Source organism: Copranaerobaculum intestinale (genome assembly GCF_009831105.1).
Lineage (GTDB): Bacteria > Bacillota_I > Bacilli_A > Erysipelotrichales > Erysipelotrichaceae > Copranaerobaculum > Copranaerobaculum intestinale.
Genome location: NZ_WUUQ01000001.1, coordinates 519,045 through 576,715, shown reverse-complemented (window position 1 = coordinate 576,715; position 57,671 = coordinate 519,045). Strand labels below are relative to the sequence as shown.

Sequence of the window (57,671 nt, the reverse complement as noted above, 5' to 3'; positions counted from 1 at the left end):
ACGCTCATGCAAAGAAGTAAACGTACGATACTGCTTTACATCGCTCGGTATCACAAGCGTGATCGCAGCATCCTGATTACCATCCTGAATATTGCCATTATACTGAGCAATCGGCATGATGCCCTGAATACGCTTGTCTTTTTGAAGATCAATCAAAGCTTCATGCTTCTGATACAGTGATAAGCCGCTGTTCAGGGTTATTGACAAGTCATATTTGAATATACTTCCATACTGTTTACTTACCACCTGAGAGATGGAATCGCGAATGCCAAAGCCTGCTAACAGCAGTGCTGTGCAGCCGGATATACCGATGACCGTCATTAGGAATCGCTTCTTATATCGGAAAATATTGCGTGCGGTTACCTTTTCCGTAAAGGAAAAATGCTTCCATAAGAAGGTTACCCGCTCCAGCATAATCTTTTTACCGTTTTTAGGAGCCTTGGGCCGCATCAGCAGTGCCGGTGTCTCCACCAACTCCTTATATACAGCCATAAAGGCTGCAGCGGTTGTCACAACAACCGCAATCGCAGTCGTTAACATTGCCAGCGGCATTTGCACCGTAAGCTTCACCGGCGGCAAAGAATACATCAGTCCCCAAGCATTAAAGATTACCGTAGGGAACACAATCATACCGACGACACAACCGACAATACTGCCGATAATGCTTGCCGCAGCAGCATACGCCACATATTTAGAAGCGATGGCTCCGCGGCTGTAGCCAAGTGCCTTCAAGGTTCCAATCGCTTCACGCTGCTCATCCACCATGCGGGTCATCGTGGTCAGACAAACCAGTGCCGCTACCACAAAGAAGAAGACCGGAAATACCTTGGCAATCGCATCCATACGATCAGCCGCAGAACCATAGTCCATATAACTGTAATGAGAATGGCGATCCAGCACATACCATTTTGGAGCAGCTAATTCATCAATGGACGACTTTGCATTGTTTAGTTTTTCCCTGGCATTGTTCAATTCCTGCTGTCCTAAGGTTTTTTCATCAAGCAGTTTTCCTTTTGCGCTTTTATACTGTTTCCAGCCGCTTTTCACTTGAGCTTCAGCAACATCCAGCTCTGCGGAAGCCTCTGCTTTACCCTGCTCCAACTGATTGCGGGATGTCCGCAGCGCAGATGAGGCTGCATCAAGCTGTGCCTTGATTCCATCAAGCTTCGCTTTCGCATCATGATACGTTTTTCCTAAGCCCGCAATCTGATTCTGCAGATCACCAATGTCCTTCTCCATCACTTTGGAAGTATTTTGGTAGTCTTCCAATTGTTTCTCCAATTCTTTGATTTTTGCTTCATCCGGAGGATTTTCCGCTTTTGCATTTTCCAGGCTTACTTTTGTATTGTTGATCGCATCAATAATTTTATGATAAGCCTCCTGATTCTGTCCCAGCTTGCTTTGAAGCTGAATCAGTTTCGGTTGTATTTCATTTTGGAACCGATCATCCAGTGCCTGCTTGGATGCATTGTACTGCTCCATATTTGCTTTCAGCTGGGTTTCACCGCTTGTGATCTCCTTGAGATTTTGCTGATACGTCGTTTCCAGTGTGCTGCGCTGCCGAATGATTTCATCCTTGCTGGATTTCAGCTTGATCCGAGTATCTTCCAGCTTTGTTTCCGCATCTTGAATCCGCGTATCAAAGGTATTTTTGTTGGCGGTATACAACTGTTCCTGCTTATTGATTTCCGCTTCTGCCTTGCTTCGGATTTCTTCCTTGCGCATATCAATGCGATCTTTTGACAGTGCCTTGATTCTTTGTTTAACCGGCTTGATTATATCAAAATATGAATCATCATACGAATTTAAAGATCGCGCTCCCTTTACCGAAACATTCAATTCTGTGAAATATTCACTTTTAAAATCAGCGTCCGGTATCAACATAAAATTATTGATCGTACCGCTTCCGATGTTCGTCGTCCCTTTCTGATAAGAAAGATAATATGGTGATAATGTAATGCCCACAACTTTATACGTATCGGTCTTCAGCGTTTCTGAAATATCAACATTGGTTCCGCTTGTCAACTGAATGGTATCACCGATCTTTACATTGATTTCCGATCCGATTTTGCCCTGTTCGATCAAGCATTCTCCTGAATGCTTGGGAAGCCGACCGGCTAATAGATTGGCCTGATTCAGATAATCGGGATTATCTGCGCTTAAATCAGCAGGCAGACCATGAACAGCCAGCACCAGCTGACGTTTATCAACGATGGTCAAGGCATTCATATTATGAACTGCCATAACCCCTTCAACGCCATCCACAGCTTTTATTGCATCTACATCATCCTGTGTAAATCCTATTGTGGAAATTAACTGCATATCCTCCAGCTTATAATCATCAAAGTATTGATCGGCGGTATGCTTCATATCCGGTACCGCTGCTTTCACCCCAGCAAAAAAAGCGACGCCGATTGCCACAATGGCAAGAATGGATAAAAAGCGTCCTAATGATTTTTTTACTTCGCGAAGGGTATCTTTCAACAATGCCGACTTCATATTACCACTCGATACTCTCTACCGGAATCGGATGATCGTTGATATCCACTTTCTCAATCACACCGTTTCGGACATGAATGACTTTATCCCCCATAGGCGTAAGCGCCAGATTATGGGTAATGACGATAACCGTCATATGATGCTCGCGGCAAGTATCCTGAAGCAGCTTCAAAATCGCTTTGCCGGTTTTATAGTCCAAGGCCCCGGTCGGCTCATCACAAAGCAGTAGTTTCGGATTTTTCGCAAGCGCGCGCGCAATTGCTACACGCTGCTGTTCGCCCCCGGAAAGCTGCGCCGGAAAATTTCCGCGCCGATCCTGAAGACCAACCGCGGCAATCGTCTCATCTATATTTAAAGGATTTTTACAGATTTGCGTTGCCAGTTCAACATTTTCCACAACAGTTAAATTTTGGACCAGATTATAAAATTGGAAGACAAATCCAATATCATACCGGCGATAAGTTGTCAGTTCCTTCGCATTGTATTCACTGATGCGGCTGCCGTCCACATAGATATTGCCGGAGGTGCAGCTGTCCATACCGCCTAAAATATTAAGTATCGTACTCTTACCGGCTCCGCTCGCTCCAGCGATAACAACGAACTCTCCCTTATCAATTTTAAAATTGACGCCGGCCAGTGCTTCAATCTGGACTTCGCCCATTTGATAAATCTTTTTTACATTTTCAAATTCGATAAAGGCACTCATCATACCCCTCCTGTCCTAATAACCGCGAATTGTCTCCTTGTATAAAGTCAGAAATCGATCGCTGTCCACACCGACTCCAACGTGTACATTCGGCTTTGGTGCTTCCCTTCTGCGATCAAGCACGCACATGCCTTCGGCAAGCGCACCCTGCGTCGTTTCAATTTGCATGAAATAATCTTCGTATTGGATCAAGCTTGGATCAATCAAAGCTCCGATGGTCAGCGGATCATGCATGGGATACCCAAGCTCACCCCTCGCTTCCAGCACTTCAAAACGATGCTTCAGAACAGCGTTTAAAAAGTTTGATACCGGATGATCATTTTCACATATCTCGGCGAGATCCTCTGGTTTTAAGCGAGTCTGTAATGTGATATCCAAGGGAATAAAAGATACATCAATGCCGCTGTTCACTATGATTTGCGCTGCCAGCGGATCACTCATCACATTAAATTCTGCCACTGCTGACACATTTCCGGGCACATTGACAGCACCGCCCATCACCAGAATCCGTTTTACATGAGACGCGAACTGTTCCTCCTGTTGAATGGCCGCGGCAACATTGGTGAAAGGACCAATCGCCACAATCGTTACCTCATGTGGATACCGCATAACCATGTCAATCATAAAATTAACTGCTTCTTCGGTTTCCGGAAGCTTTGGCTGATCTAAGAATTCATAGCCGTCCAAGCCATTGATACCATGCGCGTCATCTCCGCAGCGAAGCTTTTTTTCAAGCGGAGCATCATGACCACGCAGCACCGGAACATCTGCTCTCCCACATAATTTCATTATATTCTTCGCATTGGGATACGTGCAGCTCAGCAAAGCATTACCCGCTACTGCACACACACCAAGCAGTTCCAAATCCGCATGACGGCAGGCTAAGGCTATTGCTAAAGCGTCATCTATTCCCGGATCGGTATCCAATATGAATTTTTGTTTCTTCATTGTTTTTCCTCACATGTACGTATATACGTATTATAACACCCCAGTAAAGCCGTTGACAGAAATTTCATCATAAAAAAACATTACCTTTCAGTAATGTTCACTTTCATTTTCTTTAATATAATCCTGTTCGTCAAAATCATCCGGATTCAAAAAATACGGATTGGGACGATCAAAATAATTACCGCTGTCCAATTCTCCGCCCTGTTCACTCAGATATCCTTCACCAAAGTCCTTATGCTTGATCGGATATGTGATACGGTGCATCAGTTGTCCCCATTGATTCAAATTTGTTTCCTTGCCGGAAACCAGCCATTCCAATACCGCTATAACACCCTGATCGCTGGTCTTTTCAATCAATGATTGATACTCTTTCATCAATTCACTGTCTACTTGCTGCTGATGCATGATCATCGCACAAAGGTCATCAGCAATCTCATGATCCTCCACGGGTTTTTCATGTGCCGGTTCTCCGCCGCTCCAGTTTTGGACAACTTCATAAACCGGATTATTCAAATCGATGCAGTCCACAAAGCTTGCGTCTAACCCTCTCAATAGCTGCATCAGTTCCCCTAATATTTCCATATTGGTCATTTCCCGCGCGACAATCATCGAGAAGGTATCCGATACATGCTGATCACGAATCAGAAAGGTACATTTCATCAGCTGGACAATCTGAGCGAGTCCTCGGTAGGTTCCGATACGAGAATGCAGGATCTCAAAAAATATGAAATCGGGTTTTTCAATTTCAATGCGAATAGGCAGTTTATTAGCATAAGAATACATATAATCCCTCCTGAATTATCCATATTATGTGTCCTATCTGCTCTCCCTATACGCACAAAAAAAGGAAGTCCTAGACTTCCTCATGCATGAGCTTGTCAATAAAACGAATGACCCGTACGGTGGAACGTCCGTCCTGATATTTGAAAAATTGATTACGAAATTCCGTAATCGCCTCAAGCGAAAAATCATTCTTTAAGATCGCATCGAGAAGCTCATCCTCATTATAACAAATCGGCCCGGGCATCGTAGATTCATAATCCAGATACATACCGACCTCTTCCTGATAGGTTTTCAGATCCGGAGTATAAAACAGCATCGGTTTATTCAAAACTGAAAATTCAAATACGATGGATGAATAATCGGTAATTAAATAATCCGCAACCGCAAACAATCGTTTAATACTAATATCGTTCGCATTAATTACCATATTGTCAAAAGATGTAATGCTTTCATGAATCAGCGGATGCATCTTGTAAATTATACAATAGTCATCTCCTAGTACCTTGCGGATATGATCGAGATCGATCTTCTCATACGTGTAATCTTTCAGCACATTACCGCGGAATGTCGGAGCGAATATAATGACTTTCTTACCCTTGATCTGGGGAAAGATTTCATGAATTTCACGGTGATACTTTTTCATCCGTTTTTTATTGAAAATACGATCAGTGCGGGGAATCCCGGTCGAAATTACCTGATCTTCGCGAACGCCGAACGCCGAGGCATAAAACGGTTTCCAAATATCGGAACAGGCCAGCACATAATCATAGTTGCGTATTTCATAGCTGCGCGCGACATCATTGCCGAACTTCTTTAATGCTCCCGAGGCATGCCATACCTGGATGACCTTGACCGCTTTTTTCTTAAAATAGGATACTGCATAGTTATTGGAATCCAGGATCACCAGATGCGATGTATTGATATGATATACCTGACGCAGCAAACAGAAAAAATATGAAAAACAGCCGCTCAGGGTACGCTTGAACTTAATCAGTACATATTCGATTTCATACTGCTCCTTAGCCTCCAGCTTCTTGGCAAGAATTTTAAAATCACCTTCCAGCTTATCGGAACTCAAGGATACAAAGGAAATCTTATTTTTGCGCACCGGAAAAAACTTGCTCAGCAAGTAAACTGGTCCCAATATTAAATTCAGTATAAGCTTGGCTAATGACATAGCTTCACCTCATTTACGTAAAAATACCGTATTAACGACTCGCTGGGAAGCCAGCCCGTCTTCCCAAACATGAAATTGCTTATGAAAAGCCGGCAGCTTTTCCATTTCAAAACGATGATTCACAATTGCTTTCAGCAGTGCATCTTCCGATTCAATGATCGGACCGGGCAGCACTTCCTCCAGATCAAAATAGAATCCCCGCAGATCATTCGCATACGTATCCTTGTCATACATATAAAACAGAACCGGACGATTCAGTATCGTATAGTCAAAAAAGACACTCGAATAGTCAGTTATCAAAAGATCGCTCATCACATACAGCTCATTGATGTCAGAAGCAGCTTCTGCCGGATACAGGAAGCCTTTTAAAACTTCCGCGTCAAAAGTATTCACGATCAGATAATGCGGTTTAAATAAAACGATATACTCCTGCCCCAATACTTCTTTCCAACGATTGAAATCAGCCTGCAGGGTAAAGGTATATCCTTTACTATTATAACAGTTATCACGCCATGTCGGAGCATATAATATCACTTTTTTATCTTCCGGCAAACCATAGCGGCGCTTCAGCTCCCGGATCTTGTCAAAACGGCACTGCGAAAGGAAATCATTTCTTGGATATCCGGTTTCAATCAGCCGCTTTGGATCAATGTGAAACGCTCCGGGAAAAACCTTGGAACAAAATGGGTTGGGGGAAATCATGTAATCATAGCGGCGAACATCACGGTCATAGGTTGACTTCATCTGCTCGGCATTCATTTTGGTGCGGTAAAAGGTTGTCTGCTCATTAACATTGATATCATGCGCCAGCTTCTTAAGCGGCGTCCCATGCCAGGTTTGCAGATACACCTGATTTTCTTTTTTAATGATATGATCCGGCAGCTTACAGTTGATTACCCAATATTTACAGCGGGCGAGATAATAGAAATACATCGGACCGTTGTAGCGTACACATTTACCGCGGGGAATCGGCTGTTTATTTCGCAGCGCCCATATAAAAGTATATGAAGCAAATTCGTCCTGCTTGCACATATAATCGTAAATCGCTTTGGGATTGTCAGTACAGCCGCGGCCATGAAAGGATAAGAACAGCACCGCATCCTGCTTCACCGGAATCAAACGGCAGGTATGCCGGTAAACAAACCGGATACAAGCACTGATCACTTTTTTTATGATCCTTAGCATTATGAATCCTCTTTCTGTTTCAGGATGATATCAACAACTCGTTTGGCCGCTTCCCCATCATCGATATGATTGAATTTGCGGTAGAAAGCTTCTTCCAAATCATGATAATCCTGCCGCCATGCGGATAAATTTTGAATTGCTGAAATAACCTCACGGGTTGTTTTTACAATCGGACCCGGCGCTTCTTTTTCAAAATCAAAATAGAAGCCGCGCAAGGAATCACGATAGGTATCAATATCATATGTGAAGAAGATAATCGGACGTTTCAGATTGGCATAGTCAAACATGGTGGAAGAATAATCGGTAATCATGATATCAGATACCAGATACAGTTCCTGGATGTCATAATTCGCACTAAAATCGTAGGCGAAACCCTCATATTCACGAAGATCAATATTATCCATGATCAAATAATGCATGCGCAGCGCAATGACATATTCATCTCCGAGCGCCTCTTTCATCATCTGTAAATCAAGCTGCATCTTCATTTGATAATAGCCCTTTTTCAGGAAATTATCATCACGCCAGGTAGGCGCATAAAGAATTACTTTTTTATTCTGCGGCAGTTTGAACGCTTCCTTCAGCTGCGCGATCTTACGTTCATCGGCCTGAAATAATATATCATTTGCCGGGTAGCCTTCAACTAACAGCTGCTTGCGAAATGCAAAACAGCGGCGAAAGATATCCGCAGAATATTGGTTCTGCGCCAGCAGATAGTCCCACCGGCGTGAATTCGCGACAAAATCCCGCTTGTAATCAACAATATTATCTACTGTAGCCATACTGACACTGTCCATATCCATACCTAAGCGTTTCAGCGGTGTCCCATGCCAAGTCTGTAAATAGGTGTTACCGGAACGTTTTACGATTTCATTATCCTGGCGGGTATTGAACACCCATATTCCCGCAGTAGCCATATGATAGTAGTAGGAAATGGAACGCCGCAGCAATTTTTTGGCACTGCCAGTCACCGGTTCATCGGTATCATTTAAGATCCAATACATTTTATAGGTTTTATCATAGCCGTTTTTCTGCATATATTCATAGATATATTTCGGATTTCCTGATACATTGCGGCCTAGAAAGCTCTCAAACAGAATTGTATGCTTGCGAATCGGAAAATGCAAAAAGAGCCGATACGCGAGGCGTCCCCAGCGGCGATACCGTTTGGAATTCAGAACATGCTGCATGAACGAGCCATAAATGCGGCTGCGATCAATTTCATGAATCGTATTACGATAATTATGATCCTTGTAGCGAATGACAAAAGGACATCCCTCCTGCACGATTTTTTCAATAAAGTGCTTTGGATCACCGCAATGATAAGTAACCATCAAGGTACGGCTGGTACGGCGCTTCACGGTACAATGATTAGATTCCTTCACATCATCGATATAAATATTCATATTGCGATAGATACCATCGATATCCTTTTGGGTACGCACATGGAAGCGAATCTTATTTCCCTTTACTTCCATATAATTGATCCGCATAATTGCCGCAGGATTACGATAGCGAAACGACAACGAATTCAACTGCTTTGTTGTACTGACTTCCAAGCCTACGGTATATTCACCGTCCAGATATTCTTTTTCCAACAAGATCGAGCCATTCATCGAAGTACTTTTTTTAAACGGATAGGACGCGACCGGTTCATCATTTACATACAAATCTAAATTCAGATTCCAGCGGCGGTAGTAGCGGCGATTAAATTCCAGCAGTTGTTCTTTATCGAAACGCAATGTGAATGCATAGTCCGTAATTTCCATCGGCCAATCGTAGGTTATCTGATCATCATCGCTGACAACATTACATTTCCAGCTGATATTGGGAAACCGCATGATATCCAGCTCGTGAGTGATTTGACCCTTCATGATCAGGGTATCCTGATCATATGCCAAAAATACCAGCTGCGGATCTAATAAGACTTCCACATTTTTCAAACTCAGCATCGCATCTTCGCCGATTTCTACCCGCATCATGCGCTCAAATATGCCATCTTTCTCAACCGTCACATCAAAGCTATGCTTTTCTACGGTATGAAGCCGATGCACCTGATCATCTTCGATCAGAGCCATTGCATACTGCGCCTGCGGCAATGACTGCAGCCGCTGCATTGACATGGTTAAATGCAAGCCGTGCGCGCCTTTCTTAAAGTCCGGCATTCTGACTGCTATCTGATCATTATACAGAACCATTTGGGCATCTTCGCTCTTATCACCCTGAAAATACATATGAAGCAGCTCATCCTTCCAGCTTACTTCCTGCAGCTCAATATCATAAGCATGCGGCAGAACGGAGATCCGAAGCATTGCTTTTGTTTCATCACTGATGATCTCCCACATGACAAAAAACTGATTTATACAAATCAGCTGACTTTCAACAGAAGCAACAGCTTCCTGATTCAGCGGCTTTTCTCCCTTAGGATAAATACCGATGAACTGATACGATCGCTCCAATTCCAATTTATGAAAATTTTCTTTAATAAGATCACGCATGGAACAGACACCATCATGTTCCTCCATACGCAGGATCTGCTTTTCTCCCTTCAGATAGACAGCCGCAAAATCACCCTTCAACGGAAACGTCTCCTGCCCCTGCAGCTCCTGTCTGGTTGCCCTGATGTCCTCCATATGCATACTCCTTTTATTTTACTTTTAGATCAGACTTGATCTTGGTAGTAGAAACGCCTTCCGTACGCGGCAAATAAATAACCTCACACAAATCTGCCAGATCATCGAATTTTCCCTTCCAGTCATCCCCCATAACAAAAGCATCAATATTGTATTTTTTAATATCCTTGCGCTTTTGATCCCAGGATTCTTCCAGAATTACCTCATCCACAAAGCGGATCGCTCGTACGATTTCCATACGGTCATCTTCCGAATAATAAGCCTTTTTACCTTTACCCGCATTGAATGCATCGCTGGATACCGCAACGATCAGATAATCACCCTGTGCCTTGGCACGTTTCAAAATATTCAAATGTCCGATATGGAACAAATCAAATGTTCCGTATGTGATAATTTTTCTCATTATTTGGCTCCTTTTCTCATCTGCAAAAAGATGCGGTCGATCAAATGTTCATGCGGATCTTTGATCAGTCTGCTTTCATAGATATCTTCCAAAAAGCGTTTCTTTTCCTTACCGCCCATCGCATTCAGGAAATCCACATATTCCGCATATTGATCGGCAATATCCTGAATATCCCCATACGCTCGCAGCTTTCCACCCTCGATCCAAAGTCCGGTATTACAGAAACGGCGAACCTGAGGCAAAGCGTGTGAAATAAAGAAAATCGTTTTACCCTGTGCTTTGAGTTCATCCATTTTGTTTAAACACTTTTCGGCAAAGCCCTTGTCACCAACTGACAGCGCTTCATCAATGATGACGATATCCGGATTTAAAAAGATAGAAATGGAAAATCCCAAACGAGATTTCATACCGCTTGAATATTTCTTAACCGGTTGATACAGAAAATCTCCCAGTTCCGCAAACGAAATGACTCCATCGGTAATCTCCTGTATGCGTTTCTTGGAAAGGCCTAAAAGCGCACCCTTCAAATGTATGTTCTCAAGTCCCGTCAGCTGATTATTCAATCCGGTATTGATCGCGATCAGTGCCTGTTCTCCGTTAATGATCACTTCTCCGGAATCAATTGCCGAGATACCCGCCAGAATAACCGACAGCGTACTTTTTCCGGAACCATTGGTGCCTAAAACGCCGACCACTTCGCCCGGCTTGATTTTAAAGCTGATATCATTCAGCGCCAAAAATGTATCATGTGATGTTTTCTGGGCTTTCCCTTTCTGCTTTAATTTATATATTTTGGAAACATGGTTGAACGTAACCGCATATTCATTCGTCATGAAGGACACCTCTAAATCATATCAATAAATTTATGTTTGAACCGATACATCAGCCAGCTGCCGAGTATAAATAATCCAATCGTAACCGCCCAGAAGCCGATGATGCGATGCGGATATGTGAAGAAACCGCGATGATAGAAGAAGCAGTCACGGTATCCCTCTACAATATAATAAAGCGGATTTACTTTCAGCAGCCGCCGAATCCAAAGCTGATCCAGTTTATCCATATTCCATAAGATCGGCGATACATACATAAGCAGCCGAATACACGAATTTACCATTTTTTTCACGTCACGCGTAAACATATTCAAGACCGATGTGCACATTGAAAAGGCAATGGATAACGCAGCAGCGCAAAAAGTATAGTAGAAGATACCGAACCAGCTCATTGAGAAATCATAGCCGCGGATCAGAAAAGTTGTAACAATAATCGCAATCATACAGAAGTGATTAAACAATTCTTTTACCACAATCGTTGCCGGCAGAATACTGACCGGAAACTTCATTTTCGTAATCACATTCACCTTGGAGTAAATAGCGTTTACACCTTCCGTGACACACTTGCTGATAAAGAACCAGACCAAAAGACCCGCAAGCATCCAGTCGATGAATTCGATGCCGTTCACCGGCTTGCCGCCTCTAAGACCGATGCCGAATACAAACCAATATGTAAATACCTGAATCGCCGGATTGGCAAAATTCCAAAACAGTCCAAGCCGGGAATCACGCATATCAGCGAGCAGCTCATAGCGGGCTATGGAAAAGATCCGATATATATTGGTGAAGTTTTCTTTTAAAACAAAACATACACTCTTAAACATTTCATACTCTCCTTATGAGAACAGCACAAAGGTGCGGACGCTCCATAATATTCACAATTATAGCATAGATTCAGTGAATGTAAAACTCACGAAAGGCGCGCAATATTCGCTGACTTTATTTTACCACGTTTTTTATCTTTCTTGATATTCTTTCAATTATGTAAGGCGAAGCCCCTTGGGAAGTTTATTTTTCAGATAAGTGCCGTCCCCTTTGGCAAAGCCTAAAACATGTCCCTGCCAACACATGGCATAGTAGCCGCGCTGATGGAAAGCGATCACATCACCGTGCAGAAAGCGTGCACATTCTTCCTCATTCATTTCATATCGATTCAAAAGTCTGGACTCATTTTGTGCTGCCATATAGAAATGATGATGCGGTTCAAATCGCTTTTTCACAATTTCTCCAGCCAAGATACCCTGTCGCAGCACGGTGGTTTTCTTAAGCTGCAGCGGCTCATGATTCATTATATACAGCTTATCCTGAATCATCATCGTGTATGCCGGCATTTCTCCCAGCTGGTTTTCAAAAAAGGCCTCCGCTTCTTTTGGACAAGCTGAGCGAATGGTTCTTAACGAAGCAGACTGCGCATCGCCGCGCTTGATAAGTTTGGCCATGAAGTGACCTTCACCGCGATCCATTGGAAATATTCTTCTCACTTTTGATCCGTCTACACAGCCATGGTCAAATCCGGCACGGCCAAAGTCCGCGTCGATCATCAAGAGCTCCATATCCGGATGATCACACAAAAATGCATCAACAACCGCTTCATTTTCCTCAATCGCATAGGTACAGGTTGAATAAACCAAAATGCCGTTCGTCTTTAAAGCCTCATAGGCGCTGTCAAGGATATGCTTCTGGCGTACCGCACAAGCACAGACATGTTCCATACTCCAGTCAATCATCGCCTGTTCATTTATTTTGAACATCCCTTCACCGCTGCATGGTGCATCTACCAGGACTCGATCAAAACAGCCCGCCATTTCCCGGCACAGTACATCCGGCTTACTGCTTGTGATTATATTTTCCCCAACCCCCATACGTTCGAGATTGGATAACAGGATCATTGCCCGCTTTCGGTCGATTTCATTGCTTACCAGCAGTCCGGTATGATGAAGACTGGCTGCCAGCTGTGAGCTTTTCCCGCCAGGTGCCGCGCACAGATCAAGTACCCAGTTTCCCGGCTGAACGTCGAGCTGATCGGCAACACTGGATGCGGACGGTTCCTGCAGATAAATCAGCCCGGCAATATGATAGGGATGTTTGCCGATTTCTCTTTCTTCCCGGCTGATATAGTAGCTGTTCGCATGAAAGGAGGAGAGTTCCAGTTTCCACGGTGATATTTTCTCAAATTCATCTGCTGATAATTTCAGCGAATTAACCCGCAGTCCCCGATAAGCCGGCAGTGATAGTGTGTTCACATATGCATCAAAATCCTCATGTAATATTTTTTTTATGTGTTCCAAATAGGTTTGGTTCATAACAACCTCTCAATCGTAACGATTTTACCATAACTCTTTTTATTTTACTATGTTTCTTTTGTGTCCCGCCACAAGTGAATACAGTATAAATGATAAAAACAGATGTTCGTTTTGGATACCTATTTTATCCGCTTGAGCTTTCGGTGCTGTAAAGTATTTTTTAGCTTCAAACCCCTAACGCTGGCTGTAACTGTTAGCTGCACACCTATTTACAGCAAGTGGATTTACAGTCATACTATCACCGATTCAAATACCTGAATTTTGTAAAAAAGTCAGCTGTAAAAATAGCTGACTTTTTTCAGTTAATCCAATTTTTTTAGACTTAAGGTGACCGTTACACCAGTACCCAAGGTTAGAGAAAGGGCAATCAATGATGAGATTCCTACATCAATGACATCTCCCGCACTTAACGGATGAATGACACTGCCGGAATAAATGGATTCTATGCCCACAGCCAACAGATGTGCTTCTTCCGTACTTGGAATTGGCGCGCCGTTTTGACGAACCGCCAAGGTTACCTGCGCCCCCAAAGATGCAGATGCATTAAACATATAATTGATTTCGTAAACACCTGATTCACTCACGGTTAAACTATCCGCCGGAGTGTTCGCAACGTTCAGCTGCGGCATTGCTTCCGGTATCGGAAGCTGCTGAAATGTACCAATAGTCAAATCTAAAGTAGTCGCTGTATCATTATATCCGCCGCCGTAAGCAAGTAGACCTCCGCCTCCGCCAGGGCCGGTTGCGCCACGCGGAATTACAAAATCGAGTTCAATACCCTCCGGTGTTTCCGTCGGATGCACCTCCGCATCCATTCCCGGCTCTGAAGTTGTGGTTGTACCTACGGTGACGTTGGGAGTCGGACCAGTTTCACCACGAGGAATCACAAAATTTAATTCAATTCCATCCGGCGTATCAACCGGATGCACTTCCGCATCTGTTCCCGGTTCTGATGTTACCGTTGTTCCAATCGTAATGACCGGAGTTGCCCCCGTCGGGCCGGTAGGACCATCCGATCCAGTCGCGCCAGTCGGACCTATCGGTCCTAGATCACCAGTGGCACCAGTTGCCCCGGTACTGCCCGTGGCTCCGGTTATACCGGTTGGACCAGTTTCACCAATCGGGCCGGTCGCCCCATCGGCACCAGTAGCACCAATTGGTCCGGTTGGGCCAGTGACACCTGTAGCACCGGTCGCTCCGGTATTGCCAGTAAGCCCAGTAGCTCCGCGTAATCCTGTAGCACCGGTTGGACCGATTGGCCCCATTGATCCAGTCGGACCAGCAGGACCGGTATTACCAGTCGGGCCAATCAATCCGGTGACTCCCATAGGCCCCATTTCACCAGTTGGGCCAGTTGCACCGATTGGACCCTGCGGACCAATTGGTCCTTGTGGGCCGCGTGGACCTACCTTACAGCAGCAAATTTCATCATGAGAAGTATCAGAGCAGCCACACTCGCAGCAGCACCCTTTAAAATTCATGTCCATGTGTCCATCCTTAAAGTTGTCATCATCTAGTAACCCAAAACTATCATGAAATCCGCCATGAAGTCCCCCACCGCAGTCACAATCGTATTCGTCTTGAAATTCATGACGAAAATCGGTATCCAGCCGACGGTTTCGATATGGCCCGGTGAACTGTTCACAGCTTCGTTCATCGTCACAAGTTTGTTTTATAATCATTTCACCCATCCCTTTCTAAGTCATTTCATGTTATGCGGTTGAATTCGTCAAGGTGCATGACTTTTCAATAAGATTCCAAGAGAAACATTAGTACATATGATTCAGACATGATAAAATAGTATTATCTTATTTATAGGAGGAATCCTTATGAAGCATGCGATTGAAGACATTATTTACGCGCAAAATCTATTTGATCGGTTCTATGGAATCGGAGCGAGTGAAAACGGCGGAGTAACCCGCCTCGGTTATATGGCAGAAGAAGATCAGATGCATGAAACTCTTTTGGCAATCGGACGAGAAGAGGGGTACAGCGGCTATCATGATGAAGTAGGAAATACTTATGTCTGCTTTCACGATGATCACCAGCCGTATACCTTGATCGGCAGTCATCTGGATTCAGTGATTGACGGCGGCCGTTATGATGGTGTTGCCGGGGTCATTGCCGGCCTTTTGATTCTGCATTGGGCCAAGGAAGATCTGCTTGACAATAATATTCATGTAAGTGCATTCCGCTGTGAGGAATCCAGCAATTTCGGACGCTGCACCATCGGCAGCGGTTTAATCACAAAAGAAGTATATAAGCATGATATCAGTGATCTTACAGCGAAAAACGGCAAAACCCTGAAAGAAATATTCGATGAACGGGGATATGATTTGAATCCGGTTTGTATCTCCAATGTAAAAACTTACCTGGAACTCCACATCGAACAGGGAAAAGTGCTGGAAGAATATCAGACACGGGTTGGTATTGTCACCACAATTGCCGGACCACGGCGTTTTCAGATACACATTCACGGAAGTGCTGAGCATTCGGGTGCAACTCCGATGGATATGCGTCACGATGCATTAAGCGCAGCTGCCGAGGTCATACTGGAAATAGAATCCATCGGCCGTGATGAAGCAATGTATCAGTCCGTCGCAACCGTCGGTACACTTGATATTCGGCCCAACGCATTAAATGTAATTCCCGGAGAAGTGGTTTTAGGAGTGGATATGCGCGGTATTGACGAATCAAGTCTGGATCGTATGGAAATGCGGCTTAAGAACAGTTTGAAGTCTGTCTGTCATAAACGCGGTTTAACCTATTTCCGCGAAAAGACCAGCAGTATTCCACCGATCAGCATGAGCGATGAATTGATCAGCAAGCTCTCGCTGAGTGCCAAGCAATTAGGAATATCCCACCGGCTAATGCCAAGCGGAGCCGGTCATGATGCCATGTCTTTCGCGCATCTGTGTGATACCGGCATGGTATTCATCCCCTGTGATAAAGGGATCAGCCACAACAAACAAGAGTATACCTCAATCGAAAGCATCCTTGACGGCGCAAGAGTCATGTATGAATATATGAAAGGAGCCAATACGTATGATTTTGATTAAAGACGGCAGAGTTATCGATCCGCTTTCTCATACTGATGAAGTCTTGGATATCATCATAGACGGTGAACGTATCGCTCATATCGGAAAATATCAGCGCAGTGAGGAATTTGATTCCATTATTGAAGCGCGTGGATGTATCGTGGCACCGGGCTTTGTAGATGTTCATGTACATTTCCGCGATCCTGGATTCCCGGAAAAAGAAACGATTGAAAGCGGCGCTCGAGCAGCTGCACATGGAGGTTTTACGAGTGTAGTATGCATGGCAAACACCAAGCCTCCGCTCGATTCGGCAGAAGCTCTTACGTATGTAATAGAACAGGCGAAAAAAGCATCCATTCATGTATATAGTGTAGCTGCCCTCACAAAAGGTATGCAGGGAAAAGAACTCGTTGATATGGAAGCCCTCGTAAAAGCAGGAGCGGTTGGATTCAGCGATGACGGTCTTCCCATCAGAAACGGGAAGCTGTGTCGGGAAGCGATGATCAAAGCCAAAGCGCTCGGCGTGCCAATCAGCTTTCATGAAGAAGATCCTGATTATATTACCGGTAACGGTGTCAATCAAGGCGCTGTATCAAAATCATTAGGTATCGGCGGTGCACCCAATGTAGCAGAAGATGTTATGGTTGCCAGAGATACCATGCTCGCACTGGATACCCAAGCACCGATCAGCATTCAGCATATCAGCTCCGGCAATTCAGTCGCCCTGGTAAGACTGGCAAAATCATTGGGAGCGCCAATTGTAGCGGAAGCCACCCCTCATCATTTTACCCTTTGTGAAGACGCTGTCCAAAAATACGGTTCACTTGCGAAAATGAATCCCCCGCTTAGAACTACGGCAGACCGCTATCATATTATTGAAGGACTCAAGGATGATACTATTGAGATCATCGCTACTGACCACGCTCCTCATACTTCTGATGAAAAGGCAAAAGGATTGGCAGCTTCTCCCAGCGGTATCATCGGACTGGAAACCTCACTTGCCCTCGGTATTACCTCACTAGTCCGCAAAGGAAGCTTGACAATCAGCCGTCTGATAGAAAAAATGTCGCTCAAACCGGCTGCATTCTACCATATGGATGCTGGTTATTTAAAGGAAAGCGGTCCGGCAGACATTGTGATCTTCAATGAACAGGAATTATGGACACCGGAATGCTTTGCTTCAAAGAGCAAAAATTCGCCATTTCTGGGGATGCCTTTATACGGACGTGTACACTATACAATCTGTGCTGGAAAGCTTGTCTACCAGCTGCATGAAGAATGAAAAACCTATTGAGCATAAAGCTCACCCTCACTGAATATAATCCGCTCATGCCGTTGATATATCAAATTAGATCATCTAAAAGATATCATCATTTACACTCATAATTATGTTAAAAAGCATGTCATATCTTGATATAGAATCTATTTGGATGCAATCGAATATCTTTCCGCATGCCGAGTAAACTGTCAATTCATATAAAAAAAGAAATTCTAGCTACAAGAATTTCTTTTTTTATTTTGATTGATGATGAAGCAGCTGCAAGGAATAATCATTCCCGCCCCGCTTCTTCACCTCATACATCGCGTCGTCCGCAGCTTTAAACAGTTTTTCATAGGATACGCCTGAATCAGTCACGCTTATCCCGATGCTGGCACTGATATCATCTACCCCATTCTGGATTTTCCGAATTGAATTCAACAGATGGACTGCACTTTCATGCAGATAGTCTAAGGATAATACATTCTTAATTAAAATACAAAACTCATCTCCGCCGATACGTCCGATATAATCGGTTTCACGGATATTCTGTTTCAGAATATCTACCAATTCCAATAAAATTTTATCTCCGTATAAATGCCCCTTCGTATCGTTCAGCCGCTTGAATTTATCAATATCAACAATAAAGAATCCCAAATATTGATCATGATGCATATTCTGTAATTCATCTTCGACATATCGTCTGAATGAACTCTTATTTAGTACTTTTGTGAATTCTTCAATTTCAATATTTTTACGCAGCTCATCATTCTTTTTCAATATGATTTCCTGTTCATAGGTTACTTTTTCCAAATCAATACGAGTTAATAAGCTCTGTTTTAAATTTACTTTAGATATTTCCGCTTCTTTTTCTTTGGCCTGATAATAAGCAAGCAGGCTTTGGTTAAGCATATCTGGATTTTTAAAAGTAAGATAATATTTAACTTGTAATTTCGCCAGCTCACTGTTTCTTTCATATTCCGGATATTGCTTAATAATACTCGTTAAGCGATCAAAAACTTTTATGCTCATATCCTCCGCTTGAACCTCAATACTGAGTTTAAAAATTTGAAGCAGATCTTTAAAGGTATGGAGGTTGTCTTTATCACGATCACAACAAGATAAAAAGGTATTTATTTTTTCTATCATTGTGCCGAAGTCCTGCTGATAGTAATTCTGATATATCTGATAAAGAAGATAATCATTTTTCACAGTATTTTCAGTAAATCGTTTGCAGTATTGAGTATAGTAACGATTCCATTTTACATAATCCTCTGTTTTTTTCAAATGGATACAGCATCCAATCAGATTCCCGATATTAAAACCGTCGCTGATCTGTAAATCATCATAGGAGTGAATATTGCGTAACTGAAAACTCTGGCAAAAATAGTCATAAGCGATATCATAAAATCCTAAATCAAAAAACAACACTCCTAAATTATTGATAAGGATATGTAAGTATTTATTCACACCATGTTTCTTGGCTATATAATACGCCTGTAAAGTATATTGAACAGAATTTATATCATCACCAAGGGTTCCGTATAGAACCCCAATCAAATTATGAAGCTGAACAAGGTAAAAAGGATAAACAGCCACTTCTCCGTGCCGTATTCCATTAGCTGCATAATCCAGTGCTTCCAAATATTTGCCCCGCTGATATAGCGTATTGGCAATGTGATAATTGGATATCGTTTGATAGTAGCTGTTATCGGATGCTTCTGCTAATTTCAGCAGCTCTTGGGCACAACTAAAAATAGAATCTAAATCTCGCTGCTTTCGATAGCTTTCCAGCTGTTTCTCTAAATGCTCCATTTGTTCGACATTTTTCATACATCTATATTACCATAATTTTCATATTGGCACAAAACAGCTTATCTATTTTATGATTTTAATATGCTCATGAATAGATAGGATCACATATTCTCTGCTACCTTCAATCCAGATAATAATATAAGGATCATAAGAATACAAAAAGCGGCAAACGGCCGCTCTTACTAGGAAGTTTAAAAAGAAATATTTCAAGTGGATAGCAATCCTCAAGCAATTACTTATCATCTAGTGAAGTCTTATCTGTTTGTTTATTTTTTGTCATCTTACGAACCTTACTTATTGTGTAAATGATCGCACTGATGATAATGATAGCATTCACTACATACACAACGATGACCATGTAAGCATGGGGATCATGCTTATTAATTTGTTGTATCCAATATTCGTTTTCAGTTTGAGTTATACCACCAGGAGTAGGGATTTTAGGCGTATTCAAGAAAAAGAAAAATGCATAAATCCAAGATGTGAAAAACAAGAGTAAGATGCATACCCATAATACTATTAATTTTTTCATTTGCATTTCCTCCTCTAATAGATAAACACTTCCTCGAATATATGCTCTCCGCTATTTTTGAAGCCTTGTATCATTTTCTTTTTATTACAATATACATAAATTAAAGCATAGGTCGTGGCATATAAAGCTTCCTTTATCAATCTTTTGTTTTACCATAACACTGTACATTGCACATAGTTAATAAAAATATCTTTTGTATAAGAAGAATAAGTATATACAAATATTTTAAACATACATTATCATCACTAACTTTTGTTATATATCTCTATAAAATTTTATCATAATTTGTTTTCAAAAAATAGCGTATAAAAAACGGCCTAAGCAGCCGTTTATGTAAAATAGACTAGTTCTTCCTGTGGAGCATCTGCTGAAATTATTTTCTTATCGTAAAGAATCGGTACATCGGAACCGTATTCCTCATCAAATTCCACTCCAATGGAAGCGGTGAGCGTTATCCACTCATCCTTTTTCACCTGATCCAAATGGTGGGTTCGGCACAGCAGTCCGATTAAGGATAGATCATCGGCGCAGCAAACCATGGCATAGCGTCCTAAAACAAATTCACCCTTCAATTTTTCAATTACTTTTGCTTTAAATTGAACGATTTTGCCCCGATATTTTTCCGGATTTTCTAAAGCATCCATATACCAGATGCCATAATCATCATCCTGTATCATGATCACATCGGCATGCAGATCAAACGGCATATCCTCATTTTTATATTCATCGAGTGTACCATCCCGCTTTTCATAAATGATCTGAGCCCGTTTGTTTATTGCCTTGACATTGCTGCGAAGGTAGCCTTTGCGGGTAGTCTCATCACAGCGATTGAAAATAATAACCTGTGAAGCAAACAGCTGTTCATAGATCATCGATCGCATATTGCTGATATAGGATTCAAAGGTGCTGGCATCCACGGTTGTTATGATCTGAACCAAAATCCAGCCGATCGGTGGTTCCATTTCAAGAAATCGCTTTACGCTCCATGTACCGTTAAACTCGATCATCACTCGATCAGGACGATATTCTTTCTGCCATGCAGCAAGCTGATCAGATGAAAAGTCGGCTTCCTTTTCGACGCGCACAATATCACAGTGATAGTCCGCTAATACGGCATCGTCAAACTCAACTTCCCCGTCTTCACACAAGATCAGCAGCGTTTTCTCATCCTCGGTGAATTCCGGATCGGCTAAGGTTTCCTGTATCAACGTACTTTTTCCGCTCTCCAGAAAGCCGGTGAATAAATAAACTGGTATTTCCATGAAGATTCTCCTTATGCCAGAAGGAACAGTGATTTAATAGCCTGTTCATCCAGCTTAGATCCGATTACACAAATACGACCGGTAATCTCCGGAGCTCCAGTACGCACTTCATATTCTTCCGGAACCATATCAAAATAAAGCCAGCCGCCCTCAGTGTTCGGCACCATACCTTTAGCCCGCAGAATGATACCGTACTTACTGCTTTCAGATAAAGATTTTAGAATTGCTTCCAAGGCTTCTTTTGTATATGTATGCGGTGTTTCAACGCCCCAGCTGGTAAATACATCATCGGCATGGTGTCCATGATGATCGCGGCTACAGCCGCATTCATGGTCATGTCCCTCATGACCGTGATGTCCGCAGCATTCATGGTCGTGTTCCCCATGATCGTGATGTCCGCAGCATTCGTGATCGTGTTCCTCATGATCGTGATGACCACAGCATTCGTGATCGTGTTCCCCATGATCGTGATGATGCCCGCATTCCGGGCAAATATCGCTTTCTTCAAGCACTTGTTCAAGGAAGCCCTTTTGAGACTCCATGGTATCCAATATTTGTTTGCCATTCAACGTATCCCAAGGAGTTGTGATGATCACCGCATCGTGATTCTGTTCTTTCAATAAGGCAACTGCCGCTTCCAGTTTTACCGTATCGACCTTTTGCGTACGGCTCAATACAATAACTTTCGCATTTTCAATCTGATTGTTATAGAATTCACCAAAATTCTTCATATACATTTTGCATTTGGTGACATCCGCAACAGTCACAAAGCTGTTCAGCTCCATATTTGGATTGTCCAGAGTACGAACAGCAGCGATAACATCAGACAATTTACCGACTCCAGATGGTTCGATGATAATACGGTCTGGATGGTATTCATCCATCACCTTCTGTAATGCCGCCTCAAAATCTCCCACTAAGGAACAGCAAATGCAGCCGGAATTCATCTCGGTGATCTCAATGCCCGCCTCTTTCAAAAAGCCGCCGTCAATACCGATTTCACCAAATTCATTCTCGATCAGCACGACTTGTTCATCAGCCATTGCTTCTTTCAATAATTTCTTAATAAACGTAGTTTTACCCGCGCCCAGAAAGCCGGATATGATATCAATTTTCGTCATGGTTATTCCTTCTTTCTTACCAGGACTAGTATACCACCAAACTCATACCCTTACAATTAAGTCACGCTTACGAAAGAAAAGAAATCGCATTGAGCACCGCATCATAATTTGGCTCTTCACTGATTTCCTTCACCACTTCCATATACGTAATTTCATTATCCGCATTTATCACGATACAAGCCCGAGCCAGCAATCCGATTTCCTCAATATAAAGACCCGTTGCCTTGGCGAATTCACGATCTTTGTAATCGCTGGCGGTAACAATCCGACTATTCTGTTTGCTTTGGCACCACCGATCAAGAGCAAACGGCAAATCCATAGATACACAATAACAGTCTACATCGTTATAGGCCTCCAGAATATGAATAAAGTTTTCTACTTCCAGCGAACACACACCGGTATCAAGCGATGGTACACTGAGAAAAATCCGCACTCCGGTTGTATCTTTTAAGCGAATTGGCTGTAAATCGTTTTTTACGATCGTAAATTCCGGAAGCTTATTGCCTTTCTGCACCGGATCTTTTATCAGGGTTACCGGTTTCCCTTGAAATGTTAATTGCATATCATAACCTCTCTTTCTAATTCACCTGCTATCATAATCGTTCCCGATTAAAAAGACTGTCGATTGACAGTCAGATATTCATTTTTTTAGCATGCGGTAACCGACGCTGATTTGGGTTTGGATATACTCCGGTTCCGCGGTATTTTTTTCGATTTTCTTTCGCAGTGAAGCCATAAAGACCCGCAGTGACTGTGTATCAGATTCCAGGGTGGAATTCCAGATTTCCTTTAGAATATAGTTATGCGTCAGAACCTTTCCGACATGGTGTGCCAGCAGACAGAGCAGCTTATATTCAATTGGAGTGACATGGATCTCTGTATCGGCCATATACACGCAGCCTGCCTCATAATCAATCTTCAGATCACCGTTAATAAAGACCGTTTCATCCCGCAAACCCTGATCATAGGACATCTTTCGCAAAGCTACCCGGATTCGTGCCAGTAACTCATCTACACTGAAGGGTTTGGTCAGATAATCATCGGCTCCCAGATCAAGCGCCTGAATTTTATCACTGTCCTCACTGCGGGCACTTACAACGATGATCGGATTCTGGGTCCAGGTACGTACCTTAGTTATGTAATCTGTACCATCAAAATCCGGCAGCCCCAAATCCAAGATAATTACATCCGGATGATAAGAAGCCGTTTCCGTTATCGCTGTTTTTCCGTCTGATGCAGTATGAAACAAATATCCCTGTGTCTCCAGGGTTGTCGTTATCAGATTGCGTACTGCCTTATCATCCTCCACAACGAGAATCGTCGCTTTCTTCATGAAGTCTTACCTCCTCTATCTGTAATGTAAAACCAAAAATCGTTCCTTTTGGATAATTGTCAAGGACATATATTTTACCGCCATGCGCTTCAACGATTGACTTGCATAGGGCTAAGCCCAATCCCAGTCCGCGGCGGCGGTCACCGGTTTCATTATCAGCGGTATAAAACATATCAAAGATTGCTTCCTGATCCGCATCTGCAATACCCGGCCCGTTGTCGATTACCTCCACCACTGCAAGATCTGCATGACGAACCGCGGTGATTTCAATTTGTGATCCTTTCTGGGTATATTTTATCGCATTATCTACTAAATTGATAATTACTTGGACGATCAATTTCGGATCGACCTTTGCCATCAGCATGTCGTCGGGTATATGAGTCTTGATAATATGGTCAATACTTCGGCGATCCAGATGCTGAAGCGCTTCATTGATAACATCCTCCAACAATTCTCCATGCAGTGATAATTGCATATTTCCGTTTTCTGCCTTTGTAATCGCAAGCAAATTTTCCACTAAATTCTTCAACCACTCCGCATCATGATAAATATCGTCATAGATCTGGTGGCGTACATCATCCGATAGTGCAATCCCATTCTTCAACAGAATATCCGCATTGCCGGAGATTGAAGTCAGCGGTGTGCGCAGATCATGCGAAATTGCCCGCAGCAGATTGGCCCGCAGCCGTTCTTTTTCTGCTTCCATGGCAATTTTCTTTTTCGCCTCATTTAAAACGGACTTTTCCAAAGCAAAGGCCGTCTCATTCAGCATCGAAATCAGAATGGATCGTTCAAATTCCGGAAGCTCACCCTGCTTTTCCATTGCAATCCCGACTACCGCAAGGGTTTCATCATCCGTACGAACCGCAAAATAAAGAACCTTAGATGCTGGAAGTGTATTGGTTGAAGCTCCTGCAGAACGCTGGTTTTTTAAGACCCATTCTGCTACATTGTGTTCAAATTCGTTGGTATAAGATGTTTTTTCTTCCTCACTGATAAACGCATTACTGAAAATAGGAGCTTCCAGCCTTCCATCGGCGGCCGGATAAAAGATCACCAGACGATTCAATAGCTTGGCAATCTGCCGACAGCTGGCATGCATGATCTCATCCATGTTTTTCGCCATTTGAAGCATATGATCAGTTTCCAATAAAACTTCGGTCCGCCGTGATTTCATCGCGGACAGCCGTGCCTGTTTTTTCAAACGGGTCGTCATCGAATTTACGGTCAGCGCAACGATCAGCATGATCAAAAAGGTCAGCGGATATTCCGGTGCATACGCATTTAGGGTAAACCGCGGCTCGGTGAAAAAGTAATTAAAGACCAGCACAGAGATAACACAGGATACCACACTATACAGCCGTTCTTTCGCCATGACCGAGATTAACAGAATACCCAATATAAAAATGAGTACGATGTTCGCTTCATTCCATTGCGCATGATAAAATCCAATTCCGATCAACGTGCAAATCGATAAAATGATCGATGTTACAGAAAAATCCCATACGCTGAGTTTGGTTTTGCTGAGCACCGGATGTCTCGGTTTAGGCTGGTACACGCGGTCCGGGATAATGTAGATATCCATGTCCGGCGCGTACTCAGTAAGCTTTTCAACCAGAGATGCTTTCGGAAAGAAAGATGTATGGGAATTGGTTCTTCCTAATATAATCTGTGAAACATTGCGTGATTTTGCATATTCCGCAATCTGAAAAGCCACGTCATCTCCACTTACGGTCGCAATATGTGCGCCAAGCTGATGCGCTAGCTTCAAATTTCGTTTAAACTGGCTGTCCTGCATCAAAACGTCGCCATCCTGATCCGGTGTTTCTACATACAACGCGGTAAATTCACCATGATAAACATTCGCCATGCGGGCCGCAGTACGAATTACTTTTTCATTAGACGGTGAACTGCTTAAACAGATCAGCAGATGTTCCCGGACATGAAAGTCTTTTGTCTGCAGCTCCTGTTCTCGCAAGCGGTTCATGCGATCAGCACATCGGCGCATCGCGATTTCACGAAGGGCAGTCAGATTCTCCACTGTGAAAAAGTGTTCAACTGCCTGCTCTGCCTGTTTTTCCCGATATACTTTTCCTTCCCGCAGCCGTGCGATCAGCTCCTCCGGTTCAATATCCACCAATTCTACCTTGGCAGCCTGATCAAACAGTTTATCGGGAATGCGCTCATTTACTTTAATTTTCGTAATTGCGCTAACCATATCATTTAAACTTTCCAAATGCTGTACATTCACGGTCGTGTATACATTGATCCCCGCTCTAAGCAGTTCTTTGACATCATGATACCGTTTCGGATGACGGCTGCCTGCCGCGTTGGTGTGTGCGAGCTCATCTACCAGAATCAACTGCGGACGGCGCCGCAGGGCATTGTCCAGATCAAACTCTTCCAAATGGACCCCGCGATATTCAATCTGCTTTTTGGGAAGTATTTCCAATCCTTGTGTCAAGGCGTTTGTTTCCGGTCGGGCGTGAGGTTCTATATACCCAATGACGATATCAATGCCGCTTTTTTTCGCAACATGCGCAGCTTCCAGCATCGCATAGGTTTTGCCGACCCCAGCCGCATATCCAAAAAAAATTTTCAGTTTACCGGTACCTGAGGACTTATCAATTTTACTACCAGTCCGCCAAGCTTTTGAATCCTGTATTTGCTGTTCCACATTGACACCTCATCTCTTGATTTCTGAATTTTGAAACTATTATAACACATTATGAAACACCCGCCGTGCGGGTGCTGGGTTTATGAGATTATACCGATTTTCTGTGCAATTTCCAAATTGCACGCCAACACATTGACATGCTCTTCACCAAAGCTTCCTAACATCTTTGCGGTGGTATTTCGCTGTATGATCGCTTTCAGCTCAGATTTTGACAATCCGCTCGCTTTCGCAATTCCATCAACCTGGACAAGCGCTGCTTCCGGTGTAATATCCGGATCGAGACCGCTTCCGGATGCGGTAATCAAATCCATCGGAATATCTTTACGCTCTTTATCAGGATTTGCTTTCAAAAACTTCTGAATATCCTTTTCGATACGTTTTTTCAAATCCGGATTAGACGGCGCATAGTTATAAGAACCGCTGCTCAATCCCGCATACGTACCAGCCTTTTTCGCTTCGGCTGTATAGGTGTTGTATCCTACCGCGCTGGGACGTCCTTTGAAGAACCTTGCATCCTCAAAATCCTGACCGATCAGAGATGAGCCGACAACCTTGCCGCCGATTTCAATAAGGGAGCCGTTGGCCTGCTTCGGGAACAGCAGCTGCGATACACCGGTCAAAGCCAGCGGATATACAAAACCGCAGAGCACGATCATCGTAACCGCAAACACGAGTGCCGTACGAAGGGAATTCCAAACCTTTTTCATAACCATACCTCCTAAAATCCCAGCATGACCAACAAGGGAGCCACAAGGATATCAATGCATTTAATAGCGATAAACGGGCAAATAATACCGCCTAATCCATAGATCATCATATTTCTGCCCAGCATGCGCGAGGCGCTCATCGGACGATAGTGAACGCCTTTCATCGCCAGGGGAATCAAGCACGGAATAATCACCGCATTGAAAATCAAAGCGGATAATACTGCGCTGTACGGGGTACTCAAGTGCATGATATTCAACACGTTCATCTGTGGGATCGCGATTGTAAACATCGCCGGAATAATCGCAAAGTACTTTGCCACGTCATTCGCTATACTGAATGTAGTAAGAGAACCTCGAGTAATCAAGAGCTGCTTTCCGATTTCCACCACTTCCAGAATTTTGGTGGGATCACTATCTAAATCCACCATATTTGCGGCTTCCTTCGCTGCCGATGTACCGCTGTTCATCGCCAGTCCGACATCTGCCTGAGCGAGTGCCGGTGCATCATTGGTACCGTCTCCGGTCATCGCTACAATCTTGCCTTCCGCCTGTTCCTTTTTGATTGCTTCGATTTTATCTTCCGGTTTACATTCGGCAATATAACCATCTACACCGGCTTCAGCCGCAATAGTAGCGGCAGTCAAAGGGTTATCACCCGTACACATAATCGTTTTGATACCAATTTCCCGCAGCCGTGCAAAGCGTTCCACGAGTCCCGGTTTCACTGTATCCTTTAAATAGATAACGCCGTAGATGACTGCATCTGCCGCTACGACCAGCGGAGTTCCCCCGCATTTGGATACATCGTTGACATGCTCCTGCAGGTCTTTTGGTATCCTTCCGCCTAAGCTCCTCACATAGTTGATTATCGCGTCTGCTGCACCCTTGCGAATCTTTTGTGTCCCCTTCTCAATATCGATACCGCTCATTCTGGTTTGCGCTGTAAATTCCACAAAGTTTGTCGGTCCCAGTTTTTCCAGATCCACATGAACTCCCATCTGAGAAGCCAAATCGACAATCGACTTCCCTTCCGGTGTATCATCCTGCAGGGAAGCGATGACCGCATAACGGATGAGTTCTTCGGCCGCGATGCCCGCTACCGGAATAAACGCTGAAGCAAGCCGATTGCCATAGGTAATGGTACCGGTTTTATCAAGAATCATCGTATCCACATCACCGCATGCCTCTACCGCCTTGCCTGACATCGCGATAACATTGAAACGGGTCACTCGATCCATTCCGGCAATACCGATCGCCGACAGCAAGCCGCCGATCGTAGTAGGTATAAGACAGACAGTCAGTGCGATCAACGTTGATATTGCGATGGTTGTATTTGTGTATTTCGCAATCGGATACAGCGTAACGATTACGATTAAAAAGATCAATGTCAGTGATACCAGCAAGGTGCTTAATGCAATTTCATTTGGTGTCTTTTGACGCGATGCGCATTCTACCAAGGCAATCATTTTATCCAAAAAGGAATGTCCCGGCTGTGCAGTGATGGATACCTTGATCCAATCAGAAACTACAGTAGTGCCCCCGGTCACACTCGCGAAATCTCCGCCGCTCTCTTTTAATACCGGAGCCGATTCACCGGTGATTGCCGATTCATCAATGGATGCGATGCCTTCTATAATTTCTCCATCAGATGGAATTAACTCGCCAGCATTCACAAGAACGATATCACCGCGCTTCAATTCCGATGCGCTGATGCTTTCATATTCACCATCCTCCCGTAAGCGCCGCGCTGTGGTATCCTTACGGGTTTTCTTTAAGCTTTCCGCTTGTGCCTTGCCGCGTCCTTCCGCAACCGATTCAGCGAAGTTCGCAAACAGCACCGTGATCAATAAAATAAAAGCAACGATTCCATTGTATATTCTCAAATTCGCTCCCTGATCATGAAATAGATGGGGAAAGAACACAAGTATGACGGATATTAAGAATCCGATTTCCACAACGAACATGACCGGATTTTTCATCATATAGCGGGGACTGAGTTTTTTTACCGCTCCGATCAGCGATGTCTTTATCAGTTCGCCGCTTAAAAAGCTCGAAGTATTTTGTTTTTTCGACATGTTTCTTTCCCCTTTCTAAAGTGTCAGAAGCTCTGCGACCGGACCGAGTGCCAGAACCGGCAGGAAGGTCAGCGCCGCAAAAATAAGCACTACGACAACCAGCGTTATACTGAAGGTACCCGTATCCGTTCTCAGTGTGCCGGCAGTTGTATTAACAGCACGTTTCCGCAGCAGAGAACCCGCTATTGCCAATTGGATGATAATGGATAAATAACGGCCGAAGAACATTACCGTACCGGTCATCAAGTTCCAAAACATCGTATTATCCGCAAGTCCCTCAAAGCCGGAACCGTTGTTTGCCGCGGATGAGGCAAATTCATAGAGAATTTGGCTGAGGCCATGAAAACCTGGATTGGTAATACCAGCTAAGCCTGCCTGACAGATGACGGCCACGCTGGTGAAACCCAAAATCAGCAGCGGATGAATAATGATTGAAAGCGCCGCCAGTTTCATTTCCTTACCTTCAATCTTTTTGCCTAGATATTCCGGAGTCCTTCCAATCATCAAACCACATAGAAAAACCGCAAGTACCGCATATATCAGCATATTCATCAAGCCGACTCCAATCCCGCCGAACACTACATTCAGCATCATGTTCAGCATTGGTATGAAACCGCCAATCGGCGTAAGTGAATCATGCATATTGTTTACTGTACCGGTGGTGAAAGACGTCGTGACCGAAGTAAACAGCGAAGACTGGGCAATACCGAACCGCACCTCTTTGCCTTCCATATTTCCGGTCTGAACAATTCCCAGCCGGCTAAGTACCGGATTACCCTTGGATTCCGCGTAGAAGCAGATTCCAAGTCCGATCAAAAACAGAATACTCATGGCAAGAAAAATCGTTCTTCCATGTGATCCCATCAGGATTTTTTTGGATTTTTCCTTTTTTAATTCAGCTGCTTGTTTCAGACGATGCTGTTCATGAAGCATATGTCCGAAGGTTACCACACATGCCCCCGGAAGAATCATCATTGACAACAGTTCCGTTATATTGGTGAGGATATTGGGATTCTCCAGGGGATTTGCTGAGTTAGCACCGGTGAATCCACCTCCGTTTGTTCCTAAATGTTTAATTGATTCCAAGGCCGCGATAGGTCCTCTTGCGATATCCTGCATCTTCCCTTCAATCGTATACGCGGTTACCGGACCCTTCAGTGTCTGAGGCACTCCCTGTGAAACGAGTATCAGCCCGACGACAAATGCAGCCGGAATTAAGATACGCGTGATGCATCGGATCATATCTTCATAAAAATTACCCATGGAACGTCCTGACAGCCCTCTTACCATTGCCATGCAGGCAGAATATCCGCTTGCGGCAGAAGTGAACATCATGAAGATAATCACTGCCATCTGAGAGAAATAGGACAAACCGCTTTCCCCGGCATAATGCTGGAGATTGGTATTGGTCATAAAAGAGATAATCGTATTGAGCGAAAGACTTGACTCCATACCTCCTGCTTTATTCGGATTCAGAAACAATATTCCCTGAAGCCGAAGTATAACATATCCGATCAGCACCATTACCGCATTTACCAGCAGCAGGGTTAACGCATATTTCTTCCAGTTCATTTCACGAATATCAATATGCAGTATACGAAACAAGAAATGATCGACACGATCACACACCGGATCCGCAAACGTTCTCTGCTTCACAGCGACATGATACATATATTTTCCAACCGGGATAACCAATATCAAGAATAATCCCAATGTCAATCCTATCTGTAACATCTTTTTTCACCCTTTCCTAAAACTTTTCCGGGTTTATCAAAGCATATACCAGATATGCGATAACCGCGGCAATCACAAGCCATAAAAGCCACATCATTCATCCTCCTAATCATTTATGTATCTGCTTATCACACCAGAATACAAAAAGTCCCAGCAAACCAAATCCCATCAGCAAACTCAAAATCATCATGAAATCAAGCGTCATACTATCCACCCTTTCTCTTTAGGCAGGGTCATTATAGCAGTTCCGATACAAATACGGTGTTAAGCTTCGATGCTTCCGCATAAAGACGGTGTAAAGATTACCCGGGAAATAAAATCACACATAGGGGATACACAAGAATTGTTAAGTTTTTGTAAACATCATTGACGAGATATTCATATTTTGCCTAAAATGGGGAATACGATAAGGTAAAGGAGTGTTCATATGCCCCATATCATCCTATTTATGAAAGGCGCCGCGATCGGTGTGGCTACACTGATTCCCGGTGTAAGCGGCGGGACGATGGCAATCCTGCTGGGTGTATACGATCTTATGATCAATGGTATCAGCGATTTTCTGCAAGACTGGAAAAAATATCTGGTTCCCTTTATTGAACTGGGTTTGGGTGCTGTCACCGGCATCCTGCTGCTAAGCTCACTTGTTTCCAGCCTATTGAAAAGCTATGAAATCACAATGCAATTTTTATTCATCGGCATTATTCTCGGCGGACTGCCCGCTTTGATAAAAAAAAGCCGAAGCATGCATCACCAAAGCTTCGACTGGTCATATTTGATTGTAGGTATCATTTTGGTGCTGCTCACTGCCAGCACACCTCCGGCGTTGTTCTTTGCTGGTGATTCATTTTCATGGATAACCTTTGCCCTGCTGTTTATCTGCGGTATTGTCATCGCGGTGGCTCTCGTTCTGCCTGGGATCAGCGCTTCATTTCTATTACTGGTGCTGGGCATGTACCAATCCACACTCACAGCCATTCAGAACATGGATATGCTATTTCTTTTGCCCGTGGGATTGGGGATTGTTTTTGGAACTTTCGCCAGCGCAAAAGTAATCCGATATTTCTTAGAAAACTATCCTACAAAAACATATTTGCTGATAATTGGTTTCGTTGCCGGATCGTTATATGAGCTGCTCCCATCCCCGCAGCATTTACAAGCTTCCGTCATGATTCCCTCCATCCTATTCATGACACTTGGATTTCTGGCAACCCTCGCCTTATCCTGCTCCCATAAAAAAGAAAAAAGCTGACAGTTATGTGTCAGCTTTTATGATGCATAGAAGCCGTGCAGCTCATAAGCCTCCGCCATGGCATCATCCAGCACATTACCTCTCAGCACCGCGTACAGCTCTGATTCAGTTGCGATCACATAAGGAGAGAGCCAGAAAATACCGATCAATCCAAACGTAAAGGTATCTGCGATAACCCACAAAATATAGGATAAATCCAGGATGAAGGTGGCCCATTTATTATGTTTCATCATTGATTTGCTGATGGCAAAAGTACGGCTTGTGGAAAGCTCGCTGTTTTCAGCCAGAATATACGGTATCATCCGGTATTCGTAACCCTTGACGATACCGGGAATCACAAACAGCAGCGACCATAACGCAGTATACAAATCTCTGAGAAACATTACCCAGCAAATATGAAAATACCGAGAACCCTTAAATCCGTAGAAAATTGCTCCCAGTCTTGTTGATTCACTTCGATTCCGCATGAAATAATGACGCACACCTACATGGAGCGGATTCAGAACCATCAGATTAGCCAGCATAATCAATACACCGATCATCAGAAAAGAATGATCGCTTACCATTCTGGAAGCGATTGAATAGGTACTTCCGGGATTCACTTTCTCAGCTATTTTCTGATAATCCTCAATATCGTCCGCATTTTGAATCTCTGTTATATATGAATCAGCAGCTTGATCCTGATTCTGCATATCTCTGAATTCAACGACAAACGTAACCATACCAATTAATAAACAGGATATGACTGCACCCGCATAGAACTTGCGAAAACTCGCCTTGCCCCGTTCTTTTAGCTCGCTTCTTGTCCACATAAATAAAACCTCCTGCTACTACAGCATATCTATTCTACCACGTCTATATGATATGGCAAACGATAACTGTTTGAAATAGCTTCACTGAATGCTGCCTAGCGTCGCATGAACATAAGCAGGCAGTCCATAAGAGCTGCCTGCTATAAATTCATCTTTAAAGACGCTGTTCAAAGTAGTATTTGGTAAGAATACCAATACCGGTACCAAGCTTTCCTCCGTTTACCAGATGCGCTTTCGCGCTTCGCTGTAAGCTTGTCATTTCTTCATAATCGTTGGGATCGTCCATAATGTCATCAAATATACGTTCCTCCATCTGTCGATTCTCTGCATCGGTCTCAAGGATCGTAAAAAGTTTCTGAAACTGAACGATCCGACTATCAGCCGGCAACAGCTTCTGAAGCACCGGGGCCATTAGCCAGGAATCACAATAAAAGATCGGCGGAATAGGATGAAAATAAGCTGCTGCTTGCTTAAGTGCTGCTGTGCATTTTGAAAGCTCCAAATGTTCCTGTTCCGGAATATGGATATTGATGATAAGAGAGCGGCCTTTTAACAAATATATTTCTTCGCTATCTATTGTTTTATCAATCCCTTTTACCTCAAACTCGAGACAGCCAAGACGGACAATCCTGCCATCGATGATCCGATCGAGGAAACGCCACATGCCCCAAATAATACCCCACACCTGAAAGTAATGATAGTTGAGCTTTACCCACAACGTTAAATCCTGAGCGCCGTTCAAAAGAATTTCCGCATCCTCAGCATTCATTCGCCGATAACGCTCATAGAAAAATTCCAAATAGAGTGCCATGCATATTGAACCGGCATCATCACGCTGTTCAATATATTGAAAAAACGATTCACGGTGATGATAAAAAAGATGATGAAGACGTTGTTTTTCAGCTGCTGAAAATTGATACGCCTGAATACACTGCCATGCCTCATTCGGCAAAGCGATTGCTGATGCAAATTCCATTAGACTCCGCATAAAGGGTCTCCTTTCATAAAAAAACCTCCCGCAGGAGGTTACGTTCATCACTGAATATGCAAAGAAGAACAGTGATTACGATTTTCCTGATAACTTTTCTTATTAGTATTTTTCATCGTAACCACCTGCCTTTATGTGTGAATTCATTATATCATAAAGCTTTGATTATATAAACTAGGGATTGATAAAAAAAGAGGGATTACCCTCCCGACAGTATTAACTGTCTTAAGGTACCGCCTCTTTTTTAAATTACGCGATACAGCATGCTCTGTAAGGCAGGGTAAGGCTTATAGCCAAGATCCTGACTTACTACTTTACCATTCTTGATTACAAATAATGCAGGAATGGACTGAACTTTGAATTCAGCAGCCAGGTCCGCATGCTTGTCGACATTGATTTTCACAACCTTTGCCTTTCCTTCAAACTCTGCCGCCAGTTTTTCCATTTCCGGAGCCAACATTTTGCAGGGACCGCACCAATCTGCGAAGAAATCGACAAACAGGACGCCTTCTTCTTTTACCAATGCATCAAATTCATTTTTATCAGGGTGTAAAATAGCCATATTAAGATCATCCTTTCTTTTTTTACCAAATCTTTCTAATGAAACTATACTCAAGATACCACGCAACCAAATATCTGTCATTCCATTTGACCGGCTATTTCTATTTTACGTCCGCAAAAACAAAACATACCAAAAGGCAGCGATTCCTACCTTTTTCTTTATAGAAGTTTATGATCAAGGTCAAGGCAGCTGCGTTTTCCCGGCATCTCCCATGCTTCGTGATCCGTATGAAGAAGTTTTTCTGCCAAAGGCGAAAGCGGTTCTCCAAAGAAATCCTCATACAGCTTTAAAATAGATGGATTCTCATGTGAATAGCGAAGTGCTGCATGTTGATCCAGATCGTATAGTGTGTCAGAACGTACCTCCGCAAGCTCCTGACCATCATGAATAGGCTGACCGCCGCCGCCAGCGCAGCCTCCCGGACATGCCATAACTTCGATAAAGTCATAAGAAACCTCTTGGTTTTTTAAGGCCTCTATGAGTTTGCGGGCATTACCCAAACCGCTCACAACTGCAGTACGTAAAGTGGTATCACCAAGCTGAAAGGTTGATTCCTTCCAGCCTTTACCGCCCCGAACAGCTTTAAAAGCATCAGCCGGAGCATTTTCATGCAGAGCCAGATAATGGGCGCTTCGCAAGGCTGCCTCCATTACACCTCCGGTCGCTCCAAAGATCACGCCGGCCCCGGTTGCGGTTCCCAGCGGTGAATCAAGTGCTTCGTCCTTCAGATGGTGCACATTGATATGATCCGCTCTCAGCATCCGAATCAGTTCCCGCGTCGTGAGAACGACATTGACATCCTTACCGGTACCTACATCATCCATGGTCGGAAGATCACATTCTGACTTCTTGGCAACACATGGCATGATTGAAACAACAAAAATACGGCTTGCGTCAACCCCCAGCATTTGCGCAAAATATGTTTTTGCCACCGCGCCGAACATCTGATGCGGTGATTTAGATGTGGATAAATGGGATACCATTTCCGGAAACTGCGATTTCATAAAGCGTATCCATCCCGGACAGCAGGAGGTAAACATCGGCAATGTTTTCGCATCTCCTTTTTTGAGTCGTTCCAGCAGTTCACTGCCTTCTTCCATGATGGTTAGATCAGCCCCGAAATCAGTATCGAATACATAATCAAAGCCGATCGCCCGCAGTGCCGCAGCCATGCGTTCGACCGTTGCTTCGTCTCGGCTTAATCCCAACTCCTCACCCCAAGCAGCGCGCACTGCCGGCGCCATTTGAACCACCGTGATCTGATCAGGATCTTTCAAAGCCTGAAATACTTTCTGCGTATCGTCACGCTCATGAAGCGCACCGACCGGACAATGCGTAATACACTGTCCGCACAAGGAGCAGTCCGCTTCTTCGATACGGCGATTCAGCGACACGTTCACGGTCGTACGTGAGCCGGTGCCGGCCACATCCCATACCTGCAGATTCTGAATCTTATCGCACACCTGAATGCAGCGCATGCACTTTATACACTTATTGGATTCGCGGATCAGCGGAAAAAATCTGTTCCAGGGACTGTATTTTACCTGCTTTTCATAGGGCAGCGTATTGATATTCAAATCATTGGCAAGCGTTTGCAGGGCACAGTTTCCGCTGCGGACACACCACGCACATTCACAATCATGCTGCGATAAGATCAATTCAACATTGGTGCGGCGGGTTTCCCGTACTTTGGGACTATTGGTGTGAATCACCATGCCGTCCTGTACAATGGTATTACATGCGGTGATAAGCTTGGAAGCACCATCCATTTCTACCATACAGACCCGGCATGCACCGATCTCGTTCAAATCTTTTAAATAACACAAATGAGGAATTTCAATATCAGCTGATCGAGCCGCATCCAGAATCGTCATTCCTTCTGCCGCTTCTATCACTTTTCGATCTATTGTTAGGGTTACCATTTTGTCGATCTTCCTCCTTTAAATACGCCGAAGCCAAAATGATCACAGCGCAGGCACCGTGAAGATTCCTGCTTTGCTTCTTCACAAGTAAAGCCAAGCTCAATCTCATCGAAATCATGCTTGCGTTCACTCGCATCACGTACTTTCAACTGTACTCTGCCGCATTTTGGACGGTCAGTGCCTTTTGCATCCGGTATCTTCACATCGCAGGAAATACTGTGATTGTATCCTAGATATGTGTCAATGTTGGCTGCCGCAACCTTTCCCGCCGCAATCGCACGGATAACAGTGGCCGGTCCGGTCACACAGTCACCACCGGCAAATATCCCTTCCATTTTATCAATTCCGCTGTGATCAAGCGCTGAAATAGCGCCTCGCTTTATCGGGATTCCAGCGTCTTCAAAGGGCTTAGATTCGATACCCTGACCAATCGCAACAACTACAATATCACACGGTATCCGCTTTTCTTCAGCCATAGCACGTTTGGGACCAGGCCGGCCACGATCATATTTACCGATGATCTGCGGCTGTACCCAAAGTGCCGTTACCCGCTTTGCTTCATCCAGCTCAATTCGTACCGGCGCCTGAAGCTCCAGCACTTCACAGTCTTCTTCAAGCGCTCCTTCTATTTCATCCCAGAGCGCAGTCATATCCTGTTTACGGCGGCGATAAGCAATTCCTACCTTGGCTGCACCCAGCCGTTTAGCCGAACGCGCAACATCCATAGCCACATTTCCTCCGCCGATCACAATAACTCGTTTGCCTTCAAAATCCGGCATGATATCATCACCGATATTTCTAAGCATTTCTACCGCGGATATTACATTCACACCATCTTCACCGGGAATACCAACCTTTTTATCCGTCTGAGCCCCGATTGATAGATATACAGCATCATAATCTCGATCCAAATCACAAAGCGGAATATCATCGCCGATACTTACTTCGGTATGCACTTCAATTCCGGTCGACAACAAGGTTTGTATCTCTTCATCCAAACGCGCACGGGGCAGCCGATAATTAGGAATGCCATACCTAAGCATACCGCCCAACTTTTTACGTTTTTCAAATACAACTGCCTGATGTCCCATCTGCTGTAAATAATAGGCAGCGCTCAAACCTCCGGGGCCGCCCCCGACGACGGCTACCTTCTTTCCGGTAGACGCCGCATTAGCCTGCGGTTTAACAACGCCTGCCTGATCAACCGCATAACGTTTTAAACCGCGGATATTAATCGGATTATCCAACATATTACGACGGCACCGCGCTTCACACGGATGTTCGCAGATAAAGGCACAAACCGCCGGAAACGGATTATCTTTACGGATCAAACGCACTGCATCCTCATATCGTTCTTCCCCGATCAAAGCAATATAACCCGGCACATCAACACCAGCCGGACACAAGGCTACACACGGGACCGGTTGATTCAAGGAGCAGGTACAGCGTCCATGAAGAATATGCTCCTCATAGTCATCCCGAAATCCTTGAACTCCCCGCAGCACCATATCTGCTGCTTCATAGCCGATCGCACAGTCCGCACTGTCAGAAATATTTTGTGCGGTCTTTTCAATCAAATCGATTGTATCCAGCGTTGCCCGGCCCTCCAGCACATCATCAATAAGCGCTTGCAGCTGAGCCAGACCGACCCGGCATGGAACACATTTACCGCATGTCTGAGCATGACACAGCTTTAGAAAAGCGGATGCCATATCCACCGGACAAAGACCGGGAGGACTGGCTATGATCCGCCGTTCCAGATCCTTATACAATTCCTCAATCACAACCTGTGCTTGTGTCTGAGTCATAATGGTTAATCTGCTCATGTGATTACCTCCTCTTTCTCATAAGAAACATATGCTTGGTTTAAAAATGTAAGCGTTTAAATTTTTCTCATATACAGATAATACTCCAATCCTGACAAATTGAAAACATCTTTTTTAATCTTTACGAATACATGAGCTTATTGTATAAATACAAGAAACAATTTATATATTTTGTTTACCTGACATACAAAAAATTTTGCTTATAACACATAGAATCGATATAATAAAAGACATAAGGAGGTAGCTGCTTATGGAAGGTACGTTACGCAGAGTTCATATTTTAAAGACAATTACATCCAGTTCAAAACCAATTTCCGCAACCGCTTTGGCCCAACAATATCATGTCAGCCGCCAAATTATTGTCGGTGATATCGCCCTGCTCAGAGCCGCCGGACATGAGATTTTCGCAACCCCCCGCGGCTATCTGATTCAATCCATCGCAACAGCCTGCAGCTTCACCATTGCGTGTGTCCATCAGCCGAAAGATACCCGTGATGAATTATATGCCATCGTCGATGCGGGAGGTACAGTTTTGGATGTCATCGTAGAGCATCCTGTTTATGGACAGCTGTGCGGGCAGCTTAATCTGCATTCCCGAAATGATGTCGATGATTTCATGAAACAGATTGAAGCAAATCATATTCAGCTGCTGTCCTCTTTAACTGAAGGGATTCATCTGCATCGCATTACCTGTGAACATGAATCGGTACGCAAAACGATTTTGGCTGCGCTTCAAAGCAAAGGATATCTCTACGATCATCAACAATAATATATATTTGACAGATCCTAGGACCCTCACTATAATAGTAAAGACATGTGTCATGACACATAGGAGGGACAAGAATGAAACAAATGCATGCGCGTATACAGCGAATGGTACTCTCAGCCTTATTGATTGCCATAGGGATTATCATTCCGATGTTTTCCCCGATAAGAATTGTCATTGAACCTGCCAGCTTTACCCTGGCATCTCATGTAGCCATTATCATAGCGATGTTCATATCACCGTTTAGTGCCGCGGCAGTTGCGGCTGGTACTACCATCGGCTTCTTTTTTGGTGGATTTCCCATCACGGTCGTAGCCAGAGCAGGTTCTCAGCTTATATTTGCTGTAGCCGGAGCCTGGTATTTGCGTAAGCATCCGGACGTATTCACAAGCTTATGGCACAGTCTTGCCTTTGTTCTTATCATTAGTTTGCTTCATGCGGTTGGTGAGGTGATTGCCGTACTGCCATTTTATATCAACGGATCACTGCCAAGCAATGCCTTTTTGTATCAGGTGCTGATACTTACCGGAGTCGGTACCGTCATACATAGCTGTGTAGACTTTATCTTATCACTGGCTGTTTGGAATTACCTGCTAGCGGTACGATCAATTGCCGACAGCGCTGTCGTAAAGAAAGTGAAGTGGAGTTTCCGTCATCAGTCAGCAGCGGAGACCATTTGATAAATGAGGTTGAAATAAGCATAGATAATAAATTTGAAAAAACAATATAAAACACTTTTACCAAAGCAATGTTCATAATCGGATAGATTTTCAGAAGCTACAAATTTCCGTATATACCGATATAAATCGGTGTAAAAGCATATACGTTGCTGAATTAAATTTTTAAATCAGCCGTTTACATTGATATCCAGGATTCAGACTTACAGAAATTGCATATAAAAACGGGAAATCTCCCGTTTTTTTATTTTCCTGCTTCATCAATATATTTTCGGATATTGGAAGCATTACTGAATTTTGATACATTCTCATCATTCAATACAACTAGGGTCGGCGCCTGCATAACATCATACTGCCGAGTCAGCTCTTCATTTTCCTGAGCATCTATGGTCTGGTATTCAATGCCCGCATCACTCAGCAGCTTCTCTGCGATCTTACAGTTAGGACATGTTTTCGTCTTAAACAAAAGTATCTTGTCCCCGCGCTGCGCATTTACGGTTTCTTCAGGTGCGCTTTCACAATCGGTAAGAGCACCCTTTCCTTTTAGGATGGAATGTCCGATGTCATAAACCTTACGCTCTTTAAACTCTTGAGATTTTCCGGCATTCCAGTTCTGAACCGGACGATAGTAACCGGTAATACGACTATACACTTCAGTTACTTCTCCGCAATGCGGACACGTATACTGTTCACCCGCCAGATAGCCGTGATTCTTACAAATAGAATAGGTAGGTGACAGTGTATAGTAAGGCAGCTTGTAATTGCTGGCAATCTTACGAACCAAGGATGCGGCAGCGTCCCAGGTCGGCAGCTTCTCACCTAAAAAGGCATGGAATACTGTACCTGAGGTATACAGTGTTTGCAGTTCATCCTGTACATCCAAAGCATCAAAGATATCCTCAGTAAAGCCCACTGGAAGATGAGAACTGTTTGTATAGTACGGTGTATTCCCATTCTCCGTTGCGGTAATGATATCCGGATACTGCTCTACATCATGCTTAGCAAAACGATACGTCGTAGATTCTGCCGGTGTTGCTTCCAGATTATACAGATCGCCGTATTCCTCCTGATAGATCACCAAACGTTCACGCATATGATTTAAGACTGCTTTTGCAAATTCCTGAGTTTCTTTATGGGTCAGATCTTTTCCCAGCCAGTTGGCATTCAGTCCTACTTCATTCATACCGATCAGCCCGATCGTAGAGAAGTGGTTATCAAAGGTACCTAAATACCGCTTTGTATAAGGATACAATCCTTCATTCAGCAGTTTTGTGATAATCGTTCGCTTTACCTTCAGGGAACGTGCAGATACATCCATCAAGCGATCGAGACGATTATAGAAATCCTGTTCATTTTTCGCCAAATAAGCAATGCGCGGCATATTGATGGTAACGACACCAACAGATCCCGTGCTTTCACCGCTGCCAAAGAAACCACCGGATTTACGGCGCAGTTCCCGCAGGTCTAAACGCAGTCGGCAGCACATGCTGCGTACATCACTCGGCTCCATATCACTGTTTACATAATTAGAGAAATAAGGTGTACCGTATTTCGCTGTCATTTCAAACAGCAGCCGATTATTTTCATTATCTGACCAATCGAAATCTTTGGTAATGGAATATGTCGGAATCGGATATTGGAATCCGCGTCCATTGGCATCACCCTCGATCATAATTTCGATGAAGGCTTTGTTTACCATATCCATTTCTTTCTGACAATCCTTATAACGGAAATCCATCTCTTTACCGCCGACAATGGCATTTAATTCTCCCAAATCGTTCGGAACGACCCAGTCTAATGTAATATTCGAAAACGGCGCCTGCGTGCCCCAGCGACTCGGTGTATTCACCCCGTAAATGAAGGATTCTACACATTTTTTCACCTGATCATAGGGCAGATTATCCACCTTAACGAACGGAGCCAAATACGTATCAAAGGATGAGAATGCCTGTGCGCCAGCCCATTCATTCTGCATTATGCCTAAGAAGTTTACCATCTGATTACAAAGCGTTGCCAGATGAGAGGCCGGCTTAGAAGTAATTTTACCGGTGATACCGCCCAAGCCCTCCTGTATCAGCTGCTTCAGTGACCATCCGGCACAATATCCTGTCAGCATGGAAAGATCATGAATATGAATATCCCCGTTGCGATGAGCATTCGCAACTTCTTCATCATAGATCTCCGACAGCCAGTAGTTAGCAGTTATCGCACCGCTGTTGCTTAAAATTAAACCACCGACAGAATATGTTACAGTAGAATTTTCCTTTACTCGCCAATCAATAGACTTCACATAGCTGTCAACCAGTTCTTTATAGTCCAGGATCGTTGACTTCATATTTCTTACTTTTTCGCGCTGTTTACGGTATAGGATATACGCTTTCGCAACATCCGCATAATCTGCTTGAATCAATACCGATTCAACCGAATCCTGAATATCCTCTACGGCGATTTTGCCATCCTTGATCTTTGGTTCGAAATCTGCTGTTACACGCAGGGCGAGCATATCGATAATACTTGGATGATACTGTTTCTCCTGTGCTTCAAATGCCTTGGTAATCGCGCTGCTAATTTTTGTGATATCAAAATCCAGCGTTTTCCCGTCTCTTTTAATTACCTTATACATAGTCATTCATTCTTCCTTTCTATATCTCTATCCCACGCACCTGCGTATTTGGAATATATAAACGCAATAACTCTTGGAACTGTTTCATGGTTTCTTTTTCATGAGCGTGAAGTCCTGGCCGAATCACCCGTTCACTGTCCACATATGACTGCAAATACAGTGCTGAAGCGCCTCTCAGCCACTCTCCCATTGCCCTGATGGAAGCTTCATCATGAAGCTCTTTGACCACCGTTGTACGAAATTCATAAGGTATATTTCCGTTCATCAGCAGCTGAACACTTTCTTTTACCGGTTCCAGATTATATGTGTTAAGACCGATTGTTTCCGCATAACGCTCCGGTGAATTTTTAATGTCCATCGCCACATAATCAACCAAGCCGGCATCAATCAATTCCTTCAGCCGTTTCGGATTGGTGCCGTTTGTATCTATTTTCACCGGATAACCCAATTCCTTTATTTTTCGTAAGAATCCATCAATGTGTTTCTGAAGCAGCGGTTCACCCCCGCTGACACAGACACCCTCTAAAATTCCCTGTCGTTTTTTTAAAAACTTCAGCACATCCTCCTGCGGAATCTCCGCTGTATTTTCTGGAAGAAATACCAAATCGGCATTATGGCAGAATGGACAGCGATAATTACAGCCACCGGTAAAAATCGTACAAGCCATCTTCCCCGGATAATCCAACAACGTCAGCTTTTGAAGTCCAAACAGCTTCACAGTATCCTCATCATCCTCTTCATACCGACGAGCGTTTTCTACGATCTTTGCCTGTAATCGGTCAAATTCTTCACTTTCCTGCTGTGTTAGATTCTTCGTTAGGCGTTCCCACCACTCTCTGCGCATCAAATATATCTTTCCGATAATTGCCTTAGTCTTTTCCGTTGTATATAAACAGCGAACCCGCTTATCCTGCTGGCTTGCCCGGGTAGTAACATAACCAAGCTCCTCCAGCTTCTGTACTCCCTTGGTAATCGTTCCCTTGTCAAAGCACCCCATCACCGCAAGTGTCTGCATGCTGATTCCTTCATTCTCATAAATCAGCATCAGATAGATCAACTGACCGGAGCCAAGCTGGGTATCCAGCAGCTGCTTATCCAAATACTTCTGCGTACAGCGATATAGAATGGAATTATTCATCATCATCGTATTACTGCTGTCCATGCTTACCTCCTTGTAATTAGTTGACCTTTCAACCATTATAATAATAGCACAGCATATAATCCTTTTCAACTGAATCGTATGGAAAGTTTTGACGAACAAATAGACAAAATTTACTTTTATAATATTTATTAAATAAACTGTATTAATTATTACAATTTATCAAAATAAAAGGCATATCCTTTTTCCAGAATCTGCCTTTTACTACTGCTATGGAATTAAAATATGTGCGGACATTCTCACCCGATCAAGGAATGTAGTTTCCTTTGGCACTTCAATAACCGTCTTTTCTTCATCCCGATGAATCGTTGCCATACTTTTCTTTAAACGATGGAGCGGAAGCTCTTCCAGCTTCTTTTCCATCAGCTTCATTTTATGGTACTGACGGTAGGTAGAAACAGCGGAAATGGCCGCAGCGGCGGTTCCGGCTACCAACGCAGCTTTCACAAATTTCTTCACAGACATTCCTCCTTCTTATATCTTTCATTATAACCCTTTTTTACAAAAAGGAAACCAAAAGCAAAGAATCCCATAAATTCACACTTCGTTTACAAGAAAATCGAAAAAAAACATTACAATTCTTCAATTCTCTCTTCATCATACAAAATATACGCTATAATAAGGATACAGAGAGGTACGTCATGATCAAAAAGAAAAATGGCTTTACATTAGTGGAAATCATAGTTGTACTGCTGATCCTAGCGATTCTGGCGGCAATTTCTATACCATCGATGATCGGTTATGTGAATAAGGCGCGGGAATCAGAACTCATCGCAGAAGCGCATAATGTACTGGTTGCCGGCAAGGCTGAGGCAACAAAATTGAACGCACGGGGTAAACTGGCATCCTTACCAACTGATTCTGATATTCATAAGGAAATCATGGAGAAAGCAAATATCGATGGTAAGCTGATTTCAATCTCCTTAAATCAAAGCCGGACAAGCTGCGGTGACTTTGTCGTTCAGATCAATGGAAAATACGTCAGCTATCATGATGTGAAAAAAGAATTCACGATTTTGGATAAGGCACCATCAGGACACAGCTCTGAACAGATACGCGATACCCTGCTGAGCGATGATTTTCTGAGTGTTATCAATCGGTACTTCTCACTTGGCAGTCATCCGGAGCGGCTTGATTCTGAAGGGCCCAATACCGGAAAAGAACTGAAAGAGCTGTTTGAATCATGGGGATTCAATACAGACAGCTTCAGCTACCGCATTTACAAAAAATACGGCGGCAGCAGTAATACGATTACGATCAGTATGGAAAAATTGTCAAAGGATAGTATTGGCAAAACCGTGGAAGTGATTCAATACGATTACGGTAACAGTTCTGATTTCTCCAAAGCGCCAACCATAAAAAAAGCCACCGTACCAGTGGTCAGTAAAACAGAAAAAGATAAAGACGGAAATCCGGTTACATATCCGGTTTTTGATCTAGGAAATGTCGATTGGAAAAACGAATAAACAAAAAAAGCCTTCAAGCTTTCCTTGCCGAAGACTTTTTTATACCTGCCTCTACATTGAGCGGTCGTTACTGATCATTGAGAAGAACGATAAGAGATACAAACCACAGATTCCTACTACGATATAGATGATTCGCGCCAGCCAGCCTGTTCCAAACAGGAAAGCAACCAGATTGAAATCAAATAAACCGATCAGGCCCCAGTTTACCGCTCCGATAATGGTAATACACAACGCTATATAGTTTAATGTTTTCATACTTCATACCTCCACTGCATATAGTGTGTACCAAAATGCATGATTTATACATCGTCTGCGCTTTTGTTTTCCAATATTTTCTAATACTGTATGTTTACAGCAGACACCCATCGGGCAGGATCGTATAAGTTAAACTTTTCCTATGCTTCATCATCAAGAAGGGACATCTTAAATTCCATAAAAAAGTCGTAGTCGGCTTTCCTATAATTGACATATAGATTATACGCTGTTTTTCATACGCGCTGATTAGATTTCCTTTTTGATTTGGGAAGAGCGGTGATCGGCTCCAATATTTCAACTATCTGAACAGCCAGTGTCCGATTTTCGATATCCAGAATATAATGTTCTTTCGCACCAGCATACGGAACGGCTGTATCTGCATGCTTCATGAGGGAAGAAACAGCATCCAACTGTTTTACATAAACCGTGTTGTCGCAGACAAGCAGGATTGGTTTATCGTTCACATATACCATATACTCACCAAACATTTTCCGATAGCGTATCATTCCGCTGCCGCGTATCTGATCACAAACAAATTCAATAAAGTCCTGTGTCGTTGCCATATAAACCCCTCATTTCTGATTATTGATTCCAGTATACCATAATTCTTACTTAAATTTTATTTCCGTAAATCAATGTATATTTATTTTCTGATTTCCACCATACATCGCTTTCAAACTGTAGATATCTTTGAAAGATCAGCCTTAGTGCATGATCAGATTGATCAGCACAATGGCGACAGTTCGGCAATCCTCGTTTGAATACTTCCAAAATTATTCACCGTAATGCCCCTTTTAAGCTATCTGTTCCTGCATTTCTTGTCGATACTTTTGATAGTATACAGCGCCAGCGATATCGGCAAGGATCCATCCGATCGGCACCGCAATCCAGATGCCGGATACACCAATCTGCGGTATGGATGAAAGCACATAAGCCAGCAGTACCCTTGTTCCTAAGGAGATTACGGTTAAGACCACAGACAGCTTTGGTTTACTTACGGCACGATAATAACCGTAAAACATAAACAGGATACCGATGCCGAGATAGAAAGATGCCTCAATGCGCAGATACTGCACTCCTGCCGCTATGACACTCGTATGTGACGGATCTATAAAAATACTCATCAGCGGTTCTGCAAGCAGACACACAGCCAAACTGACAATCATACAAAAACCGATCACTAAAACGATAGAAGATCGAATCCCTTTCTGGATGCGGTCAATTTTTCCGACGCCATAGTTCTGGGCAACAAAGGTGGAAAAAGCATTGCCGAAATCCTGAACCGGCATATAGGCGAAGGAGTCAATTTTTACCGCTGCCGCAAAGGCAGCCATTATCACTGTACCGAAGCTATTAACCAATCCCTGCACAGCAAGAATACCCAGATTCATCACGGACTGCTGGACACAAGTAAAAAAGGAGAAGCTGCTGATCTCTTTCACAACTGCAAAATCCCAATGCATGTGGCATTTTTGAATACGAAGTTCTGTGAACCCAAAATAATAGTAGATCATGATGCCAATACCGGAAACATACTGCGATACTATTGTCGCAATCGCCGCTCCATTAACGCCCCAATGAAACACCAGCACAAACACAAGATCGAGAACAATGTTCAATAATGCGGACAATGCCAGAAAAATTAAAGGTACAAAAGAATTTCCGACCGCTCTCAACAGGTTCGAGAAATAATTATATAAAAAGGTTGCGGATATACCCATAAGAACATAAAAGAGATAGCCCCGCATCATATCATATATTCCAGAAGGGATTTGAAGCAGATGCAGAATAAAATCCAGGCCTGTATAAACAACGATGTTTATTATCAGAGCAATGGCACCGATCAAAAGAAAGGACAAGAAAAAGCTATTTTTTAGACGTTCAAAATGCTTTCTTCCATATAGGATTGAAAAATAGGAACCGCTTCCCATGCACAATCCCAATATGATTGAAGTCAAAAAGACCATAAGAGTATAGGAAGAACCAACCGCAGCCAACGCATCAGCTCCGATGAATCTGCCGACAATGAATGTATCTGCGATATTATAAAATTGCTGAAGCAGATTTCCCACCATGAGCGGCAGTGCAAATCTTATCAAATTTTTGGTGATGCTTCCCGTTGTCAGATTTACATTCAATTTATTTCACCCTTTTGTCGTCAACACAGTAATGATACCAGACCCAGTCTACATCTACAATAAAAGATTGCCGAATAAGATTACCGACATATGAGAGACGGGTAAAATTTAAAAGTATTCTTTGTTTAAAGGGCTATAGTCTGCTTTTTTCATGATTAGCAATAAGATAACACAACGCATATCACCTTCACGATAATAAATTGATCAATAAATAATTTTCCGCCATTTTTCCGCCATTACAATATAAATCACACTTTAAACATAAGAAAAACCCTTTAAATAAAGGGTTTGCTTTTTTTATTGGTGGAGGTGAGGGGAATCGAACCCCTGTCCAGAAGTGGCCCCACATATCGACGTCTACAGTTTAGTTCATCTTAGTACTTAACAGTCAGTGATGAACAAACTTACCTGCTAAGGTGTCTCTGTAGATTTTCGTGAATTGCCGTTGAGACCCGGCAACCCCTTATCCTTTCTTTCTGTTACAGAATGAAAGCCGAAAGGCTAAACAATCATCTGCAGCTGCGAACCAAATGTTAGGTTATTAAGCAGCGAAAGCTACCTGAGTGTTTCCACCGAAGATAGACATAAATTTGTTTTTAGCAATTAAATTTAGTTGGTTATTACGTAACCGCTCGACTGCAGTCGATATCAGACACAAACCTGTCGAAACCAGTACACCCCCATGTTTGGGAAATACCAATAGTATTATACCCAATCCTATCTAAAACACAATTGTTTTAATAGCGATTCTTTAATACCTTAGCGATTTCCCGCTGTGCATCCTTTTCTTTCTGTACATTTCGCTTATCATGCAAGTCCTTGCCCTTTGCCAAAGCTATTTCCATTTTTGCCATACCTTTATCCAGATAAATCTGTGTCGGTACGATCGTATAGCCCTTCAGTTTTACTTTCTGCTGAAGCTTTTTGATCTCATCGCGATGAAGAAGCAGCTTTCGCTCTCTTGTTTCATCGTGATTAAAACGATTTCCATGGTCATAGGCAGAAATATGCATTTCCTTGATATACGCTTCATTATCAATAAAGCTGACATAAGAATCCTTGAGCTGAACGTGGCCGCCGCGAATTGATTTAATCTCAGTGCCCATCAATACAAGCCCTGCTTCAAAGCGTTCCTCAAGATAATAGTCATGACTTGCCTTGCGATTTTGTGCAATCACTTTCCGCATCGCAACCTCCTGTTAATATACAATTTTGATATGATCCATCGTTCCCAGCACTTCATTTGATTTATCGATAAAATATTGACGGCTGACGGCTGGGGCAAGCCCATGCTGAGCTGCGATATCATCCGTGTAGTCCTTCAATGCGTAGGTCTTGAATCCGACCATATTTCCGCTGCCATCATGACGATAGAAGGTTACCGTCGGCCAGAATTCCGCATCTGTGACCTCATATTTTCCGGTCTTAGCCTGCTTCACAATGTTCCAGCGAGCCATTCCCCCAAGCATTTGATAATCCTCGATTTGAGCTGAGATAAAGTTTCCCAACGAATAGATCACCAATGTTTTATTCCCGTTTTTACCCTCAATAAATTCCATCGGCTGAATAACATGCGGGTGCGAACCGATAATGACCTGTACCCCCTGATCCGCTAAGAACTGTGCCAGTTCCTCTTGTTCTTCATTCGGAATAAAGCTGTATTCCTCGCCCCAATGCATGGAAACAACAATGACATCACTCTGCTTTTTCAGCTTCTGAATATCTTTTTTCATCTTTTCTTTATCAATCAGATTTACCAGATATTCCTTGCCCTCCGGCAATTCGATACCATTGGTACCATACGTATAATTCAAAAGTCCGAACTTAATGCCCTTGCGTTTTAAAATGACCGCTGTATCTGCTTCCTGCTGCGAACGATTGATTCCGGTTACCTTGATATCTTGAAACTTATCCCAATAATTACGATCAGAAACAATTCCCGCTTCACCGCGATCCATGGAATGGTTGCTGGCATGAACAACCCAGTCAAAACCAGCTGCCGCTACTGCATCCGCTATTTCATGCGGGCCATTAAACATCGGATAGTTGCTTAGCTCCAGCTCCGGCCCACCAAGAATCGTTTCCTGATTAATATTAGCAATATCGACATTCTGCGTATAAGGATTGGTATTTTCATACATCGCTGTAAAATCCCAGCCATTTTCTGTCTTATAGGTCGGATCTAAATACAGGGAATTATGAATGAGATTATCTCCAACCGCAAGAAAACTAACGCTTACGTCTTTGTCCGGTTTTTTTTCTTCCGTTTTTGGTGTCGGATCCTTTTTCCCGGTATCCTTTTCCTTGCTTTGACATGCGCCCAGCGTTCCTGCCAGAAGCAGTACCAGAAACAGTTTTCCCATTTTTCTCATGCGACTTTCCCCTTTCCATCAGAATAAAATCTACCTGCTTTTTAAATCGTGAGGCATCCAATACCTTGACTCGAACCTTTTGTCCCATTACATAGCGTTTTTTGGAGCGGCGGGCGATCAACGCTCTTCCTACTTCATCATATTCATAATAATCATCCGTCATATTGGAGATATGAATCAATCCTTCTACCGTATTATCCAATTCGACAAACATACCGAACCGCATCACCGAACTGATGACACCATCATAACATTTTCCAATGAACTGTTCCATATATTCAGCCTTTTTCATATCATCAACATCACGTTCCGTTTCAATCGCAACCCGCTCCTGTTTTGAACAATGGATCGCCGCGTCAATGATCCATTCTTCATCGCGCCGCATCCTCACAGCATCACTTTCATGATCAAAACAATATTTTCTGAGCATACGGTGAACGATCAAATCCGGATAACGGCGAATCGGGGATGTGAAATGCGTATATTCCTGAAGTCCCAGTCCGAAATGACCCAAACAGGATGCGTCATAACGCGCCTTTTGCATGCTTCTTAACATATACGTTGACAGCACCGGATAATCCTCGGAATCCTTTGCTTCCTCTAAAAATTCCTGAATCTGCTTTGGATACACAGACTGTGCCTTACCCTTGAACGGGTGTCCCATAACCGCTGCAATCTGCGCGAAGTCACGGATTTTTTTCGCGTCCGGTTCCTCATGCACACGATAAATAGATGGCGTATCCAGCCATTTCACATGGCGGGCGACACATTCATTGGCGGCGATCATAAAGTCTTCGATGATCCGCTCCGCTTCTCCGCGTTCCATAACCACAACATCGGTTGGCTTGCCCTTTTCATTGACCAATATTTTCGCTTCTCTGGTATCAAAATCAATCGCCCCCAGCTGATGCCGGCGCTTACGGATTCCTTTTGACAGGATTTCCATATTCATGCACAGCGGCAAAATATGACTATATTTCTTCACCAGTTTTTCATCACCGGCCAAAATACCATTTACATCACGATACGTCATACGCTCGGTAGTTCGGATAACCGATGGGAAAATTTCATAATTGAAAACCTCTCCGCTCTTATTGATATCCATTATACAGCTGATCGTCAGCCGATCAACCTTGGGATTCAAAGAACAGATACCATTGCTTAGGCTGTGCGGCAGCATTGGTACAACGCGGTCAACCACATAAACACTGGTGGCCCGCTCGAACGCTTCCGCATTTACCGCGGAGCCCTCACAAACGTAATACGATACATCCGCAATATGCACACCAAGACGATAGCCGTCCTTGATCTTCTCTACACTGACCGCATCATCCAGGTCCCGTGAATCCGCTCCGTCAATCGTTATGATAATCTGATCGCGAAGATCCCTGCGCCCTTTGAAGTCTGCTTCCATTACCCGATCCGGTATTTTTTGAACCTCATCCATAACCGCTTTCGGAAATTCCGGCTCAATATTATGCGCCAAAAGAACCGACAAAATATCAATGCCCGGATCATATTTGTGACCCAGCACTTTTAAAATGGAAGCTTTTAAAACATTGCTGTAGGAATCGATATGTACCAGCACTTTACTGTCATTCACCAATTTAAAATCTTCGTAATTGGTGATTTTAATTTTCCGATCATGCATATAGACATCCGGCAGGAAATACGTTCCCCGCTCATTCATCTTCACAGTGCCTACGATTGTTGTTACCGCATGCTCAAGCACATGAATAATTTCACATTCCTGTGATTCATCGAAGTTTTGCCACATTCTGGCCATGACTGTATCATCCTGCAAAGCATCATGAATATGATTTTGGTTTACATATATACTCTGTGTTTCATTTTCCACGAAACCAAAGCCTTTTGCATTCAGCTTCAATACGCCCTTGATCAGACCTGCATATTCTGCCAGAATATAACGATCACTTGGCTCATGATAAATTATCCACGCCGCTTCTAACGCATTCAGATCCTTCATGAACGCAGTAAAAGCTGTCTGATCTTCTATTCTGAGCCGACTTTGCAGCGTCGTTCGATCTAACCCTTTTTTTGTTGTTTTTAATGTTTCTGTGATTGCTTGTTTATAATCCATATTTACCTCTAAGAATGAAAAAAGACCATTACGGTCTTTCTATTTTAAGCTTACAATAATAACAAGGACGAAGAATAAAATTCCGGTTATTAACGTTAAGTTAGAAATCACTTTCTCCGGACCACGCTCTTTTACATTTGCGAACAGGTTCAAACTGTCACCGCCGGTAAAAGCACTGTTGATTCCGTCTGATTTACCACTCTGTAACAGTGAGAGAATGATTAGAAGGACAGAGACCGCCATTAATAAAATATCTAAAATGTTCATAATGTCCTCCTTTCTTTGTGCATGTGTAATTATAGCAAACTATCGCCAATCATGCAAGCAAACATTTTCCAACCCCTCTTAGTATGCGGATTTACGATTTCATTTATACCTATGAGTAAGATCATTCATTATGAACAAATTTTTTCACCATCATATGGGTTTATCATAAAAAAACATAACTCATCCGATGTAAACGACAAAAAGTGCCGTTATACACAGCACTTTCTTTTAAAACTTAATTTTTAAAGATATTGTAGAATGCTGATTTACCCGGGAATACGGCAGTTTCTCCGAGTTCCTCTTCAATTCTGATCAGCTGATTGTATTTCGCAATACGATCAGTTCTGGACATTGATCCGGTCTTGATCTGACCAGCATTAAATGCCACGGCAATATCCGCAATGGTCGTATCTTCGGTTTCTCCGGAACGATGAGAAACAACAGCGGTATAGCCATGTGATTTCGCAAGCTCCATGGCATCAAAGGTTTCAGTTAAAGTTCCGATCTGGTTTACTTTGATCAGGATAGCATTAGCCGTGTCTTTTTCGATACCCTCCTGCAGGATTGCCGGATTGGTAACAAACAGATCATCACCGACAATCTGAATTTTTTTGCCGAGTTTTTCCGTCATCTTTTTCCAGCCGTCCCAGTCTCTTTCACCAAGTCCGTCTTCAATCGAGATAATCGGATATTTTTCAACAAGCTCTTCATACCACGCAATCATTTCATCCGTTGTCTTGGTACCCTGACCTGATTTCTTCAATTCGTACATTTTCGTTTCAGTATTATAGAATTCACTGGCAGCGACATCCATAGCCAAAACGATATCTTCCCCTGCAACATAGCCAGCGCGTTTGATTGCCTCCATGATGCATTCCAGCGGTTCTTCATTGCTTCCAAGGTTAGGAGCGAAGCCGCCTTCATCACCAACAGCAGTGACGGCGCCCTTCTCTTTCAATACAGCTTTCAGATTATGGAATGTTTCCGCACCCATACGTATGGCTTCCTTAATAGAAGCTGCGCCAACAGGCATAATCATAAATTCCTGGAAATCAACGGATGAATCAGCGTGTGATCCTCCGTTTAAGACATTCATCATCGGTACCGGCAGCTTCTTTCCGTTAAATCCACCTAAGTAACGATATAAAGGCATACCGTAGAAATCCGCAGCCGCATGCGCGCAAGCTAAAGAAATTCCTAAGATAGCATTTGCTCCGTATTTTGATTTATCTTTTGTGCCGTCTGCTTCAATTAAGGTTTTATCAATCAGATTCTGATCTGTTACATCCAATCCGATTACCCGGTCAGCCAGGATATTGTTTACATTGTCGACCGCCTTAGTAACACCTTTACCCAAGAAACGGGATTTGTCACCGTCCCGCAGTTCCAGCGCCTCGCGTTCACCAGTAGATGCTCCGCTCGGTACCATGGCACGTCCGAAAGCACCGCTTTCTGTTTCTACCTCTACTTCAATCGTAGGATTACCACGGGAATCGAGAATTTCACGTGCGTGTACATCAATAATAAATGGCATTTTCATTTCCTCCTTGTTTCCTTTTAACACCAATATTTTATCACAAATCTATTTATCATGAAAGCAATGCGCCTAATGGTTCACTGGATGATTATACCATGTTAGATAGTTGTTTCTGCTTATATTGTGCGGTAAAACAATCATGCTTTGCAGGAACAGCGCATGCTTCTTTACTTTTTATTGTATTCCCATTTCAATCAGTTCACACAGACTTGTTACCGTATGATCCGGATAAATTTGAAGCTTTTCCACATCTGCTTCACCATGAACCCCACTGGTCACAAAGACCGTTTCCACACCGCCGTCTGATCCCAGCTTAATATCTGTTTCCAGATTGTCGCCGACCATTATCACATCCTGTTTCTGTAAATGATATTTCTCCAAACATTCCTCCAGAATCGGCTGATAGGGCTTGCCGATTTTTGGGCTGACCTGACCGCAGGCATATTCAAACATGGCAACGATAGAACCATTACCGATGGAAAAACCGTCTGCCTGCGCCAATAGCCGATCGCTGTTAGTGCCGATCAGCCGCGCGCCATTCAGCAGGTGCTTCAATACACCCGAATATTTCATATAATCACCGCTCGTATCCAAGCCGACAAATACGAAATCCACACGATCATCTTCGATCGTAAACCCTTCATCCAAGAGTGCTTCCTTTAATCCATCCTGACCGACATACTGTGCTCTTCGCCCCGCAAATCGCTTCGCAACATAGCGTGCCACAGCCATGCTTGAAGTGAAGAAATGTTCAGGCTTGATACCCGTATAACCCATCTTTTCCATATGTTCGACATTCTGTTGTTTCGTCCGTTTCGCATTATTGGTTAAAAACAAAAACGGCAGTTCATTCGCCAATAAGTAATCCAGAAAAACCTTTGCTTCAGGAATAATCTTTGTGCCTCGGTACATCGTTCCGTCTAAATCGATCAAGTACGTTTTCATATCCGTTCTCCCTTTTTTGGTTTCATCATAGCGGATATGAATAAATTGTCAAGCTATTTAAAACGAGCTTTTCGCCGTTTCTTCGGAAGAATGAGTCCCGCTCCCAACAGTACCAAAGCCATCGGCCAATAGTGAGCGACTATGTAATTGAAATTCATCATGATCTGATCCAGATCAAACGAGGGTTTCACCAACAGCACAACCCCGGTGATAAACAGTATAATACCTGTACGCTGACGCATAATATCACTTCCTCTGTTATCATCCTATCAGTTCAAACGCGCGAAAAATGCCGAATCAGAAAAAAAGACCGCTTTCGGTCTTTCTAGTCTTCGATTTTCTCTAAATTCACATAATCAATTTCTGTCGGTGTCTCACGCCCGAACAAAATAGTCAGTACAACAGCGTTCTGGGTCTCATTATGCAGCTCTTCCACAACGCCTTCCACACCGGAAAACGGTCCGCTGAGAATTTTCACACGGTCACCTACGCTGAAGTTTACATTAACCTTGCGGTCACTCATACCCAGACGGCGCAAAATATTTTCAATTTCATCCTGAGCAACTGGGAACGGCTTCGCACCGCCGCCCGATGAACCGATAAATCCAGTAACCCCCGGAGTATTACGCACGATGTACCAAGCCTCATCCGTCATAATCATTTCCGCAAACAGATAACCGGGAAACAGGTTTTTCACCTTTTCCACTTTTTTGCCGTTTTTGTATTCAATTTCTGTTTCTTCCGCTACGATGATACGAAACAGATAATCCTGCAGACCCATCGTTTCAACACGTCGCTCCAGATTCTCTTTTACACGATTTTCGTGACCTGCATAGGTATTCACGACATACCATTCTTTTTTCATTTCCGTCATGATATACCTCCTTATAGTCCAATGAACTTCAGCCACATGGAAGCAGCTGTTTCACACACGAGAAAGAATACTGCAAAGCCTGCAGTAAACAGAATAACTGTCCAGCTTTCCGAAATCAATTCTCTAAACTTAGGCCAGCGGACACGATGCATTTCGGCACGAATACCGGATAAACTAAACCATTTCATAAGCCCTCTCCTTACTTCGTCTCTTTATGCAAAGTGTGTTCCCCGCATTTTTTACAGTATTTCTTCAGTTCGAGACGCTCTGTATTTGTTTTCTTGTTACGTTTGGTTGTGTAATTACGAGAAAGGCAGCGAGTACATGTAAGAATTACTTTTTCATTCATGATATCCACCTCTTTCTTTTGCCTAATAACTTTATCACAAAGAATGTTCTTAGTCAAATACACGCTTATGATTCCTGCGTATTTTCTGCAGCGTATTATCGACTTTTTTCTTTGTGATTCCCAGCATTTCGGATATCTCATCATAGCTTCTGCCCGCGGCGCGCAGATCCCAGATTTGCCGTTCCTGATCATTCAGCAGCTGTTTTTGTTTCTGCCAGTGTTCAAGCAGGTTCTGATAATCCAGCATCCACTTGCCATCATATGCCGGCTGATTATTCTCCACACAATCGATCAGATATAAGGAATCCTGTTCCCTGACCGCCTGATCGAGTGAGACCGCCTCCAGCTCATACAGCTTCTGCTTAGAACGATAGCGCCTTACATAGTCAATGATCTCCCGTTCAATGATCCGCCTAAGATATGTCGCAAACCCTGCGTCACCATCATCTCGATACCGCAGCACTGCACGGTGAAAGCTTAACAGACAGCGCTGATAAATTTCGCTGTGATCGCTATCATCTCGGTAATAATAATGATGAATACAGGACCAGATCATCCGTTCATGCTTTTTCAGCAGCAGCTCCATTGCCTCATCACTGTGCTGATGAATCAAATACAAAAGCTCATAGTCATTCATATAACCGTTCTCCCCCATATTTCCCCCTATATCGGATTACGCTGTGAATAAATTTCGTATAACAAGATACTGCACGATACTGAAGCATTCAAGGATGTGATCGTCCCAGCCATCGGCAGATGCACACAATAGTCGCAGTTTTTACGCACCAAATTGGATATGCCGAAGCCCTCTGATCCCACCACCAGAACGATCGGTACATCATAATGTGCGCTGCGATAATCCTGAGAGCGATCCATATCCGCGCCGATTACCCAAAAACCCTTTGTTTTGAGGTATTGAAGCGTCTTTGACAGATTGGTAACTACACTCACCTTGACCGTATCGATCGCTCCGGTTGATACCTTTGCCACTGTCGGGGTCAGCCCCACACTGCGATTTTTACCAATGATGACACCATCTGCGCCCACTGCATCGGCAGTTCGCAGAATTGCCCCCAGATTATGTGGATCTTCTATACCATCCAGCATGATCAGCAAAGGCAGCTTACCTTCCGGAACCGCTTGCAAAACTTCATCGATTTCATAAGTTTTATATTCATCAATACAAGCAGCAAAGCCCTGATGCCTGCCTTCCAGCCTCGCATCCATTTGTTTACGGCCCATTACCTTGACGGGAATCTTCGATTGTTTGATCAAAGCTTCCAGTTCTTTATCACGGCTGCCCTCGGCTATCCAAATTTCGTAAATTTTCTTTTGATCATTCAGCAGCTGCCGAACAACATTTTTCCCATATACCCACTGTGTCATACTTGTTCTCCAAGCTGTTTTACAGCTTCCCAAAGCTTTTCCAGACGCTCACTCTGTCCACCCAGATAGAGATAGCCCCATAGAGCTTCAAAGCCGGTCGATAACCGATACGTAATGATATCGGCATTCTTGGCCTTCGTCCCGGTATTGGCATTGCGTCCCCGCAGGATGATTTCCGTTTCCGCTTCACTGAAAAAGGACTGCTCCTGGAGCTTACGCAGAAAGTTTGCCTGCGCTTTGGCGCTCACCCAATGCACAGATCGCTTTTGCAGGACATCGGTTTTCTGACATCCCTGAGACACCAGATATTCCCGAACTTTCAAAGACATGACAGCGTCACCGATAAAAGCCAGTGTCACTCCATTCATCGTCTTTGGA

The 57,671-nt window shown here is 43.4% G+C and carries 53 protein-coding genes and 1 other RNA gene (2 of these 54 cut by a window edge); 6 read left to right on the top strand and 48 right to left on the bottom strand.

Annotation, left to right across the window (positions count from 1 at the left end):
* From GSF08_RS02820 to GSF08_RS02765, 12 genes are all read right to left on the bottom strand, one after another.
* A protein-coding gene (locus GSF08_RS02820) for an ABC transporter permease (RefSeq protein ID WP_160624354.1) crosses the window boundary here: on the bottom strand, window positions 1–2,499 show its 5' portion. 765 nt of this gene lie to the left of the window's left edge; 2,499 of the gene's 3,264 nt are visible here — the first part of the coding sequence; the start codon lies at window positions 2,497–2,499; its stop codon lies beyond the left edge, outside the window.
* A gap of 1 nt (window position 2,500) precedes the next feature.
* A complete protein-coding gene (locus GSF08_RS02815) occupies window positions 2,501–3,205 on the bottom strand; it encodes an ABC transporter ATP-binding protein (protein WP_160624353.1) in 705 nt (234 codons plus the stop codon).
* 15 nt (window positions 3,206–3,220) lie between these two features.
* Window positions 3,221–4,153: a nucleoside hydrolase gene (locus GSF08_RS02810; RefSeq protein ID WP_160624352.1), complete on the bottom strand. Its 933-nt coding sequence runs from the start codon at window positions 4,151–4,153 to the stop codon at window positions 3,221–3,223.
* A gap of 87 nt (window positions 4,154–4,240) precedes the next feature.
* Window positions 4,241–4,936 carry a ferritin family protein gene (locus GSF08_RS02805; RefSeq protein ID WP_160624351.1) on the bottom strand — a complete coding sequence of 232 codons (696 nt, stop codon included), beginning with the start codon at window positions 4,934–4,936 and terminating at the stop codon, window positions 4,241–4,243.
* Between the two features lie 70 nt (window positions 4,937–5,006).
* On the bottom strand, window positions 5,007–6,113 hold the full coding sequence (locus GSF08_RS02800) for a CDP-glycerol glycerophosphotransferase family protein (RefSeq protein ID WP_160624350.1): 1,107 nt from the start codon (window positions 6,111–6,113) through the stop codon (window positions 5,007–5,009).
* Window positions 6,114–6,122: 9 nt separating this feature from the next.
* A complete protein-coding gene (locus tag GSF08_RS02795) occupies window positions 6,123–7,298 on the bottom strand; it encodes a CDP-glycerol glycerophosphotransferase family protein (RefSeq protein ID WP_160624349.1) in 1,176 nt (391 codons plus the stop codon).
* The gene (locus GSF08_RS02790) at window positions 7,298–9,931 is read right to left on the bottom strand and encodes a CDP-glycerol glycerophosphotransferase family protein (RefSeq protein WP_160624348.1); all 2,634 of its coding nucleotides are present in this window, start codon (window positions 9,929–9,931) and stop codon (window positions 7,298–7,300) included. The genes GSF08_RS02795 and GSF08_RS02790 overlap by 1 nt, the downstream gene beginning before the upstream one ends.
* A 13-nt stretch (window positions 9,932–9,944) precedes the next feature.
* A complete protein-coding gene (gene tagD / locus GSF08_RS02785; protein WP_160624347.1) occupies window positions 9,945–10,334 on the bottom strand; it encodes a glycerol-3-phosphate cytidylyltransferase in 390 nt (129 codons plus the stop codon).
* Entirely contained in the window at window positions 10,334–11,167 is an 834-nt protein-coding gene (locus GSF08_RS02780) for an ABC transporter ATP-binding protein (protein ID WP_160624346.1), read from the bottom strand. Before GSF08_RS02780 ends, tagD begins: the two co-directional genes overlap by 1 nt.
* Before the next feature lie 11 nt (window positions 11,168–11,178).
* On the bottom strand, window positions 11,179–11,988 hold the full coding sequence (locus GSF08_RS02775) for an ABC transporter permease (RefSeq protein ID WP_160624345.1): 810 nt from the start codon (window positions 11,986–11,988) through the stop codon (window positions 11,179–11,181).
* Window positions 11,989–12,144: 156 nt separating this feature from the next.
* Entirely contained in the window at window positions 12,145–13,467 is a 1,323-nt protein-coding gene (locus tag GSF08_RS02770; RefSeq protein ID WP_160624344.1) for an RsmB/NOP family class I SAM-dependent RNA methyltransferase, read from the bottom strand.
* A gap of 302 nt (window positions 13,468–13,769) precedes the next feature.
* On the bottom strand, window positions 13,770–15,149 hold the full coding sequence (locus GSF08_RS02765) for a BclA C-terminal domain-containing protein (RefSeq protein WP_160624343.1): 1,380 nt from the start codon (window positions 15,147–15,149) through the stop codon (window positions 13,770–13,772).
* Window positions 15,150–15,296: 147 nt separating this feature from the next.
* On the opposite strand from GSF08_RS02765, the gene GSF08_RS02760 reads away from it, so the two are divergent.
* The gene (locus GSF08_RS02760; protein ID WP_160624342.1) at window positions 15,297–16,526 is read left to right on the top strand and encodes a M20 family metallo-hydrolase; all 1,230 of its coding nucleotides are present in this window, start codon (window positions 15,297–15,299) and stop codon (window positions 16,524–16,526) included.
* Window positions 16,513–17,787, top strand: a complete 1,275-nt coding sequence (locus GSF08_RS02755) for a dihydroorotase (RefSeq protein WP_160624341.1) — start codon at window positions 16,513–16,515, stop codon at window positions 17,785–17,787. The genes GSF08_RS02760 and GSF08_RS02755 overlap by 14 nt, the downstream gene beginning before the upstream one ends.
* Before the next feature lie 231 nt (window positions 17,788–18,018).
* Here the strand turns inward: GSF08_RS02755 and GSF08_RS02750 are convergent, their stop codons facing one another.
* The 11 genes from GSF08_RS02750 to kdpF form a co-directional block, all read right to left on the bottom strand.
* Window positions 18,019–19,596, bottom strand: coding sequence for a GGDEF domain-containing protein (locus GSF08_RS02750; RefSeq protein WP_160624340.1), 1,578 nt, complete (start codon window positions 19,594–19,596; stop codon window positions 18,019–18,021).
* A 214-nt stretch (window positions 19,597–19,810) separates the two neighbouring features.
* Window positions 19,811–20,110, bottom strand: coding sequence for a hypothetical protein (locus tag GSF08_RS02745; protein ID WP_160624339.1), 300 nt, complete (start codon window positions 20,108–20,110; stop codon window positions 19,811–19,813).
* 329 nt (window positions 20,111–20,439) lie between these two features.
* The gene (locus GSF08_RS02740; RefSeq protein WP_160624338.1) at window positions 20,440–21,372 is read right to left on the bottom strand and encodes a TIGR03943 family putative permease subunit; all 933 of its coding nucleotides are present in this window, start codon (window positions 21,370–21,372) and stop codon (window positions 20,440–20,442) included.
* An 11-nt stretch (window positions 21,373–21,383) separates the two neighbouring features.
* Entirely contained in the window at window positions 21,384–22,493 is a 1,110-nt protein-coding gene (locus GSF08_RS02735) for a CobW family GTP-binding protein (RefSeq protein ID WP_160624337.1), read from the bottom strand.
* 67 nt (window positions 22,494–22,560) lie between these two features.
* Window positions 22,561–23,055, bottom strand: coding sequence for a thiol peroxidase (gene tpx, locus GSF08_RS02730; protein ID WP_160624336.1), 495 nt, complete (start codon window positions 23,053–23,055; stop codon window positions 22,561–22,563).
* A 78-nt stretch (window positions 23,056–23,133) separates the two neighbouring features.
* Complete coding sequence (locus tag GSF08_RS02725) at window positions 23,134–23,826, bottom strand: response regulator (protein ID WP_160624335.1); 693 nt, start codon at window positions 23,824–23,826, stop codon at window positions 23,134–23,136.
* On the bottom strand, window positions 23,792–26,503 hold the full coding sequence (locus tag GSF08_RS02720) for an ATP-binding protein (protein ID WP_347337976.1): 2,712 nt from the start codon (window positions 26,501–26,503) through the stop codon (window positions 23,792–23,794). The genes GSF08_RS02725 and GSF08_RS02720 overlap by 35 nt, the downstream gene beginning before the upstream one ends.
* Window positions 26,504–26,583: 80 nt before the next feature.
* Entirely contained in the window at window positions 26,584–27,210 is a 627-nt protein-coding gene (gene kdpC / locus GSF08_RS02715; protein WP_160624334.1) for a potassium-transporting ATPase subunit KdpC, read from the bottom strand.
* 11 nt (window positions 27,211–27,221) lie between these two features.
* Window positions 27,222–29,285, bottom strand: a complete 2,064-nt coding sequence (kdpB, locus tag GSF08_RS02710; RefSeq protein ID WP_160624333.1) for a potassium-transporting ATPase subunit KdpB — start codon at window positions 29,283–29,285, stop codon at window positions 27,222–27,224.
* A gap of 15 nt (window positions 29,286–29,300) precedes the next feature.
* Window positions 29,301–31,019 carry a potassium-transporting ATPase subunit KdpA gene (locus GSF08_RS02705; RefSeq protein WP_160624332.1) on the bottom strand — a complete coding sequence of 573 codons (1,719 nt, stop codon included), beginning with the start codon at window positions 31,017–31,019 and terminating at the stop codon, window positions 29,301–29,303.
* Window positions 31,020–31,035: 16 nt separating this feature from the next.
* Window positions 31,036–31,113: a K(+)-transporting ATPase subunit F gene (gene kdpF, locus GSF08_RS11745; RefSeq protein ID WP_430641191.1), complete on the bottom strand. Its 78-nt coding sequence runs from the start codon at window positions 31,111–31,113 to the stop codon at window positions 31,036–31,038.
* A 333-nt stretch (window positions 31,114–31,446) separates the two neighbouring features.
* Here kdpF and GSF08_RS02695 point away from each other — a divergent pair, with 333 nt between their 5' ends.
* Complete coding sequence (locus GSF08_RS02695) at window positions 31,447–32,268, top strand: DUF368 domain-containing protein (RefSeq protein ID WP_160624331.1); 822 nt, start codon at window positions 31,447–31,449, stop codon at window positions 32,266–32,268.
* A 17-nt stretch (window positions 32,269–32,285) separates the two neighbouring features.
* On the opposite strand, the gene GSF08_RS02690 is transcribed toward GSF08_RS02695, so the two are convergent.
* From GSF08_RS02690 to GSF08_RS02670, 5 genes are all read right to left on the bottom strand, one after another.
* Entirely contained in the window at window positions 32,286–33,080 is a 795-nt protein-coding gene (locus GSF08_RS02690) for a DUF975 family protein (RefSeq protein WP_160624330.1), read from the bottom strand.
* Window positions 33,081–33,234: 154 nt separating this feature from the next.
* Window positions 33,235–34,068 carry a hypothetical protein gene (locus GSF08_RS02685; protein ID WP_160624329.1) on the bottom strand — a complete coding sequence of 278 codons (834 nt, stop codon included), beginning with the start codon at window positions 34,066–34,068 and terminating at the stop codon, window positions 33,235–33,237.
* Between the two features lie 244 nt (window positions 34,069–34,312).
* Window positions 34,313–34,630, bottom strand: a complete 318-nt coding sequence (gene trxA, locus GSF08_RS02680; RefSeq protein WP_160624328.1) for a thioredoxin — start codon at window positions 34,628–34,630, stop codon at window positions 34,313–34,315.
* A gap of 158 nt (window positions 34,631–34,788) precedes the next feature.
* Window positions 34,789–36,552 (bottom strand): NADH-dependent [FeFe] hydrogenase, group A6, encoded by a 1,764-nt coding sequence (locus GSF08_RS02675; RefSeq protein ID WP_160624327.1) that lies wholly within the window; start codon window positions 36,550–36,552, stop codon window positions 34,789–34,791.
* The gene (locus GSF08_RS02670) at window positions 36,546–38,378 is read right to left on the bottom strand and encodes an NAD(P)-binding protein (protein WP_160624326.1); all 1,833 of its coding nucleotides are present in this window, start codon (window positions 38,376–38,378) and stop codon (window positions 36,546–36,548) included. The genes GSF08_RS02675 and GSF08_RS02670 overlap by 7 nt, the downstream gene beginning before the upstream one ends.
* A gap of 250 nt (window positions 38,379–38,628) precedes the next feature.
* Here GSF08_RS02670 and GSF08_RS02665 point away from each other — a divergent pair, with 250 nt between their 5' ends.
* On the top strand, window positions 38,629–39,147 hold the full coding sequence (locus GSF08_RS02665; RefSeq protein WP_160624325.1) for a transcription repressor NadR: 519 nt from the start codon (window positions 38,629–38,631) through the stop codon (window positions 39,145–39,147).
* Window positions 39,148–39,221: 74 nt separating this feature from the next.
* Window positions 39,222–39,824, top strand: a complete 603-nt coding sequence (locus GSF08_RS02660; RefSeq protein ID WP_160624324.1) for a hypothetical protein — start codon at window positions 39,222–39,224, stop codon at window positions 39,822–39,824.
* Between the two features lie 241 nt (window positions 39,825–40,065).
* On the opposite strand, the gene GSF08_RS02655 is transcribed toward GSF08_RS02660, so the two are convergent.
* From GSF08_RS02655 to GSF08_RS02645, 3 genes are all read right to left on the bottom strand, one after another.
* Window positions 40,066–42,444, bottom strand: a complete 2,379-nt coding sequence (locus GSF08_RS02655) for a ribonucleoside triphosphate reductase (RefSeq protein WP_160624323.1) — start codon at window positions 42,442–42,444, stop codon at window positions 40,066–40,068.
* A 19-nt stretch (window positions 42,445–42,463) separates the two neighbouring features.
* Window positions 42,464–43,606, bottom strand: a complete 1,143-nt coding sequence (locus tag GSF08_RS02650; protein WP_160624322.1) for an anaerobic ribonucleoside-triphosphate reductase activating protein — start codon at window positions 43,604–43,606, stop codon at window positions 42,464–42,466.
* Between the two features lie 207 nt (window positions 43,607–43,813).
* Window positions 43,814–44,062, bottom strand: a complete 249-nt coding sequence (locus GSF08_RS02645) for a hypothetical protein (RefSeq protein WP_160624321.1) — start codon at window positions 44,060–44,062, stop codon at window positions 43,814–43,816.
* Between the two features lie 182 nt (window positions 44,063–44,244).
* Here GSF08_RS02645 and GSF08_RS02640 point away from each other — a divergent pair, with 182 nt between their 5' ends.
* Window positions 44,245–45,069, top strand: coding sequence for a prepilin-type N-terminal cleavage/methylation domain-containing protein (locus tag GSF08_RS02640; RefSeq protein WP_160624320.1), 825 nt, complete (start codon window positions 44,245–44,247; stop codon window positions 45,067–45,069).
* Between the two features lie 51 nt (window positions 45,070–45,120).
* Here the strand turns inward: GSF08_RS02640 and GSF08_RS02635 are convergent, their stop codons facing one another.
* From GSF08_RS02635 to GSF08_RS02555, 17 genes are all read right to left on the bottom strand, one after another.
* Window positions 45,121–45,324, bottom strand: a complete 204-nt coding sequence (locus GSF08_RS02635; protein WP_160624319.1) for a DUF378 domain-containing protein — start codon at window positions 45,322–45,324, stop codon at window positions 45,121–45,123.
* A gap of 233 nt (window positions 45,325–45,557) precedes the next feature.
* On the bottom strand, window positions 45,558–45,887 hold the full coding sequence (locus tag GSF08_RS02630) for a TfoX/Sxy family protein (RefSeq protein ID WP_160624318.1): 330 nt from the start codon (window positions 45,885–45,887) through the stop codon (window positions 45,558–45,560).
* 231 nt (window positions 45,888–46,118) lie between these two features.
* Window positions 46,119–47,462 carry an MATE family efflux transporter gene (locus GSF08_RS02625; RefSeq protein ID WP_160624317.1) on the bottom strand — a complete coding sequence of 448 codons (1,344 nt, stop codon included), beginning with the start codon at window positions 47,460–47,462 and terminating at the stop codon, window positions 46,119–46,121.
* A 301-nt stretch (window positions 47,463–47,763) separates the two neighbouring features.
* Window positions 47,764–48,144, bottom strand: a transfer-messenger RNA (tmRNA) gene (gene ssrA / locus GSF08_RS02620).
* A 55-nt stretch (window positions 48,145–48,199) separates the two neighbouring features.
* Window positions 48,200–48,649, bottom strand: a complete 450-nt coding sequence (gene smpB, locus GSF08_RS02615; protein ID WP_160624316.1) for an SsrA-binding protein SmpB — start codon at window positions 48,647–48,649, stop codon at window positions 48,200–48,202.
* Window positions 48,650–48,661: 12 nt separating this feature from the next.
* Entirely contained in the window at window positions 48,662–49,786 is a 1,125-nt protein-coding gene (locus GSF08_RS02610; protein ID WP_249805895.1) for a CapA family protein, read from the bottom strand.
* A complete protein-coding gene (gene rnr / locus GSF08_RS02605; protein WP_249805821.1) occupies window positions 49,692–51,935 on the bottom strand; it encodes a ribonuclease R in 2,244 nt (747 codons plus the stop codon). The genes GSF08_RS02610 and rnr overlap by 95 nt, the downstream gene beginning before the upstream one ends.
* Before the next feature lie 39 nt (window positions 51,936–51,974).
* Window positions 51,975–52,202, bottom strand: coding sequence for a preprotein translocase subunit SecG (gene secG / locus GSF08_RS02600; RefSeq protein WP_160624315.1), 228 nt, complete (start codon window positions 52,200–52,202; stop codon window positions 51,975–51,977).
* A gap of 235 nt (window positions 52,203–52,437) precedes the next feature.
* A complete protein-coding gene (eno, locus tag GSF08_RS02595; protein ID WP_160624314.1) occupies window positions 52,438–53,736 on the bottom strand; it encodes a phosphopyruvate hydratase in 1,299 nt (432 codons plus the stop codon).
* 177 nt (window positions 53,737–53,913) lie between these two features.
* Window positions 53,914–54,684 carry an HAD-IIA family hydrolase gene (locus GSF08_RS02590; RefSeq protein WP_160624313.1) on the bottom strand — a complete coding sequence of 257 codons (771 nt, stop codon included), beginning with the start codon at window positions 54,682–54,684 and terminating at the stop codon, window positions 53,914–53,916.
* Between the two features lie 53 nt (window positions 54,685–54,737).
* On the bottom strand, window positions 54,738–54,926 hold the full coding sequence (locus GSF08_RS02585; RefSeq protein ID WP_160624312.1) for a hypothetical protein: 189 nt from the start codon (window positions 54,924–54,926) through the stop codon (window positions 54,738–54,740).
* Between the two features lie 83 nt (window positions 54,927–55,009).
* Complete coding sequence (gene nusG / locus GSF08_RS02580) at window positions 55,010–55,558, bottom strand: transcription termination/antitermination protein NusG (protein WP_249805820.1); 549 nt, start codon at window positions 55,556–55,558, stop codon at window positions 55,010–55,012.
* An 11-nt stretch (window positions 55,559–55,569) separates the two neighbouring features.
* Window positions 55,570–55,746: a preprotein translocase subunit SecE gene (gene secE, locus GSF08_RS02575; RefSeq protein ID WP_160624311.1), complete on the bottom strand. Its 177-nt coding sequence runs from the start codon at window positions 55,744–55,746 to the stop codon at window positions 55,570–55,572.
* Window positions 55,747–55,757: 11 nt separating this feature from the next.
* Window positions 55,758–55,907, bottom strand: a complete 150-nt coding sequence (gene rpmG, locus GSF08_RS02570) for a 50S ribosomal protein L33 (RefSeq protein WP_160624310.1) — start codon at window positions 55,905–55,907, stop codon at window positions 55,758–55,760.
* 49 nt (window positions 55,908–55,956) lie between these two features.
* Window positions 55,957–56,544 carry a sigma-70 family RNA polymerase sigma factor gene (locus GSF08_RS02565; protein WP_160624309.1) on the bottom strand — a complete coding sequence of 196 codons (588 nt, stop codon included), beginning with the start codon at window positions 56,542–56,544 and terminating at the stop codon, window positions 55,957–55,959.
* Window positions 56,545–56,570: 26 nt separating this feature from the next.
* Window positions 56,571–57,293: a 23S rRNA (guanosine(2251)-2'-O)-methyltransferase RlmB gene (gene rlmB / locus GSF08_RS02560; protein WP_160624308.1), complete on the bottom strand. Its 723-nt coding sequence runs from the start codon at window positions 57,291–57,293 to the stop codon at window positions 56,571–56,573.
* Window positions 57,290–57,671 carry the 3' portion of a Mini-ribonuclease 3 gene (locus GSF08_RS02555; RefSeq protein WP_160624307.1) on the bottom strand. 8 nt of this gene lie beyond the right edge of the window, so the window shows 382 of its 390 coding nt (coding positions 9–390); its start codon lies beyond the right edge, outside the window; it ends in the stop codon at window positions 57,290–57,292. Before GSF08_RS02555 ends, rlmB begins: the two co-directional genes overlap by 4 nt.

Excerpts from the sequence above, each read along its gene's own strand:
- GSF08_RS02815 (WP_160624353.1), bottom strand. The coding sequence starts at position 3,205 with ATGAGTGCCTTTATCGAATTTGAAAATGTAAAAAAGATTTATCAAATG.
- GSF08_RS02810 (WP_160624352.1), bottom strand. The coding sequence starts at position 4,153 with ATGAAGAAACAAAAATTCATATTGGATACCGATCCGGGAATAGATGAC.
- GSF08_RS02805 (WP_160624351.1), bottom strand. The coding sequence starts at position 4,936 with ATGTATTCTTATGCTAATAAACTGCCTATTCGCATTGAAATTGAAAAA.
- GSF08_RS02800 (WP_160624350.1), bottom strand. The coding sequence starts at position 6,113 with ATGTCATTAGCCAAGCTTATACTGAATTTAATATTGGGACCAGTTTAC.
- GSF08_RS02795 (WP_160624349.1), bottom strand. The coding sequence starts at position 7,298 with ATGCTAAGGATCATAAAAAAAGTGATCAGTGCTTGTATCCGGTTTGTT.
- GSF08_RS02790 (WP_160624348.1), bottom strand. The coding sequence starts at position 9,931 with ATGGAGGACATCAGGGCAACCAGACAGGAGCTGCAGGGGCAGGAGACG.
- tagD (WP_160624347.1), bottom strand. The coding sequence starts at position 10,334 with ATGAGAAAAATTATCACATACGGAACATTTGATTTGTTCCATATCGGA.
- GSF08_RS02780 (WP_160624346.1), bottom strand. The coding sequence starts at position 11,167 with ATGACGAATGAATATGCGGTTACGTTCAACCATGTTTCCAAAATATAT.
- GSF08_RS02775 (WP_160624345.1), bottom strand. The coding sequence starts at position 11,988 with ATGTTTAAGAGTGTATGTTTTGTTTTAAAAGAAAACTTCACCAATATA.
- GSF08_RS02770 (WP_160624344.1), bottom strand. The coding sequence starts at position 13,467 with ATGAACCAAACCTATTTGGAACACATAAAAAAAATATTACATGAGGAT.
- GSF08_RS02765 (WP_160624343.1), bottom strand. The coding sequence starts at position 15,149 with ATGATTATAAAACAAACTTGTGACGATGAACGAAGCTGTGAACAGTTC.
- GSF08_RS02760 (WP_160624342.1), top strand. The coding sequence starts at position 15,297 with ATGAAGCATGCGATTGAAGACATTATTTACGCGCAAAATCTATTTGAT.
- GSF08_RS02755 (WP_160624341.1), top strand. The coding sequence starts at position 16,513 with ATGATTTTGATTAAAGACGGCAGAGTTATCGATCCGCTTTCTCATACT.
- GSF08_RS02750 (WP_160624340.1), bottom strand. The coding sequence starts at position 19,596 with ATGAAAAATGTCGAACAAATGGAGCATTTAGAGAAACAGCTGGAAAGC.
- GSF08_RS02745 (WP_160624339.1), bottom strand. The coding sequence starts at position 20,110 with ATGAAAAAATTAATAGTATTATGGGTATGCATCTTACTCTTGTTTTTC.
- GSF08_RS02740 (WP_160624338.1), bottom strand. The coding sequence starts at position 21,372 with ATGGAAATACCAGTTTATTTATTCACCGGCTTTCTGGAGAGCGGAAAA.
- GSF08_RS02735 (WP_160624337.1), bottom strand. The coding sequence starts at position 22,493 with ATGACGAAAATTGATATCATATCCGGCTTTCTGGGCGCGGGTAAAACT.
- tpx (WP_160624336.1), bottom strand. The coding sequence starts at position 23,055 with ATGCAATTAACATTTCAAGGGAAACCGGTAACCCTGATAAAAGATCCG.
- GSF08_RS02725 (WP_160624335.1), bottom strand. The coding sequence starts at position 23,826 with ATGAAGAAAGCGACGATTCTCGTTGTGGAGGATGATAAGGCAGTACGC.
- kdpC (WP_160624334.1), bottom strand. The coding sequence starts at position 27,210 with ATGAAAAAGGTTTGGAATTCCCTTCGTACGGCACTCGTGTTTGCGGTT.
- kdpB (WP_160624333.1), bottom strand. The coding sequence starts at position 29,285 with ATGTCGAAAAAACAAAATACTTCGAGCTTTTTAAGCGGCGAACTGATA.
- GSF08_RS02705 (WP_160624332.1), bottom strand. The coding sequence starts at position 31,019 with ATGTTACAGATAGGATTGACATTGGGATTATTCTTGATATTGGTTATC.
- kdpF (WP_430641191.1), bottom strand. The coding sequence starts at position 31,113 with ATGTGGCTTTTATGGCTTGTGATTGCCGCGGTTATCGCATATCTGGTA.
- GSF08_RS02695 (WP_160624331.1), top strand. The coding sequence starts at position 31,447 with ATGCCCCATATCATCCTATTTATGAAAGGCGCCGCGATCGGTGTGGCT.
- GSF08_RS02690 (WP_160624330.1), bottom strand. The coding sequence starts at position 33,080 with ATGTGGACAAGAAGCGAGCTAAAAGAACGGGGCAAGGCGAGTTTTCGC.
- GSF08_RS02685 (WP_160624329.1), bottom strand. The coding sequence starts at position 34,068 with ATGCGGAGTCTAATGGAATTTGCATCAGCAATCGCTTTGCCGAATGAG.
- trxA (WP_160624328.1), bottom strand. The coding sequence starts at position 34,630 with ATGGCTATTTTACACCCTGATAAAAATGAATTTGATGCATTGGTAAAA.
- GSF08_RS02675 (WP_160624327.1), bottom strand. The coding sequence starts at position 36,552 with ATGGTAACCCTAACAATAGATCGAAAAGTGATAGAAGCGGCAGAAGGA.
- GSF08_RS02670 (WP_160624326.1), bottom strand. The coding sequence starts at position 38,378 with ATGAGCAGATTAACCATTATGACTCAGACACAAGCACAGGTTGTGATT.
- GSF08_RS02665 (WP_160624325.1), top strand. The coding sequence starts at position 38,629 with ATGGAAGGTACGTTACGCAGAGTTCATATTTTAAAGACAATTACATCC.
- GSF08_RS02660 (WP_160624324.1), top strand. The coding sequence starts at position 39,222 with ATGAAACAAATGCATGCGCGTATACAGCGAATGGTACTCTCAGCCTTA.
- GSF08_RS02655 (WP_160624323.1), bottom strand. The coding sequence starts at position 42,444 with ATGTATAAGGTAATTAAAAGAGACGGGAAAACGCTGGATTTTGATATC.
- GSF08_RS02650 (WP_160624322.1), bottom strand. The coding sequence starts at position 43,606 with ATGGACAGCAGTAATACGATGATGATGAATAATTCCATTCTATATCGC.
- GSF08_RS02640 (WP_160624320.1), top strand. The coding sequence starts at position 44,245 with ATGATCAAAAAGAAAAATGGCTTTACATTAGTGGAAATCATAGTTGTA.
- GSF08_RS02635 (WP_160624319.1), bottom strand. The coding sequence starts at position 45,324 with ATGAAAACATTAAACTATATAGCGTTGTGTATTACCATTATCGGAGCG.
- GSF08_RS02630 (WP_160624318.1), bottom strand. The coding sequence starts at position 45,887 with ATGGCAACGACACAGGACTTTATTGAATTTGTTTGTGATCAGATACGC.
- smpB (WP_160624316.1), bottom strand. The coding sequence starts at position 48,649 with ATGCGGAAAGTGATTGCACAAAATCGCAAGGCAAGTCATGACTATTAT.
- rnr (WP_249805821.1), bottom strand. The coding sequence starts at position 51,935 with ATGGATTATAAACAAGCAATCACAGAAACATTAAAAACAACAAAAAAA.
- secG (WP_160624315.1), bottom strand. The coding sequence starts at position 52,202 with ATGAACATTTTAGATATTTTATTAATGGCGGTCTCTGTCCTTCTAATC.
- eno (WP_160624314.1), bottom strand. The coding sequence starts at position 53,736 with ATGCCATTTATTATTGATGTACACGCACGTGAAATTCTCGATTCCCGT.
- GSF08_RS02590 (WP_160624313.1), bottom strand. The coding sequence starts at position 54,684 with ATGAAAACGTACTTGATCGATTTAGACGGAACGATGTACCGAGGCACA.
- GSF08_RS02585 (WP_160624312.1), bottom strand. The coding sequence starts at position 54,926 with ATGCGTCAGCGTACAGGTATTATACTGTTTATCACCGGGGTTGTGCTG.
- nusG (WP_249805820.1), bottom strand. The coding sequence starts at position 55,558 with ATGACGGAAATGAAAAAAGAATGGTATGTCGTGAATACCTATGCAGGT.
- secE (WP_160624311.1), bottom strand. The coding sequence starts at position 55,746 with ATGAAATGGTTTAGTTTATCCGGTATTCGTGCCGAAATGCATCGTGTC.
- rpmG (WP_160624310.1), bottom strand. The coding sequence starts at position 55,907 with ATGAATGAAAAAGTAATTCTTACATGTACTCGCTGCCTTTCTCGTAAT.
- GSF08_RS02565 (WP_160624309.1), bottom strand. The coding sequence starts at position 56,544 with ATGAATGACTATGAGCTTTTGTATTTGATTCATCAGCACAGTGATGAG.
- rlmB (WP_160624308.1), bottom strand. The coding sequence starts at position 57,293 with ATGACACAGTGGGTATATGGGAAAAATGTTGTTCGGCAGCTGCTGAAT.